We start from the raw sequence: 57,671 nt of genomic DNA on the forward strand, positions 1-57,671 counted from the left end.
ATCTGATCGTGGTCGCGCCGGCGACTGCCGACCTGATGGCCAAGATGTCCAACGGCCATGCCGACGATCTCGCCAGCGCCATCTTGCTCGCGACCAACCGCAAGATACTGATCGCGCCGGCGATGAACCCACTGATGTGGAACAACGCGGCGACCCGCCGCAACCTCGCGCAGCTTCAGCGTGACGGCGTCATGCTGATCGGCCCCAACTCCGGCGAGATGGCGGAAGCGGGCGAGGCCGGCGTCGGCCGCATGTCCGAGGCGATCGAGATCGCCACCGCCGCCGAGCGGCTGCTGCGCCGCCGGTGCCCCGTCCGCTCGCCGGCAAGCGCGTGCTGATTACCGCAGGCCCCACACGAGCCGATTGATCCGGTGCGCTATATCGCCAACCGCTCGTCGGGCAAGCAGGGCTTTGCCATTGCCGCGGCGGCACAGGCCGCGGGCGCCGACGTGATCCTGGTGAGCGGCCCCGTGGACCTCAGCGATCCCCAGGGCGTGACGGTAAAGCACGTGGAATCGGCCCGGCAGATGCTGGAGCAGGTGCAGGCCGCACTTCCGGCCGACATCGCGATCTTCGCCGCGGCCGTCGCCGACTGGCGCGTCGCCAATGAAGGCGAGCAGAAGCTGAAGAAGAGTTCGGCCGGCATGCCGCCGCTTCAGCTGGTCGAGAACCCCGATATCTTGGCCACGATTTCCAAGCTCGCCGACAAGCGTCCGCCGCTGGTGATCGGCTTTGCCGCCGAGACCGAGCATCTCATCGAAAACGCCAAGTCCAAGCTCGCCCGCAAGGGCTGCGACTGGATCGTCGCCAATGACGTCTCGCCCGCGACGGGCGTGATGGGCGGCGACCGCAATACCGTGCACCTCATCAGCAAGAATGCTGGAGAGCAACGGCGAGATTGCAGTTGATTCCTGGCCGGTGATGACCAAGGAACAGGTCGCCATCGAACTGGTCGCACATATCGTGAAAAGCGTGACCGACAAATCCCTGGAGCCGGCATCTTGAGCAGCAAAGTCACGGTCGAACTGCAACGCCTGCCCCACGCGGAAGGCCTGCCGCTGCCGGCCTATCAGACCGCGGAGGCCGCCGGCCTCGACCTGCTGGCTGCGGTGGCGGACAGCGAACCGATCACGCTGGCGCCCGGCCAATATGCGCTGGTGCCGACCGGGCTTGCGATTGCCCTGCCGCCCGGGCACGAGGCCCAGGTGCGGCCCTGCTCGGGGCTTGCGGCCAAGCACGGCGTCACCGTCCTGAACTCGCCCGGCACGATCGACGCCGACTATCGCGGCGAGATCAAGGCCATCCTGATCAACCACGGCAACTCCTTCGTGATCAAGCGCGGCGAGCGCATCGCGCAGATGGTGATCGCGCCAATGGTCCAGGCCGCGTTGGTTCCGGTCGCGACGCTGTCCTCGACCGATCGCGGCGCCGGCGGCTTCGGCTCGACCGGGCGCTAACCGAATTGAGCAATCATCCCGAAGAACGACGTGGACTGGAACCCACGCCCGGCATTTTTTGGGGCCAGCTTTGCGTTCACGGTCTGGACTCTTACCGGTGGAGTCACGGTGAGGGTATTGTCGTTTGATTCGCGTGCGGCGGGGGTCGCCGCGCGCAAATTCGTGCGGTCTTGGGGCAACTATGTCAGGCGTGATCGTGTCGATGCGTCGGACGCTGTTGTCGTGCACTTCGTTGGCGCGCAACGGCTTGTTGGGAGGCGCTCTCGCAGCGTTGCTGCCGGCTGCGCCGGCTGAGGCCGCCGACCTCGTCGACACACTCTCGATATTGCTGGATTTCAACCGGCAGGAGCTCGCGGTGCTGGCCACCGCGCTGGCTTTGCTCGGCTTCTCCGTGGTGGCCGCGATCCTGTTGATGCGCACGCGCGTCGGCAAGGCCAAGACCGAGGCGGCGTTGCGCGCGCGGATCCGGGAACTCCAGCTGCAGTCCGACCGCTTCGGCGCGCTGCTGTTCGCAGAACCGCAGGTTCTGATCTCCTGGCCTGCCGGCGACGATCGCGCGCAGATCTCCGGGGACATCGCGCTGGTGCTGCCGCGCGATTCGTCGCCGCAACGCGTGCTCGCCTTCGGAACCTGGCTACCGCCGGAACCGGCACTGCAAATGGATCACGCCGTCGATGCCCTGCGCGAGCGCGGCGACGGCTTCCAGATCACGCTGACCACCGCCAACGGCCACACGCTGGAAGCAATCGGCCGCGCCATCGGCGGCCAAGCCATTGTCCGGATTCGCGAACTCTCAGGCTTGCGCCGCGATCTGGCCGAGACCCAACTGCGCTATAAGGCGCTGTCCGACGAAACCGAGATGCTGCGCGGCTTCGCCGCTGCGGCGCCATGGCCGATCTGGGCCAAGGGCCAGAACGGCGCGCTGACCTTCGCCAATCCGGCCTATGTGCGCGCCACGGAAGCCGCCAGCATCGCTGATGCGCGGGAGCGCAAGCTTGAGCTGCTCGACAGGGCCGACCGCACTGCGATGGAGCACAGCCTGAAGGACGCCGCGAGCTTCACCTCGCGGCTGCCGATCGTGACCGGCGGCGAGCGGCGCATGTACGACGTGCGCGCCGTCAATGTCGGCAGCGGCAATGTCGGCGTCGCGATCGACGCCAGCGAAGCGGACGCGCTGAGCGCAGCCCTGGTGCGGATGGCGGAAGCCCATCGCCGCACACTCGACCAGCTCTCCTCCGGCGTGGCCGTGTTCGACGGCCAGCGCCGGCTCGCCTTCTATAACGATTCCTACCGCCGGCTGTGGGACCTCGACCGCAGCTTCCTCGACGCCAATCCCGACGATTCCAGCGTGCTCGACCGGCTCCGCGCCGCCCGCAAATTGCCGGAGCAGCCGGACTTCCGCGCCTGGAAGGCCAAGCTGCACGAGGCCTATCGCGCGGTCGAGGCCGCCAAGGACACCTGGTACCTGCCCGACGGCCGCGCGCTGTCCGTCGTCACCACGCCGAATCCCGAAGGCGGCGTCACCTATCTGTTCGACGACGTCACCGAAAGCCTCGAGCTCGCCCGCCGCTTCGACGGCATGATCCGGGTCCAGCGCGAGACCCTGGACAGCCTCGCCGAAGGCGTCGCCGTGTTCGGCAGCAACGGCAGGGCGCAGCTGTTCAATCCGGCGCTCCTGCGGATGTGGAAGCTGTCTAGCGACGCCATGCGCGAGGAACCGCATATCCAGACCGTCGAGAGCTGGTGCCATCAGCTGTACGACGATCCCGTGGTCTGGCGCCAGATCCGCGAGGCCATCACGTCCATCGAGAACCGCGCCGACGTGCCGCTCAAGCTGGAGCGCAAGGACGGCAGCGTGCTGGACGGTATGATCCGCCCGCTGCATGACGGCGCCACCATGCTGACGTTCCAGGACATCACCGACACCGAGAATGTCGAGCGCGCTCTACGCGAGCGCAACGAGGCGCTGGAGACCGCCGACCAGATGAAGGTGGATTTCGTCCACCACGTCTCCTACGAGCTGCGCTCGCCGCTCACCACCATCATCGGCTTCGCGCATTTCCTCAGCGATCCCTCGACGGGGCCGCTGACGCCGAAGCAGGCCGAATACCTGGATTACGTCACCAAATCGACCAATGCGCTGCTGGCGCTGACCAACAACATTCTCGATCTCGCCACCATCGACGCCGGCGCCATGAAGCTGGAACTCGGTCCGGTCGACGTCAGCAAGGCCATCGAGCTCGCCGCCGAAGGCATCCAGGACCGGCTCGCTACCGACCGCATCCGCCTCAAGGTCGAGATCGCGCCCGATGTCGGCAGTTTTGTCGGCGACGAGAAGCGCGTGGTGCAGGTGCTCTACAATTTGCTCGCCAATGCCGTCGGCTTCTCGCCGCAGGATTCCACAGTCGGGATCAGCGCCCGCCGCACCGAGCGCAGCGTTGTCTTCATTGTGACAGATTCCGGCCCTGGAATACCCGCCGACATGAAGGACAAGGTGTTCAACTGGTTCGAAAGCCGCTCGCAGGGCTCGCGTCATCGCGGTGCCGGGCTCGGCCTGTCGCTGGTTCGCTCCTTCGTCGAGCTGCATGGCGGCAAGGTGCAGGTCGATCTGGTTGTCGGCAAAGGCACGGTCGTGATCTGCGACTTCCCGACCGACCAGGCGGCGCATCGCGACGCCGCCGAATGATTGTGCAGGCCACATTCTCCGTTGCGCTTCACAACGAGACAGCCACCGCGCAATTGATGGCCGATCTCGCGCTGCTGATCGGCCCGGGCGATGTCATCACGCTCACCGGCGATCTCGGTGCCGGCAAGACTGCCGCGGCTCGCGCCATGATCCGCTATCTCGCCGATGACGAAGAGCTGGAAGTGCCGAGCCCGACCTTCACGCTGGTGCAGGGTTACGAGCTGGCCGCATTTCCGGTGATGCACGCCGATCTCTATCGCGTCGAAGACGAGAGCGAGCTCGAGGAGATCGGGCTGTCGCCCCTGCCGGATGCCACGCTGGTGCTGATCGAATGGCCGGAGCGTGCGCCGTCGGCGATGCCCGCGGACCGCATCGACATCGCGCTGACGCACCGCCCGGCGCTGGGCTCGAATGCACGGGCCGCCGACGTCACCGGCTACGGCAAGGGGGCGGCGACGGTCGCGCGGCTGAAGGCGCTGCGCGAATTCCTCGATGCGTCCGGCTATATCGACGCAGGCCGCAAGCGCATGGCCGGCGACGCCTCGACGCGCTCCTATGCGCGGCTGATCCGCGTCGACGGCGTCGTCATCCTCATGAACTCGCCACAGCGCCCCGACGGCGCCGCGATCTACCACGGCAAGTCCTACAGCGCCGCGGTGCATCTTGCGGAGAACATCAAGCCGTTCGTCGCCGTCGACGAGGGCCTGCGCGCGGCAGGAATCTCGGCGCCCGCGATCCACCATGTTGATCTCGACCACGGTTTCCTGATCTCGGAGGATTTCGGCAGCGAAGGCGTGATCGAAGGTGATCCACCGCGCCCGATCACCGAGCGCTATGAAGCCGCGACCGACGTGCTGGCCGTGCTACACGGCAAGGCTCTGCCGGAGACGCTGCCGCTGGACGGGAAAACCTATGCCATTCCCGCTTGGGACACCGACGCACTGCTGATTGAAATCGGCTTGATGCCGGAATGGTATCTGCCCGATCGCAACGTGCCGCTGAGCGACGAGAAGCGCACGGAGTTCTTCGCGATGTGGCGCGAACTGCTGAAGAAGCCATTGGCCGCGCCGAAGACCTGGATCATCCGCGATTACCATTCGCCCAATCTGATCTGGCTCGCGGAGCGAACCGGCATGGCGCGAGTCGGCGTGATCGACTTCCAGGACACCGTGCTCGGACCGCACTCCTATGACGTGGTGTCGCTGCTTCAGGACGCCCGCATCGACGTGCCCGAACCCCTCGAACTGACGCTGCTGTCGCGCTACATCAAGGCGCGCCGCATTGACGATGCAAGCTTCGATCCGGCCGGTTTTGCCGAGCTCTATGCCATCATGTCGGCGCAGCGCAACACGCGCCTGCTCGGCACCTTCGCCCGGCTCAATCGCCGCGACGGCAAGCCGCATTATCTGCGCCACCAGCCGCGGATCTGGACCTATCTGCAGCGCTCGCTCGCGCATCCGACCCTTGAGCATTTGCGCGACTGGTATCTCGCCAACGTCCCGCCGCCCCGATCCTGAGCCCAAACCGGTTTACCGGCTGTTAGCCATCGCATCGGTATCATCGCCCGCGGGCAGCCGGGCAAATCGGGGCTGGAGCAAGGGCAGACGGCGGTCATGACGGACCAGCGCGGGAACAGCAGGGTTGTTTTCGAACGTGGGATTTCGGCCCAGATGATGGCGATCGACGGCACCTGGCGGCGCGAATGCACCATGGAGGATGTCTCCGAGAGCGGCGCCACGCTGACCATCGGCGGTTCGGTCGAAGGCCTCCACCTCAAGGAATTTTTTCTGCTGCTGTCGTCGACCGGACTGGCTTACCGGCGCTGCGAACTGGCCTGGGTCAATGGCGACCAGATCGGCGTCAATTTCCTCAAGCAAGGCGACAGGAAGAAAAAGGCGCGCTCCACAGCCGCCGGGGCGTGACGGCAACACACGTCGCACAACCGTCACGGCGGGTGATTAAGGCGGTTGAGATGCGGTGCGGCTGACCGGGGCCCGTGCTAGGCTTGCCACGATCGCAGAGATACCAGAGGTTCGAGAAAGCGAAGGATGTCCGTCAAACCGACCAAAGCCATGGTGCTCGCCGCAGGGTTCGGCCTGCGCATGCGTCCGCTGACGGACAAGATGCCGAAGCCGATGGTGCCGGTGGCCGGCCAGCCGTTGCTCGACCACGTGCTCGACAAGCTCGCCTTGGCCGGCGTGACCGAGGCTGTCGTCAACGTGCACTATCTGCCCGACCAGATCATCGATCACACTGCAACGCGCCAGCATCCCCGCGTGACCATTTCGGACGAGCGCGACCAGGTGCTCGGCACCGGCGGCGGCGTGGTCAAGGCGCTGCCCCTGCTCGGCGATGCGCCGTTCTTCCACGTCAATTCCGACACGCTGTGGATCGACGGCGTGCGCTCCAATCTGACCCGGCTCGCGGAAAACTTCGACCCCGCTCGTATGGACATCCTGCTGCTGATGGCACCGACGGCGACCAGCATCGGCTATGGCGGCCGCGGCGATTACGGCATGCTGCCCGACGGTGCGCTGCGCAAGCGCAAGGAAAAAGAGATCGTCCCGTTCGTCTATGCGGGCGCGGCCGTCCTGTCGCCGACGATCTTCGCGGACGCACCGCAGGGCGAGTTCTCGCTGACGAAAATGTTCGACCGCGCCAATGAGCAGGAGCGCCTGTTCGGCCTCCGCCTCGACGGCGTCTGGATGCATGTCGGCACGCCAGATGCGGTGCACGCCGCGGAAGAGGCGTTTCTGGAGAGCGTGGCGTAGGTCGCCCCAAACACGGTGCCGTAGGTGGGCAAAGCGAAGCGTGCCCACCGCTTAAGCTGAGAATTCGGTGAGAGACGTCGTGGGCGCGGCGCTAACGCCCTTTTCCCCTACGAAACCGTCCCAGCGCCGCGAACAGCGGGGACGATTTCGCCCCGGCCCATATCCATTTGAGTCCGCCCCCTATATTGGCGCCTGATTCCCGAATCAGGCAGCCCATGCGCGTTTTCAGCGTTCCCCTCTCAGTTCCGTTCTTGCGCACGATCGTATCGAGCCTGCTCGACGGCCGGCTGGTCGAAGGGTTCGAGGCGCGCAGGGAACCGGCGCGGCTGGCGGACGCCACGCTCTATCTGCCGACGCGGCGCGCCATGCGCGTCGTCCGCGAGATCTTCCTCGACGAGATGGCGGCGAACGCCGTGGTGCTGCCGCGCATCGTCGCGCTCGGCGACATCGACGAGGACGAACTGGCCTTCGCCGACGAAGGCGAGCAGTTTTCCGGCGCAACGCCGCTCGACATTCCACCGCGGCTCGGCGAGCTGGAACGGCGGCTGACGCTGGCGCAACTCGTTGCTGCCTGGGCCAAGGGTCCGGTGCTGGCGCCGCTGGTGGTCGGCGGTCCCGCTTCGACGCTGGCGCTGGCCGGCGACCTCGCCCGCCTGATCGACGACATGGTGACGCGCGGCGTCGACTGGAGCGCACTCGATGGGCTGGTGCCGGACCAGCTCGATCGCTACTGGCAGCACTCGCTCGAATTCCTGCGCATCGCCCGCATCGCCTGGCCCGGCCATCTCGCCGAGATCAACCGGATCGAGCCGGCGGCGCGGCGCGATCTCCTGATCGCGGCCGAAGCCAAACGGCTGACCGCGCATCCCCATGGGCCCGTGATCGCAGCGGGCTCGACCGGATCGATGCCGGCCACGGCGAAATTCCTGCATGCGGTTGCATCGCTGCCGCATGGCGCGGTGGTGCTGCCGGGCCTCGACACCGATCTCGACGAGGACGCCTGGCGCAGCATCGGCGGCGTGCGAGATTCCCTCGGCAAGTTCGCGGAGCATCCGGCCTCGAACCATCCGCAATATGCCATGCACGCGCTGCTGGATCGTTTCCGCATCAAGCGCAGCGATGTCGAGATCCTTCAGCCGCCGGCCGAAGGCGGCCGCGATCTGCTGGCCTCCGAATCGATGCGCCCCTCGGCCAAGACGGAAGTCTGGCACGACCGGCTGAAGCAACCGGATGTCGCAGCAAAGATCGCCGGCGGCATGAAAGATCTCGCGGTGGTCGAAGCTCCCAATCCGGAAATGGAGGCGCTCGCCATCGCGATCGCCATGCGCGAGGCGCGGCATCTCGACAAATCGGCGGCCCTGGTGACGCCCGATCGCGCGCTGGCGCGGCGCGTGATGGCCGCGCTAACCCGATGGGATCTCGCCTTTGACGATTCCGGCGGCGACGTGCTGATGGAAACCTCCGCTGGCGTGTTTGCGCGCCTTGTGGCTGAGGCGGCAACCAAGGGATTGGAGCCGCCGACGCTGCTCGCGATGCTGAAACATCCGCTGTGCCGGCTCGGCCGGCTGCCTGGCGCATGGAAGACGGCGATCGAGGCGTTGGAGCTCGCGATATTGCGCGGCACGCGCCCGCCCGCAGGCACGGGCGGCCTTCTGCGTGAGTTCAATCGCTTTCGCGACGAGCTGGCAAAGCTGTGGCGCAGCGAGGCCTCCGCGCTGCACAAGGCCGAACCGCGCGCGCGTCTCAAGGCCGAGGATCTCGACCGCATCCAGGCGCTGATCGACGCCTTGCAAAAGCCTTGGCGCCGATCGAGAGCCTGGCGTCATCGAAGCCGTTTGACTTCGCCGAGCTTGGGCATCGGCATCGCGAGATCATGATCGAGCTGTCGCGCGACGAGCAGGGCGTTCCACTCGCTTTCGAGGGGCGTGAAGGCCTCGCGCTCGCCAGCGCCTTCGACGACCTGCTGCGCGGCGGCACGACCAGCGGATTGATGGTGCCACTGTCCGACTATGCCGAGGTCTTCCAGACTGCGTTCGGCGATCGCGCGGTGCGGCGGCGGATAAGCCGGGCGCGGGCTTGCAGATCTACGGTCCGCTGGAATCGCGCCTGATGCAGGCCGACCGCATCATCATCGGCGGGTTGATCGAAGGCGTCTGGCCGCCGGCGCCGCGCATCGATCCCTGGCTCAGCCGGCCGATGCGACACGAGCTCGGTCTCGATCTGCCGGAGCGCCGGATCGGCCTCTCGGCGCACGACTTTGCGCAACTGCTCGGCGGCGGCGAGGTGATCCTCACCCATTCCGCCAAGGCCGGCGGCGCGCCGGCGGTGGCCTCGCGCTTCCTGCACCGGTTAGAGGCGGTCGCAGGCGACGAACTCTGGAGTGCCGCTGTTCGCGCCGGCCAGAAATACGTGCAGTTCGCAGGCGCGCTGGACCAGCCCGCCGAGGTCAAGCCGGTCAAGCAGCCGGGGCCACGGCCGCCGCGCGCGACGCGACCGCTGACGATGTCGGTCACCGAAATCGAAGACTGGCTGCGCGATCCCTACACAATTTACGCCAAACGCATCCTGAAGCTCGCTGCGCTCGATCCCGTTGATATGCCGCTGTCGGCCGCCGACCGCGGCTCGGCGATCCACGATGCGCTCGGTGAATTCACCGAAACGTTCGCCGCGCATCTGCCCGACGATCCCGCCCGTGTGCTGCGCGCGATCGGCGAAAAACATTTTGCGCCGCTGATGGAGCGGCCCGAGGCACGGGCGCTGTGGTGGCCGCGCTTCCAGCGCATCGCGCGCTGGTTCGGCGAATGGGAGACGGCGCGCCGCGATTCGATCGAAGCCATCACCGCGGAGACCCGCGGCGAGATCTCGATCAGGCTCGACAACGAACGCAGCTTCCGCCTCTCCGCGCGCGCCGACCGCATCGAGCGCCGTCGGGGCGGCGGGTACGCGATTCTCGACTACAAGACCGGACAGCCGCCGACAGGCAAACAGGTCCGCATGGGCCTGTCGCCGCAGCTCACATTGGAAGCCGCGATCCTGCGCGAAGGCGGTTTCGCGGATATCGACGCCGGCGCGTCGGTGAGCCAACTCGTCTATGTCCGCCTGAGCGGCAACAATCCGCCGGGCGAGGAGCGCATTCTCGAGCTCAAGTACAAGCCAGGCGACGAGCCGCAGCCACCGGATATCGCGGCGGCGGAAGCGCGGGCCAAGCTGGAGACGCTGATCCGCGCCTTCGACGACGACAAGCAGCCCTACACCTCGCTGAACCTGCCGATGTGGTCCAACCGCTACGGCGCCTATGACGATCTCGCCCGGATCAAGGAATGGTCCGCGGCCGGCGGCCTGGGGATCGAAGAATGGTGAAGGCTCCCCGCCCCATCCCGGATGAAGTGCGCGCGCGACAGGCGCGTGCCTCCGATCCGACCGCCTCCGCCTTCGTGTCGGCCAATGCCGGGTCGGGCAAGACGCATGTGCTGGTGCAGCGCGTGATCCGCCTGCTGCTGTCGGGCGTGCCGCCGGAAAAGATCCTCTGCATCACCTTCACCAAGGCCGCTGCCGCCAACATGGCCGAGCGCGTGTTCACCACGTTGGGTCACTGGGTGACGCTTGACGACACCGGGCTCGATGCGGCGATCCGCGCGGTCGGAATCCCGCATCCCAATGCAAAGCTGCGCCGCGAGGCGCGAAAACTATTCGCCTGCGCACTGGAGACGCCTGGTGGACTGAAAGTGCAGACCATCCACGCGCTGTGCACGCGCCTGCTGCAGCAGTTCCCGTTCGAGGCCAATGTGCCGGCGCGCTTCGCCGTGATCGACGAGCGCGACCAGACCGACATGATGGAGCGCGCCAATCTGAAGGTGCTGCTGGAAGCCGCGCGTGATCCGGAAAGCGTTACCGGCCGAGCCCTTCTGACCGCGATGGCGAGCGCCGCCGATGTCACCTTCAAGGAGGTCGTGCGCGAGGCCTGTCTCAGCCGCGACCATTTCATGGCCTGGACCGATGAAGCCGGCGACGCCACGGCAGCGGCTGAACAGATGGCCGCCGTCCTCGGCGTCAACGCAAGCGACCGTATTGAAGACGTCGAGACGGAGATTCTCGATGGCCCGTTCCTGCCGCGCTCGCGCTGGGACGACATCGCCTTTGCACTGGAAGACGGCAGCAAGTCCGACAACGACCAGGCCAGCCGGCTGCGCGAGGCCAAAGTGTTCTCCGGTGCGGCACAGGTCGATGCCTATCTCGGCGTCTTTCTCACCGATGAAAAGCTGCCGCGCAAGGCGGTGCTGACCAAGAAGTTTTGCGATCACAACCCATCCGTCGCCCGCCTGTTCGAAAACGAAGCGCAGCGAGTCACTGGACTGGTCGAGAAGCGCCGTGCGGTGACGGTGCGTGATCGCACCGCGGCCCTGCTGCATATCGCGACGGCCGCCGCTGCGAACTACCGCCGCGAGAAGCAGGAACGCGGGCTGCTCGATTACGACGATCTCATCGACAAGACGCTGGCGCTGCTGAACCGCATCTCCTCCGGATGGGTCCATTACAAGCTCGACCGGGGCGTCGATCATGTGCTGATCGACGAGGCCCAGGACACCAGCCCGCGGCAGTGGGACATCGTCGCGCACATCATCTCGGAGTTCACTGCCGGCGAAGGCGCGCGCGAGGGGCTGAACCGCACGGTCTTCGCCGTCGGCGACGAGAAGCAGTCGATCTTCTCGTTCCAGGGCGCGGCGCCGCACGAATTCGACGCGCGGCGGCGCGAGCTGGACCGCAAGTTCACCGCCGCCGGGCTGAAATTCGATCCGGTCGCCTTCACCTATTCGTTCCGCTCGGGCGCCGCGATCCTGCATTCGGTCGACCACGTCTTCCGCGATCCGCAGATCTACAAGAGCATTCATTCGGTCGAGATCGGCCATCCCCTGCACAATGCGCTCGCCGACGCCGGCCCGAGCGTGATCGAGCTGTGGGATCTTGCCGAGGCCGATGACCGGCAGGACATCGAGGGCTGGCGCGCGCCGTTCGACGGCGTTGCCGTCACCAGTCCCGAGGTCAAGCTTGCCCGCCGCATTCAGACCGAGATCAAGCGGCTGGTCGAGAGCGGCACGCTGACGGGACATGAGGGCGAGCGGCGGCCGCTGCGTTACGGCGACATGCTGATCCTGGTGCGCCGGCGCGGCAACGCGTTCGACGCGGTGATCCAGGCGCTGAAGCACGCCAACGTTCCCGTCGCCGGTGCCGACCGGCTGAAACTGACCGAGCACATCGCGATCATCGATCTGATGAACCTCGCCGATGCGCTGCTGCTGCCGCAGGACGATCTCGCGCTTGCGGTGGCGCTGAAGAGCCCGCTGTTCGGTCTCGACGACGACGACCTGTTTCAGCTTGCCCATAACCGCAAGGGATCGCTGCGCCGCGCGCTCGGCGAGCATGCCGCTGGAAGCGACAAGTTCGCAACCGTGCTGCGGCGCCTCGAAGCCTGCGAGATCCGGGCGCGCGACGAGACGCCGTTCGCGTTCTATGCCTGGCTGCTCGGCGGCGACGGCAGCCGCGCGCGAATCCTGCGCCGGCTTGGTCATGAGGCCAACGACGCGCTCGACGAATTTCTGGAGCTGGCGCTGAACTGCGAGCGCAAGGCACCGGCCTCGCTGCAGGGTTTCATGGCTTGGCTGCGCTCGGCCGACACCGAGGTGAAGCGCGACATGGAAATCACCCGCGACGAGGTGCGGGTGATGACGGTGCATGGCGCCAAGGGTCTCGAGGCTTCGGTCGTGTTCATGGTCGACACCACCTCGTCGCCCGCGGACTCGCAGCGGATGCGGCTGATCCACGTGCCGCGCGGCAATGGCGGCGAGGTCGTGGTCTGGGCCGGGCGCAAGGCGGACGATCCCAAGCCCGTGGCCGACGCGCGCAAGGCGATGCTGGAAGAGACCGAGGACGAATATCGCCGTCTGCTCTATGTCGCGATGACGCGCGCGGCCGATCGGCTGATCGTCGGCGGCTGCCTGCCCGGCAACATGAGAGCCGTCCGCAAGCTGAGCTGGTACGACCTTATCGACAGCGGGCTCGCCGGCTCCGGCCTGGACAAGCAGACGATCGAAACGCCGCTCGGCAAGGCGACCCGATCTGCGCGCCCCGAGGATGTCCCAGCGCTGGGCACGCCGGCGACAAGCATGGACCAGACCATCATCTTGCCGGACTGGTTGCGGACGCCTGCGCCGCGTGAGAGCGTCGACGAGGATCCGGTGCGTCCCTCCGGGCAGTCGGTCGAGGAAGGTCGCGTGGTTCGGACTGGCGAATCAGTCCAGTCGCGCGCACTGGCGCTGCAGCGCGGCACGCTGGTGCATCGGCTGCTGCAGTCCTTGCCCGACATTGCCACGAAGCGCCGGCGCGAGGCCGCGCTCGGCTTCATGACCCGCAATGCCGGCGACTGGGCCGAGGCCGATCGCGTCACACTGGTCGACAAGGTGCTCGCCTTGATCGCCGAACCGCGCTTTGCGCCGGTGTTTGCCGAGGGCAGCCGGGCGGAGGTCGCCATTGTCGGGAAACTCGACCGGCCGGGCCGCCCGCCGGCGCTGGTGTCGGGGCAGATCGACCGGCTGGTCGTTCGTCCAGACGAGGTTTTGATCGTCGATTTCAAGACCAGCCAGACCGCCCCCAAGAGCGCCGCGGAAGCCCTCGCCGCCTATGTCCGCCAGCTTGCGCTGTATCGGGCGGTGCTGGCGCGGCTTTATCCCCAAAAGCCGATCCGCGCCGTCCTGCTCTGGACCGAGGCCCTTGAATATATGGAGATTTCAGCCCCCGCGCTGGACGCGGCGCTGGCATCCCTTCATGTCGGCGTGAGCGTCCTTGACCCGGCAAGGAGCCGTTCATAGGTTGACGCCATGATCCCGGGCGCGATTCCACGTCGCGCCGATTCTCTTTCAACCGAGTGAGGTACTCCCATGGCCGTTGGCAAGGTTTCCGATACCGACTTCGAAGCCGAAGTGCTCAAGGCGAACGGTCCTGTGGTCGTCGACTTCTGGGCGGAATGGTGCGGCCCCTGCCGCATGATCGCACCCGCGCTTGACGAGATCGCCGGTGCGATGGGCGACAAGGTCAAGATCGTGAAGCTCAACGTTGACGAGAGCCCGAAGACCGCGTCGAAGTACGGCGTGATGTCGATCCCGACCCTGATGATCTTCAAGGGTGGCGAGATGGCCTCCCGTCAGGTCGGCGCGGCGCCGAAGGCGAAGCTCCAGCAGTGGATCACCTCCGCGGTCTGATCCACCTCGCGGCACGATGATTTCGAAAATGGCCGGCGCTTCGCCGGCCGTTATCTTTTGCCGGCCGCAATCATGCCGATCTCGCTTCGACGAGTTTGGCGAGACTGGCGAGAACATCGGGAAAGTCCGACGCGACAGCCGGACCGATCTCGGACGCCTGCGGCCCTCTTGCGTCGACCGCATAGACGACGCGCGTGCGCGCCGATCCAAGGGGCTCGATGCGATGGGCGACCCTGACGACGAGATCGCCGACCCGCGTTTCGTCGATGAAGCATGCGTTCTCGCGCACCTCGATCAGTCGCGAGCGTAGCGCCTGCTCGCCGGGGGGCGTCATCGTGAACCAGGTGCCGGCCGCAAAGGGCCCATCGATGTCGATCTGCTCGATGCCTGCATTCCAGGTTTTCCAGCCCGGAACATCGCGAAAGATGCTCCAGATCGTCTCTGCGGTTGCAGACGTCTCGATCGCGTATTCGCTCCGCCAGGTGTCTTCGTCGCTCATGACGCGCCTAACATTTGCTATGTGACTCATAATACGTGCGCATAATAATAAATTGTCACGGCTTCCGGGAGGAGCAAACGCACGCGCGTGGTGTTGGAAGGGTATGTTCTGGGTCAAAGAGCGTTCGCAGTGGCCTCTCCCCGTCGAAAAAACCATCGAAACGCTGCCATGCTGACCGCCATGGAGGCGCGCTCCGTCGATGCCATACCGCGCGGCAAGGAGTGGCAGTACGAGCCGAAATGGGATGGTTTTCGCTGCCTGCTGTCGCGCGACGGCAGCAGAATTGATCTGCGCTCGAAATCCGGCGAGGACCTCGCCCGGTATTTCCCTGAAATCGTCGCCGCTGCGCAGAAGCTGCGGGCGGATGGGTTCACGCTCGACGGCGAGATCGTCGTACCGCTGGGCAAAGGTTTTTCCTTCGACGCGCTGCTGCAACGGATCCATCCCGCCGCAAGCCGCGTCAACAAACTCTCCGAGACGACGCCCGCGCTCTATCTTGTCTTCGATCTGCTCGCGACAGCAAGGAGAAGCATCTCGCCAATGAGCCGCTTGGCAAGCGACGGCCGGCGCTGGAAGCATTTGCGAAGGCCAATCTGAAGGAAAGCACGTTCCGTCTCTCACCGACGACGATGAGCTACGCCACTGCAAAAAAATGGTTGGCGCAGTCGGGCGGCGGGTCGGACGGCGTCATCGCCAAGCGCCTCGATCTGCCCTATCAGGCAGGAAATCGCGACGGCATGCAGAAGATCAAGAAATTCCGCAGCGCCGATTGCGTGGTCGGCGGCTTTCGCTATGCGACCAACAAGATCTCGGGGCGGAAAGTCGTCGGCTCACTGCTGCTCGGGCTTTATGACGAGAAAGGCCTGCTGCACCATGTCGGCTTCACCTCGGCGATCAAGGCCGCGGAGAAGCCCGCTCTGACCGACAGGCTGGAGCCACTCATCGGCGAGCCCGGCTTCACCGGCAATGCACCGGGCGGACCGAGCCGCTGGTCCACCGATCGCTCGGCGAAATGGTGTCCGCTCAAGCCAGAGCTCGTGATCGAGGTCTGCTACGACCATTTCAGCGGTGAGCGCTTTCGCCACGGCACCTCGATCCTGCGCTGGCGGCCCGACAAGGCGCCGCGGCAATGCAGCTTCGAGCAGTTGAAGCAGAAGGTCGCCGATCCGATGAAGCTGCTGAAGCAGAGCTAGCCTCGCCCGGATCGAGCGCAGCGAATCCCGGGCTACGAAAATGTCTATGCGATCCAACCTGTCGCCAGCGCGTTCGCGAGTTCCGGCTGATCGTTGCTTCGGGCGAGCGCGGCCATCGCTTCATGGTCGTAGGCGACGTTGCGGAACGTCACCTGCCAGGCAGCGTCAACGCGTTCGAGGACCGCATAGCGCGCGTGCGGCGTGCCGGCTTCGACAAGATGCGGAAACGGTTGCACGTCGCGATAGCCGGGGCTGCCGACGCTGCCGGGATTGACGATCAGGCGCCCGTCGCGAAGCCGCACGGCTCGGGCAAGATGGGTGTGGGCGCAGAGGATCAGCGACTGCGTGATGTCCTGCGCGAATTGCTCGATCCGGTCGAGCGGCGATAGCGCGACCGTTCCGTCGGGATGCACGGTGTCGAGCCAGTAGACTTCGTCATCCGCGGGCGTCGCGTGACAGAGGAAGACCTGGTCACGGAGCACGCGCGTCGTCGGTTGCGTGCGCAGCCAGTCGAGCTGGGCGGCATCGAGTGCAGCGTGGGCGGGGCGATCCCACGAGCCCATCTCCTCCGGGAGACGATCGAGCAGATAGCGGTCGTGATTGCCGAGCACGTGCACGGCATCGAGCTTCATCAGGATCTCGATGGTACGCCGCGCATCGAGCGGACCGCTCAGCATGTCGCCGAGATTGACGATCTCGGTGACGCCTTGCGCACCGATGTCGGCAAGCACCGCCTCAAGCGCGAGATAATTTCCGTGGACGTCGGCAATCGCGGCAAAACGCATTGGGATTCTCTCTCTTGCTCCGGACGCAGCGCGGCACGTAGTGATGCGCTGCAGAGCCGGGGCCCATGTGGCGGCATTCTGGGTCCCGGCTCTGCGGAGCAGCGTTGCACGCTGCACCGCGTCCGGGACACGAGAGCTTATGCAGGAGGCGTGCCGTTCAGGGCGAGCACGTGGCCGGCGAGATAGAGCGAGCCAGTGATCAGGATGCGCGGCGGCACCTCGTAAGCGAGCTTCGACAGAGCCCGCAACGCGGCCTCGATGCCGGGGGCGATCTCGACGCGCATGCCGAGGCTGCGAACCGCGTCCGCAAGACGGTCGACCGGCATCGCGTTCTCGGTGTCCGGTATCGGCACCGCGATGATGTGACGGGTGAGGCCGGCGAAATTGGCGAGAAACGCTTTCGCATCCTTGTTCGCCATCATGCCCGCGATAACGACCAGCGGACGCGACACCCGCTCCTCGAGATCACCGAGCGCGGCGGCTGCGACGCGACCGCCTTCGGCATTATGTCCGCCGTCGAGCCAGATCTCGCTGCCGTGCGGTCCCCAGGAGAGCAACTCGCCCGAGGTGAGACGCTGCATCCGCGCCGGCCATTCCGCACCGAGGATGCCGGCCTCGAACGCCGCCTGGTTGACCCCAAAAGTCTGGATCGCCCGCAGCGTCGCGATCGCGAGGCCGGCGTTGTCGAACTGATGGCGGCCGAACAGGCGCGGTGCGGCGAGATCCATCAGACCGTGCTCGTCGGAATAGACCAGACGCCCATGCTCGACATTGACGTGCCAGCTTTCGTTGGCAGCAAACAGCGGCGCGCGCATGTGCCTGGCCTGAGCCTCGATCACCGCCATCGCGTCGGGCGCCTGCTCGGCGCAAATCACGGGCACGCCGCGCTTGATGATCGCGGCCTTTTCGCCGGCGATCGACGCCAGCGAGTCGCCGAGAAACTCCATGTGGTCCATGCTGACAGGCGTGATCACGCAGGCCGCCGGCGTATCGACCACATTGGTCGAGTCGAGCCGGCCACCGAGGCCGACTTCGAGCACCACCGCGTCGGCCGGATTCTGCGCGAACAGGTGGAATGCGGCGGCAGTCTTCAGCTCGAACACGGTCGCAGGCTCGCCGGCATTGACGCGCTCAACCTCTTCCAGCGCCGCGCGCAACTCGTCGTCGGAAACGAGCACGCCACCGCCGACATGGCCGAGACGAAAACATTCGTTGATGCGGACGAGATAGGGCGATGTGTAGGCGTGGACGCGCAGGCCGGCCGCCTCCAGCGTCGCGCGCAGATAGGCCACTGTCGAGCCTTTGCCGTTGGTGCCGGCGACATGGATCACCGGCGGCAGCTTGCGTTCGGGATGGCCGAGCCGATCGAGCAGGCGATGCATCCGCTCGAGCCCGAGATCGATGCGCTTCTGGTGCAGAGCCGACAGGCGCCCGATCAATGCATCGAGCGGCGGCTTTGCGCTGTCAGAGGACGCGTTCACGCGTGGGGCGCAGCCAGCGTCGTCTCGGCGGCCGATACGATCTGTGTCGGGCTGACGACCGGCTGCACCGATTTCGACGCGCTCACCTGCGCCGGCGCCCTGGTCAACAGCCGGCAGAGCCGCGCCAAGGTCGGACGCAGCTCGTGGCGATGCACGACCATGTCGACCATGCCGTGCTCTTTCAGATATTCGGCGCGCTGGAAGCCCTCGGGCAGCTTCTCGCGGATGGTCTGCTCGATGACGCGCGCGCCGGCAAAGCCGATCAGCGCGCCGGGTTCGGCGATCTGTACGTCACCGAGCATCGCATAGGATGCGGTGACGCCGCCGGTGGTCGGGTTGGTCAACACCACGATATAGGGCTGTTTCGCCTCGCGCAGCATCTGCACGCCGACCGTGGTGCGCGGCATCTGCATCAGCGACAAGATGCCTTCCTGCATGCGCGCGCCGCCGGACGCGGCGAACACGATGAACGGCGACTTCTTCTCGACCGCGAGCTCAAGCCCGCGCACGAGGGCTTCACCCGCAGCCATGCCGAGCGAGCCACCCATGAAATCGAAATCCTGCACGGCGATGACGACACCGGCGCCCTCGAGCTTGCCGTAGCCGACCTTGACCGCGTCGTTCAGATTTGTGCGCGCGCGCGCATCCTTGATGCGGTCGACGTATTTCTTCTCGTCGCGAAACTTGAGCGGATCGGGCGTGACATCGGGCAAGGCGACGTCGAACCAGGTCTCGTTGTCGAAGATCGATTTCAGACGCGCCACCGCGCCCATGCGCATGTGATAGTTCGAACTGGGAATGACGAACTGGTTAGCCTCGACGTCCTTGTAGAACACGAGCTGTCCGGAATCCGGGCACTTGATCCACAGATTCTCCGGCGTTTCCCGCCGCAGCATGTTGCGAATCTTCGGCCGGACCACATTGGTAAGCCAGTTCATGGTTTGCTCCGATGTGCGAACCCGCAGGGGATCGCCTGAAGGACTATATGGCGGCCGGGCCCCTGCCCGGCAAGCCGCCGTGTCGCCCGCTTTGGCAGCGGAATTATGGCCTATTCGGCCGCCTGTTTCGCGCCCTTGACGCCCTCGGCCAGCGCCGCGGTCAGCTCAGCCACGGCATTAACGGTTTTGGCGGTTGCGCGCCCCTCGGCGTCGAGGCTGTTCTTGAGCGCATCGATCAGCGCGGTGCCGACCACGGCACCATCGGCATGCGAGGCAATGGCGCGGGCGTTCTCCGGCGTGCGGATGCCGAAGCCGACGCAGACCGGCAGTTGGGTGTGGCGCTTGATGCGGGCAACCGCCCCGCTCACGGCGGTCGCGTCCGCCGCAGCCGCCCCGGTAATGCCGGTGATGGCGACGTAGTAGACAAAGCCCGAGGTGTTGGCGAGGACGGCCGGCAGGCGCTTGTCGTCGGTCGTCGGCGTAGCCAGGCGAATGAAGTTGAGGCCGGCCTTCATCGCGGGCAGGCAGAGTTCGTCGTCCTCTTCCGGCGGCAAATCGACGATGATCAGGCCATCGATGCCGGCGGCCTTCGCATCGACCAGGAACTTGTCGACGCCGTAGATGTAGATCGGATTGTAATAGCCCATCAGCACGATCGGCGTGGCGTTGTCGTGCTTGCGGAAGTCGCGCACGAGATCGAGCGTCTTCTTCAGCGTCATGCCGACCTTGAGCGCGCGCAACCCAGCGGCCTGGATCGACGGGCCGTCGGCCATCGGATCGGTGAAGGGCATGCCGAGCTCGATCACGTCGGCGCCGGACTTCGGCAGCGCCTTGATGATCTCGAGCGACGCCGCCGGATCGGGATCGCCGGCCATCACGAAAGTGACGAAGGCCGAGCGGCCGGCTTTCTTGAGCTCGGCAAAACGAGTGTCGATACGCGTGGTCATGATTTCGCGGCCGCTGTGCTATACCTCTCCCCTCCGGGAGAGGTCGGCTGCGTAGCAGCCGGGTGAGGGGATGGAGAGGTTCAAGTCGAGAGCACGAAGGCTCCGCGAGGCGCAGACGAGTGCCGAAGCAAAGCTTTGGCAGGCGCTGCGCAACAGGCAGCTCGCCCGTTGGAAGTTTCGCCGCCAGCACCCCGTCGACCGGTACGTCGTCGACTTCGTCACGCTGGACGGAAAACTCATCATCGAGGTGGACGGGGTCACGCATTCCAGCCCGTCCGAGATCGAGCACGATGAAGCCAGGACCAAGGTGCTTGAGGCCTGCGGTTTCCTCGTCCTGCGCGTCTCGAACACTGACGTGTACGAAAATCTTGAGGGCGTCCTCGAGCTCATCGCAACATCGCTGAGGTTCCAGTGAGCGGACAGACCCCTCACCCGGCTGCTTCGCAGCCGACCTCTCCCCGACGGGGAGAGGTGAAGAGAGTGCGACACTCGCCTCACTTGGTCTTGCCCTTCAGGATGTCGCCGACCTGGGGGACGTCCTTGTCGCCGCGGCCGGAGAGATTGACGACCATCAGGTGGTCTTTCGGCCGTTTCGGCGCGAGCTCCATCACCTTGGCGATGGCGTGCGCGGGCTCGAGGGCGGGAATGATGCCTTCGAGCTTCGAGAGCAGCTGGAACGCGGCGAGCGCCTCGTCATCGGTCGCGGAGAGATAATTGACGCGGCCAATCTCGTGCAGCCAGGAATGCTCCGGGCCGATACCGGGATAGTCGAGGCCGGCCGAGATCGAATGCGCGTCCTGGATCTGGCCGTCGGCATCCATCAAGAGGTACGTGCGGTTGCCGTGCAGCACGCCGGGACGGCCGCCCGCGATCGACGCCGCATGCAATTGCGTGAGCCCATGGCCGGCGGCTTCGACACCGAAGATTTCGACGGAGGGATCGTTGAGGAACGGATGGAACAGCCCCATCGCGTTCGAGCCGCCGCCGATGCAGGCGACGAGAGAGTCCGGCAGCCGGCCTTCGACCTCCTGCATCTGCGTCTTGGTCTCGTTGCCGATGATCGACTGGAAGTCGCGCACCAGCGTCGGATAGGGATGCGGACCCGCGACTGTTCCGATGCAGTAGAACGTGTTGTGCACGTTGGTGACCCAGTCGCGCAGCGCCTCGTTCATGGCGTCCTTCAGCGTGCGCGTGCCCGACTGCACCGGGATCACCGTTGCGCCCAGCATCTCCATGCGGATGACGTTGGGCTGCTGCCGCTCGACGTCGACGGCGCCCATATAGACCACGCATTCGAGGCCGAAGCGCGCGCACAGCGTCGCGGTGGCGACACCGTGCTGGCCGGCGCCGGTCTCGGCGATGATGCGCTTCTTGCCCATGCGCCGCGCCAGCATGATCTGGCCGAGCACGTTGTTCACCTTGTGCGAACCGGTGTGGTTGAGCTCTTCGCGCTTCAGGTAAATCTTGGCGCCGCCGAGATGCTCGGTGAGACGCTCGGCGAAATAGAGCGGCGAGGGCCGGCCGACATAGTTCTTGAGATAGCCGTTCATCTCGGTCTGGAAGGCCGGATCGGCCTTGGCCGCGGTGTAGGCCTTTTCCAGATCGAGGATCAGCGGCATCAAGGTTTCGGCAACGAAGCGTCCGCCGAAAATGCCGAAATGGCCGCGCTCGTCGGGTCCGCTGCGGTAGGAATTTGGTTTGGCAATGTTCATCGAACGCTCAACTGTTGCGTGGCGCGCGCGGCGCGAATGAAGGCCTTGATCAGCTCGGGGTCCTTGATGCCTGGCGCGCTCTCGACGCCCGAGGACACGTCGGCGCCACCGGCGCCGGTGACGCGGAGGGCTTCCGCGACGTTGCCGGCGTGAAGCCCACCCGAGACCATGTAAGGCAATCTGAGATCGAGATTTTTCAGCAGGTGCCAATCGAACGGTGCACCAAGCCCGCCAGGGCGGGTCGCATCCTTTGGCGCGCGTGCGTCGAACAGGATGCGGTCGGCGACCGCAGCGCAGCCGGGCAACACGGCGAGATCGGCTGACGTTGCGACCGGCAGCGCCTTCATCACCGGGCGGCCGAACCTCTGCTTGATGTCGCGCAGCCGCGCGACGCTCTCCTGGCCGTGGAGCTGCAATATGTCGGGCGACAGCGCATCCATGATGTTGTCGAACGTGGCGTCGTCGGCATCGACCGTGAGCGCCACCTTGAGCGCTCGCCGCTTCACCTGGCGGCCGAGTTCGCGGCCGAGCTCCAGCGACACATGCCGCGGCGACGGCGGAAAGAACACGAACCCCACCATGTCGGCGCCCGCTTCGAGCGCCGTTTCGAGCGTCTCGCGCGTGGACAGGCCGCAGATTTTGACGAGCAGGGACATGATCTCAAAGCAAATGGAGGCCGCAAGCGGCGGCCGGGAAACGGGCTTTTCAGTCGGGGCCGCTTCTACAACGTCGCGCGCTGCTTGTCTCGCCCGATGGCCCCGTAAAGGCCCACTCCGGATGGCGCCGGGAGGTGCCGGGGCTCGGGCTTGGCCGGGGCCGTCTGGGCCCGCAGATCGGCCAGCTCGCCCCGGGCGGCCCGTGCGTCCGCCTCATGCCGGCGCGCGGCGCGTCGCCAGTGCCGCTGGCCGAGCCAGACCGCACAGCCGCCGGCGATGACGCCCAAAGCAGCGACCAGGATCAGCAGCAGGAACAGCGGCAGCGTGACGGACAGGGCCGGATCGGCCGCCATAAAGGGATCGAAAGAGACAGCGACGAAATGCCGATTGGCGACCGCAAAGGTCACCAGGATCAGGGCCAGCGGAATCACGATCAGCGCGGTCAGGAACTTTCGCATCGCGAGCGCTCGTCTTGAATCAAGCTTGCTGCCGCATCATGCGGCCGTTCGGTTAAGTCCGGACGACAGACTTAATCCGGCGCGCCGGGATCCGGATGATCGCGGTTCAGCCGCTCGCGCATTTCCTTGCCGGTCTTGAAGAACGGAACGCTCTTCTGATCAACGGGGACATGGGCGCCGGTACGCGGATTGCGGCCAGCGCGCGCAGGCCGGTGCTTCACCGAGAAAGCGCCGAAGCCGCGCAGCTCGACGCGGTCGCCGCGCGCGAGTGCCGCTACGATCTCCTCGAGAATCGCATTCACAATGTTCTCGACATCCCGCTGGTACAGATGCGGGTTGTGCTCGGCGATACGCTGAACAAGTTCGGATTTGATCATCGAGAGATAGGACCCGGAAGCGTGCGGATGACCATTTCCGTGAAAATGCCTAGATCTGTCAAGACGCTAAATGAAGCCTGAGCGTCGTGAAAATGCGTGACAAATGCCGAAAAAGCGGGCTGCACGACTACCCGCCAGACGCGAAAAGGTTCGGAAGCTCGCGTTGTTCCGCTTATTCCCGGTCAATTCGACGCGGCCGGCTGCCACAGCGCCAGCATTCCATCCAACCCGACGCGATCAACCGCCTGCACGAGGCCGGTTTGCGCGATTTGGTGCGCAATCGAGCCGAATCCAAGCGCTTCCAGCGTGACGGCGGCTGCCGTCCTGAGGAACGTCAGGTCGCCGAAGCGCGGCTCGAGCTTGTAGTCGCGCACGCTGAGACCCTTCCTGACGCCCTTCTGCTCCTCGAGCCAGGCCACGGCGGTTTTCTCGTCGCCGAGCTGATCGATCAGCTTGAGATCGATCGCCTGGCGGCCGGTGAAGACGCGGCCATCGACGACTTTTTCGAGCTGCGTGTCATCCATGCCACGGCGCTGCTTCACCAGACCCTTGAACCAGGCATAGGAATCCTTCACCAGCGCATCCAGCGCGGCCCGGGCCTCGGGGCTGGTCGGCTCAAAACCGTTGGGCGCGGCCTTTAGCGGCGTGGACTTCACTTCCTCGACCTTGACGCCGATGGTCTTCAGGAGCTCCGAGACGTTGGGAAACTGGAACAGCACGCCGATCGAGCCGACCAGCGAGCTCTGCTGGGCGATGATGTGGTCACTCGCGATCGCCGTGATGTAACCACCCGACGCCGCGAGGCCCTCGACCACGACGACCAGCGGCTTCTTCGCCTTCAGCCGAGTTAGCGAGTCATATAGCTGCTCGGAACCGGCGGTGGTGCCGCCCGGCGAGTTGATGTGAACGATCACGGCCGCAGCCTGCGAATTCTCCAACCGCTCCAGCGCCCGGGTGCGCTCGGAATCGCTGCGGATCAGGCCCTCGATCTGCACACGCGCGATTGAGCCTGCGGAGGCGAAGCTGCCGCGCGCGCCGGGTGTTGCAATCAGTGCAAAGCCCGCGATCGCAGCGATCGCGATCAGCGCGGCCATCACGCGCCAGAACGTCAGCTTGCGGCGGATCCTGCGGCGATCGACGATGATGTCCGAATCGAGCGACATCGGAATATCTCCAAATGTAGGGCCGCCGGCGTTGTGCCGTCACAACGTGACCAATGGCTTGTCTGGATACATCAATTGCGGCGCAATTTGAAGAAAACAAGGCTCGTCCTGCCGGGAGCCCTCGTCATCCCGGACGAGCGCAGCGAAGCGGAGCGCCGATCCGGGATGACAGCGGAGTATTGAGCCGCAGCAAAAAAGCCCCGGCTCGCGCCGGGGCTTTGATGCTTGCGAAAGGAAGCGTTTCGCTTACTTGCTGTCGCGGTTCTTGAGCGCGGTGCCGAGAATGTCGCCGAGCGTCGCACCCGAATCCGAGGAGCCGTACTGCGCGATGGCTTCCTTCTCTTCGGCGACTTCGAGCGCCTTGATCGACACCTGGACCTTGCGGGCCTTCTTGTCGAACTGGATCACGCGGGCATCGACCTTCTCGCCGACGGCGAAGCGTTCGGCACGCTGGTCGTTGCGATCACGCGCGAGCTCCGAGCGCTTGACGAAGGTGGTGAAGTCGGTACCGGCGATCTTCACCTCGATGCCGCTTTCCTTCACTTCGAGCACTTCGCAGGTCACGACCGCGCCCTTCTTGACATCACCCGGCTCGGCGAAGGGGTCGCCTTCGAGCTGCTTGATGCCGAGCGAGATACGCTCCTTCTCGACGTCCACATCGAGCACCACGGCTTTCACCACGTCGCCCTTCTTGTAGTTGTCGATCACCTGCTCGCCCGGAAGCTTCCAGTCGAGGTCGGAGAGATGGACCATGCCGTCGACGTCGCCTTCGAGACCCAGGAACAGGCCGAACTCGGTCTTGTTCTTGACCTCGCCCTCGACGGTCGAACCGGTCGGATGACCTTCGACGAAGACCTCCCACGGGTTGCGCATGGTCTGCTTGAGACCCAGCGAGATGCGGCGCTTGACGGAATCGACTTCCAGCACCTGCACGTCGACTTCCTGCGAGGTCGACACGATCTTGCCGGGGTGCATGTTCTTCTTGGTCCACGACATCTCGGAGACGTGGATCAGGCCTTCGATGCCCGGCTCGAGCTCGACGAACGCGCCGTAGTCGGTGATGTTGGTGACACGGCCGGTGAAGCGGGCACCCAACGGATACTTGGCTTCGATGCCCTGCCACGGATCGTCCAGCAGCTGCTTCATGCCCAGCGAGATGCGGTGCGTCTCGTGGTTGATCTTGATGATCTTGACCTTCACGGTCTGGCCGATCGAGAGCACCTCGGTCGGGTGGTTCACGCGGCGCCACGCGATATCGGTGACGTGCAGCAGGCCGTCGATGCCGCCGAGATCAACGAACGCACCGTAATCGGTGATGTTCTTGACGACGCCGTCGATGACCTGACCCTCTTCGAGGTTCTGCACCAGCTCCTGACGCTGCTCGGCGCGGGTCTCTTCCAGAACCGTGCGGCGGGAGACGACGATGTTGCCACGACGGCGGTCCATCTTGAGGATCTGGAACGGCTGCGCGTTGTTCATCAGCGGCGCAACGTCGCGGATCGGACGAATGTCGACCTGCGAGCGCGGCAGGAAGGCAACGGCGCCGTCGAGGTCGACCGTGAAGCCGCCCTTGACCTGGTTGAAGATGACACCGGTGACCTTTTCGTTGTTCTGGAACGCCTTCTCCAGCTTGCCCCAGCTCTCTTCGCGACGCGCCTTGTCGCGCGACAGCACGGCCTCGCCGAGGGCGTTTTCGATGCGATCGAGGAACACTTCCACCTCGTCGCCAACCTTGATCTCGCTGTCACGGCCGGGGCCGGAAAATTCGCGCAGCGCAACGCGGCCCTCGGTCTTCAGGCCGACGTCGATGACGGCCATGTCCTTTTCAATTGCAACCACCTTGCCCTTGACGACGGAGCTCTCCTGCAGGTTGCCACCTGCAAAGGACTCATCGAGCATCGCGGCGAAATCGTCACGCGAGGGGCTATAGGTATCAGCGGAAGTCGAAGCCATTTGTTCTCCAGTTGCGGATGTCTTGCCGGCCGTTGGGTTTTTGGGCGTATCGGGCGTGCAGTGTCGGAAGGTCCACAAAACCTTCGGGCGACCGCTCGCCGCTCCGGCCCGAAGCCGAAACAGCGGAAGCGGGCCGGCGGGGCCCGCACGTGCGATACGTGAAATCTTTTGTCCGGAGCCCGGATCACGTCGGCCCCAAACAGGGACCGAGAGTATCGACCTCAAAGAGCGGGAGCGGGCGCTTCCTCCAATGACGGCTGCGGCTTAACCCCGCGACCGGCCCGCTCGGACGGCCTCGATAATGTCGATGGCGGCCCGGACGCCGCCTTCTATATCCAGTTGGGAGTTATCTAGCAAGTAAGCATCCGCGGCCGGCTTTAAAGGCGCAATTGGCCTGTTCTTGTCCCGTTCGTCGCGCTGGATGATGTCGGCGAGCACCGCCGCCTCATCCGCCTCCTCGCCGCGCGCCCTCGCCTCCATGGTGCGGCGGCGGGCGCGGACTTTTGGGTCAGCGACGACGAAAATCTTCACATCGGCATCGGGGCAGATCACGGTTCCAATGTCCCGGCCATCCAGCACCGCGCCGGGCGGACCGGCGGCGAATTGCCGCTGGAAATTGAGCAGGACCTCGCGAACCCTGGGGATCGCCGAAACGATCGAGGCGCCCTCGCCGGCCGTCTGGGTCTTGAGGGCTGGATTGCCGAACTTTTCGGGATCGAGTTCCAGCGCGGCCTGCACTGCCGCGGCCTCGTCCCGGAGATCATGGCCGGACTGCATCAGGGCGTAGGCCACCGCGCGATAGATCACGCCGGTATCGAGGTGGCGATAGCCGTAATGATGGGCGAGGCGCTTGCCGAGCGTGCCCTTGCCCGAGGCCGCGGGTCCATCGATGGCGATGATCATGAAAACTCGGCCCCCAGCGACCGCATCATCGGAATGAAGTCCGGGAAACTGGTGGCGATGAAGGCGGTGTCGTCGACCGTCACCGGCTGGTCGGACGCGCAGCCCATCACCAGCGCGGACATTGCGATGCGATGGTCCATATGCGTGGCGACAGTGCCGCCGCCGGGGACGTGGCCGCGGCCCTCGACGATCAGATCGTCGCCGGAGACAGTGACCTTCACGCCGTTGACGCGGAGCATGTCCGCGGTGGCCTCGAGCCGATCGGATTCCTTGACGCGCAGCTCCTGCAGGCCGCGCATGATGGTCGTGCCTTCGGCGAACGAAGCCGCGACCGCCAGCACCAGATATTCGTCGATCATCGAGGGCGCGCGCTCGGGCGGCACTTCGACGCCGCGCAGTTTTGACGCGCGCACGCGCAACTGCGCCATCGGCTCGCCGGCGTCATCGCGCATATCGCTTTCCTCGATGGAAGCGCCCATTTCACGGAGCGTCGTGAAAAGGCCGGTGCGCAGCGGATTGGTCATCACGTCGGAAAGAACGACATCGGAGCCTTCGACGATCAGCGCTGCTACGACCGGAAAGGCCGCTGAGGACGGATCCGCGGGCACGATGACGGTCGCGCCATGCAGCTCGGGTTGGCCGACCAGCGTGATGCGACGGCCGTGAGCACCTTCGGCCGCCGAGCTGATGTCGGCGCCAAAATGCTTCAGCATCAGCTCGGTATGGTCGCGGCTGGCCTCGCTCTCGATCACGGTCGTGATGCCCGGCGCAGACAGGCCCGCCAGCAGCACCGCCGATTTGATCTGAGCCGATGCGACCGGGGTCTTGTAGGTGATCGGCAGTGGATCGCGCGCGCCCTGGAGGGTCAGCGGCAGCCGGCCACCTTCGGCGGCGGAAACAACCCTGGCGCCCATCTTTTCCAGCGGATCGAGAATCCGGCGCATCGGGCGGCTCCGCAGCGAGGCATCGCCGTCAAAAATCGCCGAGATCGGGCAGCCGGCGACCGCGCCCATGACCAGCCGGCAGCCGGTGCCGGAGTTGCCGAAATCCAGCGCGGCCTTGGGCTGGGCAAAGCCTCCGACGCCCACGCCCTGCACTTTCCACGCGAAATCGCCAGTGCGTTCGACCTTGGCGCCGAGCGCCTGCATAGATCTGGCGGTGTTGAGGACGTCTACGCCCTCAAGGAGGCCCGTAATCCGGGTCTCGCCGACAGCCAGCGCGCCCAGGATGAGGGCGCGGTGGGAGATCGACTTGTCCCCGGGCACCCGTACTTTTCCGGTCAGGGCACCGCTTGCGCGCGACTTGAGCGGCGTCGGCTTGTCGGAATGGGTCAAGATTGTGTCCTTGAATGCGTCCGAAGAGGCTGCGGGCACCTACCACATGGTCTCTCCGCCGTCACGGGCATGTCTTTCTCTCGTAATGCGCTATTGACAGCGGGCCGCCAACTAGCCAAGTGAAACACCGCTTTTCAGACATTCCAGGATTCCTCTGCCGTGGCCAAGTCCGAACTCGGAACCAAACGTATTTGCCCGACTACGGGCAAGAAGTTCTACGACCTCAACAAGAATCCGGTGATCTCGCCCTATACCGGCGAGGTTGTGCCGATCGCACCCGTGGCGCCGGCACGTGTGCCGCGTGGCGCCGAAGCCCGCCACGCTGCAGCAGCCGCGGACACCACGCCGGAGCCGGCCGAGGTCGAAGAGGTCTCGCTCGAGGAGGCCGATGCCGAGGAGAACACCGGCAAGGTCAAGGCCGTCGTTCCCGAATCCGAGGACGATATCGAGGTCGACGAGACTCTCGACGACGATGATGACGATGATTCGACCTTCATTGCCGACGAAGAAGAGGGCGATGAGGACGTGACCGACATCATTGGTGATGTCGGAGGTGATGAAGAGACTTGAGATCAGCCCTGATCTGTGAAAAAGGGTGCACCGCGCGAGTCACCAGGCTCGCCGGTCGGGAGTGATCCACAGGATCGTCCCAGGACTTAAGGGGCCATAGCTCAGCTGGGAGAGCGCTTGCATGGCATGCAAGAGGTCGGCGGTTCGATCCCGCCTGGCTCCACCACGCTTCGCCCTTCGGGCTACGCGTGGCGCAGCCGCGCGGACCTCGAAGGGCGAAGCGTGGTGTCCGGCGAAGCCCGGAGGGCGAAGACGGACCCGGTGAGACTCCCACCTAACGACTGCCCGGACGCGAGCCATCGATGTGGTACGTCTACATCATCCGCAGCATCGAATTCCCCGACCAGGAATACATTGGCGCCACGGAGGATCTGAAGCGACGGATGCCCGAGCATAATGCGGGCAAATCCGCTCATACAGCCAAATTCAAACCGTGGAAGCTGGTTTGGTACTGCGCCTTCCTGACAAGCTAAAGGCCTTGGCCTTCGAGAAATATCACACTCCGGCCGGGCCTTTTCGAAAAAGCGGCTCTGCTAGCGACCCCCTACTCCCCGATCACCGCATTCAGCCGATCGCGCAGTGCGACGATCTCGTCCTTCATCGCGATCAGCTCCGGCACCGAGCAGTCCGACGCAGCCAGGATCGACTGCGGGACGCTGCGCGCCTTGTCCTTCAGCGCGTGCCCCTGCGGCGTCAGCGCGATCAGGACCTGACGCTCGTCCTCGCTGGAGCGCGTGCGGTTAACGAGGTGCGCGGCTTCGAGCCGCTTGAGGAGCGGCGTCAGCGTGCCTGAATCGAGAAACAATTTTTCGCCGATGTCCTTCACCGGCACGTCGTCGCGCTCCCACAGCACCAGCATCACCAGATATTGCGGATAGGTCAGGCCGAGCCGGTCGAGCAGCGGCTTGTAGACGCGGTTGAAGGCATGCGCGGCTGAATAGACGGCGAAGCAGATCTGGTTGTCGAGGCGTTGCGGATCCAGAGTCGATAATTTCCGGGCCATAGAGAATCTCACGTGATTGACCGGCATTGTGGGACCGGGCGGGCCGACATTCAATTGCGAACAATTAAATGTGAGGCATGCAAATTTCAATTTCGCGCAATCTAATTGTTTGCGACACAGGATGCACCCTAACCCGAAGACCCCGAGGAGACCAAAATGTCCGTGAACGTCCTCTACAAAACCAGCGCAAAAGCCACCGGCGGCCGTGACGGCCATGCCGCGACCCTCGACGGCACGTTCGACGTCAAGCTCACCACGCCGAAGGAGCTCGGCGGCGGCGGCGGCGCCGGCAACAATCCCGAGCAGCTGTTTGCGGCCGGCTATGCCGCCTGCTTCATCGGCGCGATGAAGTTCGTGTCCTCGCAGGGCGGCCCGAAGGTCCCCGCCGACGCCTCCGTGACCTCGACCGTCGGCATCGGCCCGCGCTCGGCCGGCGGCTTCGGGCTCGATATCGATCTGGCCGTCTCGCTGCCGGGGCTGTCCCGCGCCGACGCCGAGGCGCTGGTCGAGAAGGCGCACCAGGTGTGCCCGTACTCCAACGCGACGCGCGGCAATGTCGACGTCCGCCTGACGGTCGTCTGATCTGACGGTGGATTGGCTGGCCCCGGATCCCCCTCGGGCCGGCCGCTTCCGTCCGATTTGCCGCGCCGCGGGATTGGGCGGCGAGCGCATACGCCCACATGCGGCAAGCCATTGCTGGCTTGGACGAACCTCGCTAGGCCTGTGGTCAAACGCCTACACAGGGGAAGCGAAGGCATGACTGAAGCCGTTTTGGGCGCAATGAGCGGACTGCGCGTCGTCGATCTCACGCGCGTGCTCGGCGGTCCCTATTGCACCCAGATCCTCGCCGACCATGGCGCCGACGTGATCAAGGTCGAGCCGCCGGCAGGCGATGAGGTGCGCGACTGGGGCCCTCCCTTCCACGAGGACGACGCGGCCTATTTCGTCGGCATCAACCGCAACAAGCGCTCGATCGGCCTCGACCTCGCCTCCGAGGGCGGCCGCGCCGTGCTGCTCAAGATGCTGGAGACGGCCGACGTCCTGATCGAGAATTTTAAGCCGGGCACGCTGGAGAAATGGGGCATCGGCAACGATGTGCTCAGCCAGAAATATCCGCGTCTGGTGCATTGCCGGATCTGCGGCTTCGGCGCCGATGGCCCGCGCGGCGGCGATCCCGGTTATGACGCCATCATCCAGGCCATGACCGGCATGATCGCGGCGACCGGATCGCCGGAGAGCGGGCCGATGCGGATCGGCGTGCCGCTGGTCGACATCACCACCGGTCTTTATGCAGCGATCGGCATCCTGATGGCGCTGTCGGAGCGGCAGCGCTCGGGCAAGGGCCAGTTTCTGGAGACGACGCTGTACGAGACCGGCCTCGCCATCATGCATCCGCACACCGCGAATTATTTCATGCATGGCAAGCCGCCCGGCCTCACCGGCAATGAGCATCCGAATCTCGTGCCCTACGCGATCTTCCCGACCAGGACCGACAACATCTTCATCGGCGTCGGCAATGACGGCACCTTCCGCAAGCTCGCCAAGGAGATCGGCAAGCCCGAGCTCGGCAGCGATCCGCGCTTTGCCCGCAACAAGGACCGCATCGCCAATCGCGATGCGCTGCGCGCCGAGCTTGCCGCGGTGTTCAGCCAGCACGAGGCCGAGCCGCTGTGCAATCGCCTGCTGGCCGCGGGCTTGCCCGCGGGTCCCGTGCAGAAGATCGATCAGGCCTTGACGAATCCGCACACGATCGCGCGCGGCGATGTCATCGCGAAGGACTGGTACAAGGGCGTGGCCTCGCCGATCCGGCTCGATCGCAGCAAGCCGAGCCTGCGCCGCCTGCCGCCGAAGTTCAGCCAGCATTCCCAGGAGGTGCTGGGCGAGTTCGGCTACTCAAAGGCGGAGATCGAGGCGATGGTCGACAGCGGCGTGGTCTGCGGGCCAGAGCGCAAGCGCTAGGGCCCTCGCTTCTTCCCCCAAGCAAATGCCGCAGTGCGGCACCGGCACGCATGTGCACTGCGAACGGAGGAGGCTGCCCGAGCGCGCGTCTTCGCCTATTTGACGACTTCCCTTTTGGCAGCGCTTGCTGCTTTCGTTTCGGCCGCTTACACAGTCATGTGAACGTCATAAGGCGCTGCTAGCGCAAGCGCATCTTTTTGACGGCCAAGGACGGCCAAGGGAGGTTACTTGATGGCTCTTCGACATTTTGGGGCGGCTGCCGCTGTTGCAATCGCGGTTGGCATGACGGCTTCGCCGGCACTGGCCGTGACTGAAATCCAGTGGTGGCATGCGATGACGGGCGCGAACAACGACGTCATCGTCAAGCTCGCCAACGACTTCAATGCGTCACAGAGCGACTACAAGGTCATCCCGACCTACAAGGGCAGCTATCCCGACACCATGAACGCCGGCATCGCCGCGTTCCGCGCCGGCAACGCCCCGCACATCATGCAGGTGTTCGAAGTCGGCACCGCGACCATGATGGCCGCGACCGGTGCCGTGAAGCCCGTCTACAAGCTGATGGCCGATGCCGGCGAGAAGTTCGATCCGAAGAACTATCTGTCCGCAATCACGGGCTACTATTCGACCTCGAAGGGCGAGATGCTGTCCTTCCCATTCAACTCGTCGTCGACCGTGATGTGGGTCAATCTCGACGAGCTGAAGAAGGTCAACGCCGGGATCCCGAAGACCTGGCCCGAAGTGTTCGAGGTCGCCAAGAAGCTGCACGACAACGGCCACCCGACCTGCGGCTTCTCCAACTCCTGGGTCACTTGGGTCAATCTCGAGCAGCTCTCCGCCTGGCACAACGTGCCGCTCGCCAGCAAGGCCAACGGCCTCGACGGCTTCGACACCAAGCTCGAGTTCAACGCACCGCTGCAGGAAAGGCATCTCGAGAAGCTGGTCGAGCTGCAGAAGGACAAGACCTACGACTACGCCGGCCGCACCAACCAGGGCGAAGGCCGCTTCACCTCGGGTGAATGCGCGATCTATCTCACCTCGTCGGCCTTCTTCGGCAACGTCAAGGCGCAGGCCAAGTTCAACTTCACGGCGGCGCCGATGCCGTATTATCCTGACGTCAAGGGTGCGCCGCAGAACTCGATCATCGGCGGCGCTTCGCTCTGGGTCATGGGCGGCAAGTCGGCCGACGAATACAAGGGCGTCGCCAAGTTCCTGACCTTCCTCTCGGACACCGACCGTCAGGTCTACATCCACAAGGCCTCGGGCTATCTGCCGATCACCAAGGCGGCCTACGCAAAGGCGAAGGAAGAGGGCTTCTACAAGGATCAGCCCTATCTCGAGACCCCGCTGCTCGAGCTGACCAACAAGGAGCCGACCGAGAACTCGCGCGGCCTGCGCCTTGGCAACATGGTTCAGCTGCGTGACGTCTGGGCGGAAGAGATCGAACAGGCGCTGGCCGGCAAGAAGACCGCCAAGCAGGCGCTCGATGCCTCCGTCGAGCGCGGCAACACGATGCTGCGTCAGTTCGAAAAGACCGCCGTAAAATAAAGCGAAGGCGCCGGCGGTCCGCACGACGAGCGGCCCGCCGGCGCCACCCCATCATGCAAAAGCAAGCCATTTTCCGATCAAAGCTATTGCCCTACGCGCTGGTTGCTCCGCAACTCGCGATCGTTCTGATTTTCTTCTACTGGCCGGCCGTGCAGGCCGTCATCCAGTCCTTCCTGCTGCAGGACGCTTTCGGCCTCTCGACGAGCTTCGTCTGGTTCGAGAACTATGCCGAACTGTTGAGCGATCCCGCCTATTTCGAGACGATCGTCCGAACCTTCTTCTTCTCGTTTGCGATCGCGGCGTCCTCGCTCTCAGTGGCGCTGCTGCTCGCGGTCATGGCGGACAAGCCCTTACGCGGCGGCGCGGTCTATCGCACGCTGCTGATCTGGCCCTATGCCGTCGCGCCGCCCGTGGTCGGGGTGCTCTGGGTGTTCATGCTGCACCCCTCGCTCGGCGTGCTCTCGCGCTATCTCCGTTCCGCCGGCATCGAATGGAATCCGCTGCTCGACGGCAATCAGGCCGCGACACTGGTCATCCTCGCAGCCGCCTGGAAGCAGATCTCCTATAACTTCCTGTTCTTCCTCGCAGGGCTCGCCAGCATCCCGAAGAGCGTGCTCGAGGCCGCCGCGATCGATGGCGCGCGCCCGATGCGCCGGTTCTGGACCGTGACCTTCCCGCTGCTGTCCCCGACCATCTTCTTCCTGCTGGTCATCAACATCGTCTACGCCTTCTTCGACACCTTCGGCATCATCGACACCATGACCCGCGGCGGTCCCGGCAAGTCGACGGAGACGCTGGTCTACAAGGTCTATAATGACGGCCTGATCGGCGGAAACCTCGGCAGCTCGGCGGCACAGTCGGTGATCCTGATGGTCATGGTCATCGTACTGACCGGAATCCAATTCCGCTTCGTCGAACGCAAGGTGACCTACTGATGGTCGAGCAAGAGGGCTTTCGACGCTACGTCGCCCACATCATCCTCTGGATCGGAATCGCGATCGTCGCCTTCCCGGTCTACGTCGCCTTCGTCGCCTCGACCCAGGACAACGCGCTGATCGCCAACGGGCAGATGTCGCTGCTGCCGGGCGGGCACTTCTTCGAGGTCTACTACCAGACCATTTTCGTCGGCACGAGCGGCTCGACCCGCGAGCCGGTCGGCAACATGATGCTGAACTCGCTGATCATGGCGCTCGCGATCGCCGTCGGCAAGATCGCGATCTCGATCATCTCCGCCTATGCGATCGTGTATTTCCGCTTCCCGTTCCGGATGCCGATCTTCTGGATCATCTTCATCACGCTGATGCTGCCGGTCGAGGTCCGCATCTATCCGACCTACAAGATCGTCGCCGACCTGCACATGCTCGACAGCTACGCCGGCCTTGCGCTGCCGCTGATCGCATCGGCCACCGCGACGCTGCTGTTCCGCCAGTTCTTCATGACCGTCCCGGACGAATTGCTGGAGGCCTCGCGCATCGACGGCGCGGGACCCTTGCGCTTCTTCTGGGATACGCTGTTGCCGCTGTCGCGCACCAACATGGCCGCGCTGTTCGTGATCCTCTTCATTCTCGGCTGGAATCAATATCTCTGGCCGCTGCTGATCACCACCCGCGACGACATGCAGACCATCCAGATCGGCATTCGCAAGATGATGACCACCAACGATGCGCTGACCGAGTGGCCGATCGTGATGGCGACCGCCGTGCTGGCCATGCTGCCGCCGGTGTTCGTCGTCGTCGCCATGCAGAAACTGTTCGTGCGCGGCCTGGTCGAGACGGAGAAGTAGAGAGTTATGGCCAACGTCACCCTGCGCAACGTCCGCAAGACCTATCCCGGCGGCTTCGAGGCCATCAAGGGTGTCAACGTCGATGTCGGCGACGGCCAGTTCTGCGTGCTGGTCGGACCAAGCGGCTGCGGCAAGTCCACGCTGCTCCGCATGGTCGCGGGGCTCGAGACCGTCACCGGCGGCGAGATCGACATCGGCGGCCGCGTCGTCAACCAGGTCGAGCCCGCCGATCGCGACATCGCGATGGTGTTCCAGAACTACGCGCTCTACCCGCACATGAGCGTCTTCAACAACATGGCTTACGGCCTGCGCAATCGCGGCATGAAGGAAGCCGAGATCAAGACCCGCGTCGAGGAGGCCGCGCGCGTGCTCGAGCTCTCGGCGATGCTGGAGCGCAAGCCGCGTCAGCTCTCCGGCGGCCAGCGCCAGCGCGTCGCCATGGGCCGCGCCATCGTGCGCCAGCCAAAGGTGTTTCTGTTCGACGAGCCGCTGTCCAACCTCGACGCCAAGCTGCGCATCGCGATGCGCGTCGAGATCCGCAAATTGCAGCGGCGCCTCAGCACGACGTCGGTCTACGTCACCCACGACCAGCTCGAGGCGATGACGCTCGCCGACGTTCTCGTCGTGATGAACGGCGGCCAGGTCGAGCAGATCGGCAATCCCCTTGCGATCTACGAGAAGCCGGCCACGACCTTCGTTGCGTCCTTCATCGGCGCGCCGCCGATGAATCTGATGTCGACGCGCATTGAGGAAATCAAGTCGCAGCTCGCCGGCTGAGGCCGGCATCCTCGGCATTCGTCCAGAAGATTTTGTCATCACCGACCAGACCGCCGCCGGCGGCGTCGCATTGCCGCTGACGGTGGAAGCGATCGAACGTGTCGGCGCCGAAACTTTTATCTACGGCTCGCGCGCCCAGGACGAGCAGCGCGTCGCCGCCACGCCGGGCGAGCTGCCGCCGGGCGAGATCATCGTCCGCATTCCCGGAACCGAAGCTCCGGCGATCGGTGAGAGGATTCGGGTCGCGGCGGTGCGCCAAAAGCTGCATCTGTTCAGCGGCGACGGGCGGACCCGGATCGAGGCCTGAGGGGCTCCGAAACGTTCGACCGATCGAAGATCGCGAAAACAACCCCATGCACAGTAGTAGGGGGTCTGTTTTCATTGGGATAAATCGCCCCGCAACTTCGTCATGGCCGGCGACGGCGGAAGCAGTGAATCCACAGCCCCCGCTACGTGCTTGAACCCACACGGGGATATGCCCATATTGCTGACCAAGGGGCGCCGCTTCCGGGCCCTGAAATGCCAAAGTCGCTTCGAGAGGACTTTGTAAACTATGTCTCGTGTTCCCACGTTATCCAGTCCGTTCCTTCTGGGCTTCGACGAGATTGAGCGCGTGCTCGATCGCGTCGTCAAAGGCGCCGACGGTTATCCTCCCTACAATATCGAGAGGTGCGACCGATCCGACGGCCAGCCCGAGCGGTTGCGCATCACGCTGGCGGTCGCAGGATTTACCCGCGACCAACTCGATGTAGCCATTGAGGAAAACCAGCTCGTGATCCGCGGACGACAGCAGGACGACAAGACCCGGCAATACATCCATCGCGGCATCGCCGCGCGCCACTTCCAGCGCACCTTCGTGCTGGCGGAGGGGATGCTGGTGCTGGGTGCGGATCTGAAGAACGGGTTGTTGTCGATCGATCTGGCCCGGCCAGAACCCGAGAGGATCGTTAAGACAATCGCTATCAATGAGCACGAATAATGGAACGAGTAGCGGACTCGACCGCTTAGTTTCTGTGAAGGAGTCGAGACCATGAGTGAAGGTCATGTTGCGTTCGAATACGAAGCCAAGTCCGATACCACGGCCGTCTCGCCCGAGACGTTGGCGAGCCTCGGCGAAGGCCATATCGCCTATGTGAAGCAGATCCGCTCCGAGGATGTGCCCGGCCTGTTTCCCGAGGCCCCGAAGATTGCGCCCGGCCTCAAGCTGTTCGCGCTCCACGCCGCCGACGGCACGCCGATCATGCTGACCGACAGCCGCGAAGCCGCGGTTGCGAATGCCTGGAGCAACGAGCTGCAAGCGGTGAGCGTGCACTGAGCGCGCGCACGTCGCACGAATAGAGTTTCAGCGGGCATGCCTTCACACGAAGGCGTGCCCGTTTTCATTTTGAAGGATGATGTCTCCGCGCGAGCGCCGCGAAGCAATCCAGAATCTTTCCGCGGAGGGACTCTGGATTGCTCACATGGGGATTAGGTGTGTCAAGGCGGTTGTTCAGCTCTTTGTTCGATTGCAGGCCAGCTCTTCGTCCCGACCGCGGGATGTTTCGGATGGCGCGCGGAGATCGCGTCAAGGTCGGCTCGTTAGAGCCGCCGCGCAGCGGCTTGACCTTGACGTGATCGAGCACGCCATCAGGCTTGTGTGGTCGGGAGGCCGCGGGCGAACTCCTCCTTATGGTTCAGCGATCTCAGGGTCGAGCCGGTTTTGACAATCTGGTTTTGCGTGCCAGATCAAACTCACATCCGGTCGTCGCGCGGTAGCGACTGCACCAACATTCCGCTTGCGGCGGGCAGGCTCGAGAGGACGGGACCATTCTTCGTTGCGGCGTTTGAAGCCATGCAATCCATCGGTTCGTCCACCCCGGATCGGCCGAGGCTGATCGTTCCTCGGCTGATTGGTTTTAAGGCTGCGGGAAGCGTTGCATCAGGCGACGGTCTTCATCACGGCTCCCTCGATCACGACGCCGGCGGTCACGTACTTCCACAAGGCCACGAGCAGCTTGCGGGCCAGCGCCACGATCGTGCGCTTGCGGCCGCGCTGGCTGTTGGCCTTGAACCACTGGGTCAGCGCCGATTGAGGCTGGTGGCGTATCCACAACCAGGCGAGCTGGATCATCGTGGTCCTCAGCCGCGGATTGCCGGCCTTCGACACCCCTTGTTCGCGCTCGATGCCGCCGCTCCGCCATGGCGTGGCCGCAAGACCGGCATAGGACGCAACCTGACGGCGGTTGGCGAATTGCCGCCAGAACGCCTCCGTCCAGAGAACGGCCGCGAAGTTCGGGCCCATGCTCTTCAGGGCGAGCAGCATCGTGACGGGATCCGCCTTCTCCCCGGCTGGCTTGCTCACGACCAGCAACGCCTCCTGCTCGCGCTCCACCGCCGCGATCTGGTCGAGCAGCAGTTCGAGACGATCGAGCTCGCGGCTGATCTGGGCCTTCAGATGCGCCGGCAGCATGCGCCCATCTCCGGTCCGCAAGGCTTCGAGCCGTGCCCGTCGATCGCGCCGCAGCGGCACGTAGCCGAATATCCCTTGCGCGAACAGAACGCCCTTGATCCGGTTCACATGCTCGATCCGCTCGGCGATCAATGTCCGCCGCTCGCGGCAAAGCCTGCGGCGGTCCTCCGCTTCCGGAGAGGGCGCCACCACCATCGCGCAGACCCGCGGCTCGCCGCGCTTATAGGCCAGAAGCGCCCGCAACAGCGTCTCGCCATCGAGCCGATCCGTCTTGGCCCGCCTGCGCCGGCGCGGCGTCGCAATCGAGGCCGGATCGACCACGTGGCTCTCGATGCCTTCCTGCTGCAAGGCGCGGTGCAGCCAGAACCCGTCCAGCCCCGCCTCCTGGATCGTGATGATCGGATAGCTCTCACCCGTTCGCGCCTGTGCCTTGCGCTTCAGCTCCGCAAACAGCTTCAAGAGTTCCGCAAGATCGCCGGCCTCCACGCTGCGCTTCGACATCTTCTCGCCCTTGCCGGGCGACAGCGAGGTCACCAGCCATGTCGAGCGGCTCAGTTCCAATGACACGAAAATTGCGCCAAACTGCGTGCGGATAGCGGCCAGTCCGTCGGAAGGATGATCGAGCAACATCATTGTCTCCAGGTTGAGTGTTTCAGCAACCTCAGTCTGGCCTCAGACTTGGCTGCTATCCACTCCCCATGGAATCTTCGCTGCGCTCGCAATGACGGAGTGTGAGGCTACGGCGAATTCAACTCTCGTGCGTCCAGAGCACGAGAGCGAGATGAACCACTCGCACTCTCACAATCCGTGAAGAAATTACGCCGCAGTCGCCGGCGGCAGCGCCAGCACCGAATAGATCGCCTGCGCGTCGCGCGAGGCGCGGAGCTTCTTGGCGATGTCCTGATCGCGCAGCAGGCGGGCGATGCGGGCGAGTGCCTTGAGATGATCGGCGCCGGCGCCTTCGGGGGCGAGCAGCAGGAAGACGAGGTCGACCGGCTGGCCGTCCATCGCCTCGAAATCGATCGGGCGATCGAGCCGGGCGAACAGGCCGAAGATCTTCTCGAGCTTGGGCAGCTTGCCGTGGGGAATCGCGACGCCGTAGCCGACCGCGGTGGTGCCGAGCTTCTCGCGCTGGAGCAGCACCTCGAACACGGAGCGCTCGTTCTGGCCGGTCAGCTCGGCGGCCCTGGCCGCGAGTTCCTGGAGCGCCTGCTTCTTGCTGTTGACCTTCAATGCCGGAAGTATCGCCTCGGGCGCGACCAGATCGGTAATCGGCATGGAAGTGTTCCGAGGTGAATTAAACCGTCAGGTTCCGAATTGGCCGGCTCGATCAGATCGAGCTCGGCCGGCGTCAAGAAGATGAAGCAGGAGGCGCACTTAACCCCAATCCTGATGTTGGGGCGCTTCTACTCCAACGCAATCCCGGTGCCAACTCCTGCGTGCGGCTTTGCCCCGGTCATTGTTAAGGACCGTGGTTGATACGGGGACTCCGGAATCTTATTTCGACGCGTTTTCTTTACGCGAACCGGCATCCACTTCGCTCGAAAACGCTCTAACCGCCCGATTTGGCGCCCGGCGGGTCGATCCAGCCGACATTGCCGTCGGCGCGGCGGTAGATGATGTTCACGCGGCCGGAGGAGCCGTGCTGGAATACCAGGCAGGGGGCCCCGCTGAGGTCGAGTTCCATGACGGCTTCGCTGACCGACATCTGCTTCAGCGACGTCGTGGCCTCGGCGATGATCACCGGGCTGTAGCCGGTGACCTCGTCCTCGTCCTCGCCCTCACCCGGCGCCTCCAGCACGTAGCTGGTCGCGTCCATGGCAGCCAGCGCCGCGGAGGCGACATGGGCCTTGCGGGCCGAACGGTCCTTGAGCCGGCTCTTGTAGCGCTTGAGCCGCTTCTCGATCATGATCAGAGCCTGATCGGCGCTGGCATAGGCGTCCGGCGCGTTCAGATCGGCCTCCAGCGTAATGCCGGAATCGAGATGCAGCGCGCAATCGGTCCGGAAGCCGAAGCCATCCTTGCTCAGCGTGATGTGGCCGGAATAATTGCCGTCGAAATATTTGCGCAGGACCTCTTCGGTCCGGTCGGTCACGCGGCCGCGCAGGGCCTCGCCAACGCTGACGCTCTTGCCCGAAATCCGAAGAGTCATGTGATGCCTCGCTTGGTTTGACGCCGCGCTGCGATGACTGCGTCATCGCAGCTCGGGTTGTTCCCTGCGCATGATCTGGCCGGAAAACCGTCGGACACTTTTCCGGATCATGCGCGTGCTTGGATCGGTCGCGATAGGGAGAATGAGAGTAGCGCGATTTTGCGCCAGCGCAATCAGGCCGGTTCCGTGTTGCGGGAGCGATCGGGCATTGCGGTGGAAAGGACGTTACCAAGAGCGCTCTGCTTGTCACGACGGCGTTGCACCGAGGACGGAATGCGCATGGCTTCGCGGTACTTCGCGACCGTGCGGCGGGCAATATCAATGCCCGAGGCGCGCAACCGTTCCACGATGGTGTCATCCGACAGGATCGCGGCGGGAGCTTCCGAATCGATCAGCTGCTTGATGTGGTGGCGCACGGCTTCTGCGGAATGCGCCTCGCCGCCATCGGCCGAGGCAATCGAGGCCGTGAAGAAATATTTCAACTCGAATGTGCCGCGATTTGTCGCCATGTATTTGTTGGCGGTGACGCGCGACACCGTGGATTCATGCATCTGGATCGCGTCGGCGACGGCCTTCAGATTCAGCGGCCGCAGATGCGCGACACCGTGGGTAAAGAAGCCGTCCTGCTGGCGCACGATCTCGGTCGCGACTTTCAGGATGGTGCGGGCGCGCTGGTCGAGCGCGCGCACCAGCCAGGTCGCGTTCTGCAGCGCGTCGGTGAAATACGACTTGTCGCCGTCCTTGCCCTTCTTCTTCGACAGCTCGGAATAGTAGGTCTGGTTCACGAGCACGCGCGGCAAGGTGTCGCTGTTGAGCTCGACGTGCCAGCCGCCATCCGGACCCGGCCGGACATAGACGTCCGGCACCATGGTCTGCATGCGCACCGAGCCGAACTTCATGCCGGGCTTGGGATTGAGGCGGCGAATCTCGCCGATCATGTCGGCGATGTCCTCGTCGTCGACGCCGCAAATCTTGCGCAGACCTGCGATGTCACGCTTGGCAAGGAGGTCGAGATGCTCCACCAGCGCCTGCATCGCCGGATCGTAGCGGTCGAGCTCACGGAGCTGGATCGCCAGGCATTCGCTCAAATTGCGCGCGCAGACGCCGGGCGGATCGAATTTCTGCAACACGGCAAGAACACCATCGACCTCGGCTTGCGACGCGCCAAGCCGTTCGGCGGCCTGCCCGAGATCCGGCGGCAGATAGCCGGCCTCGTCGACGAGGTCGATCAGATACTGCCCGATCATGCGCTGCGCCGCACCGGTGAAGGCGACCGAGAGCTGCTCGGCGAGGTGGTCGCCGAGCGTGGTTTCCGCCGCGACGAAGGCTTCGAGATTGTAGTCCTCGTCGCCGGAGGCACCGCCGCCCCATTCCGTGTAGGTGGTCGGCGCGGCGTCCTGGGCGTTGCGCGCCGCCGCCTCGGCGGGCTCCTCGGAGAACACGTTGTCCAGGCCGGTGTCCAGGGTCTGCTCGATCTCGGCGCGGGTGCCGAGATCCTTGCTCATCCATTCTTCCTGGCCGGGCTCGAAGGCGTTGCCGTTGCCGCCAAAACCGTCATCGGCACCTTGACTTCCTGAATCATCGCCATCGTTGTCGCTGAACTGGGCGGCCTCGGCCGGGGCCTCGCCGCCGGGGGCCTCGTCATTGGCCCGCTCCAGCAGGGGATTACGCTCGAGTTCCTCTTCCACGAAGGTGGTGAGATCGAGATTGGACAATTGCAGCAGCTTGATCGCCTGCATCAGCTGCGGCGTCATGACTAGCGACTGCGATTGCCGGAACTCTAATCTCTGCGTAAGCGCCATCTAACAAGAACCGTTCCCGAAAATTGGTCCGATTCTTGCTTATCTTAGTCCTGGCCCGATGTACACGCCTTGACGAAATGGAAAAAAGGGCTAGAGGCGGAATTCCTCGCCAAGGTAAAGGCGGCGAACATCCGGATCGGCGACGATCTCGTCCGGGCTCCCCTCCGTCAGGATTTCACCGGCATAGACGATATAGGCGCGGTCGGTGAGGCCGAGCGTCTCGCGCACATTGTGGTCGGTGATCAGCACGCCGATGCCGCGATTGGTGAGATGGCGAACGAGGTCCTGAATGTCGCCGACCGCAATCGGATCGATGCCGGCGAAGGGCTCGTCGAGCAGCATGTAGTTCGGACGCGTTGCCAGCGCGCGCGCGATCTCGACGCGGCGGCGCTCACCGCCGGATAGCGCGATCGACGGCGATTTCCGCAGCCGCGTGATGTTGAATTCGTCGAGCAGGGAATCGAGCTGCTGCTCGCGCTTCTTGCGCGAGGGCTCGACCACTTCGAGCACGGCGCGGATGTTCTGCTCGACGGTGAGGCCGCGGAAGATCGAGGCTTCCTGCGGCAGATAGCCGATGCCGAGCCGCGCGCGCTGATACATCGGCAGCTTGGTGACGTCGTGGCCGTCGAGTTCGATCGCGCCGCGATCGGCCTTGATCAGGCCGGTGATCATGTAGAATACGGTGGTCTTGCCGGCGCCGTTCGGACCGAGCAGGCCGACCGCTTCGCCGCGCCGCACATAGATGCTGACGCCGCGCACGACCTGGCGGCTGCCAAAACTCTTTTCCACGCTATGCACAGCCAGGAAGCCCGGCCGGCGCAGCGGCTGCGGTCCGCCCGTGCCGTTGGACCTGGTCGCGGGCTTCGCGCTGGATCTGGCTTTGGGCGGTTGAGCGGCCGCCGGACGCGGCCGGGGCGGGGCCTCGATGCCATAGGGGTCCGCGGCCTGCATGGGCTGCTCACGGGCAATCGGCGGCGCGTCCCGCACCTGGCTCGCCACCAGGCCGCCGACGCTGTCACCGAGCGCAGTGATGTCCTGACGGGCAAATCCTGGCCGGCCGCGCTTGGCGGGGCGCCGACGGAATATGCTGAAGAGATCGACCATCCCCGCCTTCTCTACGGATCCTGCGCGGTGCTCGCACGGCCTGCCGCGCCGGCCGCTCGCTTCGCCGACGCAGCATGAATGAAGGGATGTCTCATGCCCAGTGAAACACGCCCGAAAAGCGGCGGACCCCGCTTCGAAAGCCCCGCGCGCTAGATACAGTCTCGCCGGCCAAGCTTCAACCTCGGATCGGCCGCACCCGAGCCAAGTTCTTGAATTTACTTTTGTTTACCTGAACCGGGCAATTGCAGCGGCGAGCCGGCGCCCGGGGCGACCGGCGTTCCGCATTTGCCGTTCGCGCCGCCCTGGGACTGGATGAACAGGCCCTGCACCTTGCCGCTGTCGGATTCCACCCGGGAGACGCCGGTGGTCATGTCGACCATCAATTTGTCGCCGCGCAGCACGTTCTGGCACTGCGTCAGCACCACCTGGCCGCCGGAGCCGCCGAGCATGGTGATGAGGTTCGTCTTGGTATCGAACACCGCGGTCTCGCCGGTCACCACCTGGTCCTTCTGGGTGACGACGACATTGCCGCGCGCTTCCAGCCGCTTGATCGAGGAGGCGCCGCCCGGCCCCGGTGTCGCCGATTGCATCGGCGCCGCCTTCTGGGCTTTTGCAGAAGCGGATTGGGCCGGCGCAGACTGCGGGGCGGCGGCCTTGTCGCTGCTCGATTCGTAGAACACCACCAGCGTCTTCGAGGTCATGGTGGTGTCGCCCTGCACCACCTTCACATTGCCGGCGAAGGTCGCTTCCTTCTTCTTGTCGCGCATCTCGAGCGACGCCGCCTCGATCTGGATCGGCTGATCGCGGTTCTGCGAAAAGCCCTGCATCGCATTGGGCACGCCTTGCATCGTGCTTTGCGCGACGGCTGCACCGGCCGCCATCAGCGCAGCGCCGCCAAGCGCGATCGCTGCGACGATGGCGCGACGCTTGCTGTCGTTGCGCGGAAAAAAATCAGCCATGAAAATCACTTTGAGTTCGCAGATTTGTTCTTGGACTTCGCAGGCGCGGGCGCGGGCTGCTCGACCGGCGCGGGCGCCGGGTCATCCGTGCTGATCTTGTCCAGATGCATCACGACATTGCCTTCGAAGCGGATGACGTCGCCGCCCTCCGTGATGCGCAGCCGGTCGGCGGTCACCGTGCCGTTGGTCAGCTTGACGTCGACATGGTCATCGGAGGAGACCGTGCCCTTGTTCATGTCGACGAAAGCGGAGTTCAACCGCGCCTCGTAGCCGGTCGAGGTGCGCAGGAAGATGTCCTTGTGCAGATCGAGCTGCTGCTGCTTGTTGTCGAAGCGGCCGGTGCGGGCATCCAGAAACAGGGTCGACTGGTCTTCCATCAGCACCTTTGCCTTGAGGTCATTGAGATCGACATGGTCGGGGTCGGTGATGTCCTGCGTTGCGGTCTTGGCCCAGAGCTCGTAGGGCCGCTGGTCCGGCGTGAAGCCGGACAAATGCGGCGATTCCATCGTGATCCTGGTGCCCGTCACCACCGTGTTTCCGGAATCGACCTTCACGGGGATCATGCTGAAGGGGTTGAGAAAGGTCGAGACCGCGACGATCGAGGCCATGGCCAGAATCACCGTCGCCGGCACCGCGATGCGCAGAATCCGCACCAGGCGGCTGTGGCGCGCCGCGCGGGCAAACTTCGCCGCAAGCGCGGCGTCGTAGGTTGGAAACTGGGCCGAGTTCACCGCTGCTCCGGGGGCATCGCTTGCCTGGTCAGAAGGCTCCAATCGAGGGCGCCTCATTGTACCCGCGACCTCAGGAATATGCAGCCTTCGAATACGCAGCCTTTTGGAACAGGCAGCCTTGGGCATAGCAGCCTGGGACAGGCCGTTACGAAAGTGTCCGAAACGGGGCGGCAGCCTGAACCTGTGCGCCGCTCACGGGCTCAGGAATGCGCGAAAATGTCCTCTTCCTCCCAGCCCTGGAGGTCGAGCAGGGCGCGGGTCGGCAGGAAGTCGAAACAGGCTTTTGCCAGCTGGGTGCGGCCCTCCGCACCAGCATGGCGTCGAGCCGCTCGCGTAACGCATGCAGGTGCAGCACGTCCGATGCGGCGTAGGCGAGCTGCGGCTCGGTCAGGCTGTCGGAACCCCAGTCGCTGGACTGCTGCTGCTTGGAGAGGTCGACATTGAGCACCTCGCGGACGAGGTCCTTGAGGCCATGGCGGTCGGTATAGGTGCGGGCCAGGCGCGAGGCGATCTTGGTGCAGTAGATCGGCCCGGTCATCACGCCGAAGCTCTGGTACAGCACCGCGACGTCGAACCGGGCGAAATGGAAGATTTTCGTGATGGCGGGATTGGCGAGCAGCGCCTTCAGGTTCGGTGCGTCGGTGTGGCCTTTGGGGATCTGCACCACGTCGGCGCTGCCGTCGCCGGGCGAGAGCTGGACCACGCAGAGCCGGTCGCGGTGCGGGTTCAACCCCATGGTCTCGGTGTCGATCGCCACCGCGCCGGTGTAGCGGGTGAGGTCAGGCAGGTCGCCGCGATGCAGGCGTACGGTCATGGCGTTTCAAACCCTCAATCGAATCGGTCGCGTCGATATCATAAGCTCATCGGATGGCCCGCGATGTATCCACTGCAGGGGAGCTGCGCAAGCGCGGATACGGGCCGCACAGTCAGATCGCCGCCAGCATGATGCAGACCATCGCCGCCACGGTGGTCCGGCTCGCGCCGTCCCGGAAGGCGTAGATGATGGGATCGTCGGGCATCTCGCGGCGATGCGCGATCATCAGGGCGCGGCCGAACCAATAGAGCAGCAGGGGCGCGAGCAGCCACAGCATCCAGGGACGGCTGTAGAGCGGCGTCACCGCGGAGGACGAGACGTAGAGCGCGAACACCGTCACCGCATTCATCGCGCTCGCCGCCGCCATCGCGGCGATGACGTGCAGATCGCTGATGCGGTAGTCGCGGTTGGAGGGATCGGTAAGGCCTTCACCCTGGCGCATGCTGAGCTCGCTGAAGCGCTTGATCAGCGCCAGCGAGGTGAACACGAACAGCGAGAACACCATCAGCCATTCCGACAGCACGACGCCGGCCGCGACCGCGCCCGCACCGATGCGCAAGGAGTAGAGCCCGGCGAGCGTGACGACATCGACCAGCATCTTGCGCTTGAGCACGAGCGAATAGGCGATGGTGGTGGCGAGATAGGCGGCGAGCACGCCGAGGAAGGTTGGGGAGATGCAGAGGCTGGCGGCGACGGCAAACAGCCACAGCACAGGAATCGCCGATAGCGCCGAGGAGATCGGCAAGTCGCCGGCCGCGAGCGCGCGATGGCGCTTGGTCGGATGCTGGCGGTCGGCGGCGAGGTCGAGCAGATCGTTCATCAGATAGGCGCCCGACGCACAGGCCGAGAACGCCAGGAACGCCAGCAGCGTGGTGCCGAGCGTGGCGACATTCATCTGATGCGCCGTGATGACAGGCACGAACACCAGCGTGTTCTTGGCGTATTGATAGACCCGCAGCGCCTTCGTCCAGGTCTTCAGGCTGGCTCTGGTTGCGACGCGCGCGTCGATGCGCTCGACGGAGGTGTGATCGAACGGCAGACGATCGCCCGCAGCAAGCTCGGCCGGCGTCACGACGCCGTCAAAACCGAGATGCCCGGCGATGCCCGCGGCATGATCGGCGAAGCGGCCGGCGACCAGGAAAATCCTGGCGCCGCGCGCCCGCGCCACCAGCGCCTGGTTCAGCACATCGGCATCATAGGGAAGCTGCGCGTAGTCGAGCTCGGCGCGCGCCAGAATATCCGTGAGCGCCGCCATGCCGGCGCGCCCCCCCGCGCCGAAGCGGGCCAGCATGCGCGCGGGGCTCGAGAACAGCGCCTCCAGCAGCAGCTCCGAGCGCAGCAGCGCGCCTTCGAGATCGACGACGAGTGTGCGCGCGGGCGCAGCAATGGCCTGCGGCGCGGCCTCGCTCCGATCGTACTGCCTGACGGGCTGCTCCATTCGAAAACGCTCTGACTGACCGCGACACGGCCGGCCCAAGGGCTGGAGAGGCCGGGGAGCAGGAAAATGGACGGCCGCGAGCCTAGGGAGCATTCGCTAAGGCCGGCTTAATTCGGCCGGACGAACGGCGGCTGAGAGAGTCCGCCGCCGGGCGTGTTGCCGGGATCCCACAATCCGGCGCGCGCTCGATATACCAGCGGAACTCGAGGCTCGCGCCCGTGGAAATCGCCCCCGCCGACCCTATCTGAGGCCAGCTTCCCACACGCATCAGGTGCCATGACAGACCAGACGCTCGCCGCGCCGATCGACGATCAACAGCAACGCCAGCGCGGCTTCTCGCGCTACCAGTCACTTCTGGTGGCGCTGCTCGCGTTCGCTCAGTTCACGATCATCCTCGACTTCATCATCATGTCGCCGCTCGGCGCCATCCTGATGCCCTCGCTCGACATCACCGCCGGGCAATTCGGCGTCGCGGTGTCCGCCTATGCGTTCAGCGCCGGCCTTTCCGGCATCCTGGCCGCCGGCTTTGCCGACCGCTTCGATCGCAAGCGGCTGCTGCTGTTCTTCTATGTCGGCTTCACGCTCGGAACGTTGCTCTGTGCGCTGGCGCAGACCTATCACGTGCTGCTGCTCGGGCGGATCGTGACCGGATTGTTCGGCGGCGTGATCGGCTCGATCGTGCTCGCCATCGTCACCGATCTGTTTTCGCTGCATTTACGCGGCCGCGTGATGGGCTTCGTGCAGACGGCGTTCGCCGCCAGTCAGGTGCTGGGCGTTCCGGCCGGACTGTTTCTCGCCAGTCACTGGAGCTGGCATGTCTGCTTCTTTGCGATCATCGGCCTGTCGATCCTGGCGATCGCCATCATCGCCTTCGCCATGGAGCCGGTCGATGCGCATCTGAAGCTGAAGCAGGACAAGAACCCGTTCCATCATCTCATCGCGACCATCGCCGAGCCGCGTTACACGCTGGCTTTCTCGGTCACGACATTGCTGGCGACGGGCGGCTACATGCTGATGCCGTATTCCAGCGCCTTCACCGTGAACAATATCGGCATCGACATCGTGCATCTGCCGACGATCTATCTGGTCTCCGGCCTGTTCAGCATCGTCACGGGACCGCTGGTCGGCCGCGCCAGCGACGCCTTCGGCAAGTACCCGACCTTCGTGTTCGGCTGCGCGCTGACCGCCGTCATGGTGCTGATCTACACCCATCTCGGCCACGTCTCGCTGGTGACCGCGATCGTCGTCAACGTGCTGATGTTCGTCGGCATCTTCTCGCGCATGATCCCGTCGCAGGCGCTGATATCGGCGATCCCCGATCAGAGCCAGCGCGGCTCGTTCAGCGCGGTCAGCGCCTCGCTCCAGCAGCTCTCCGGCGGGCTCGGCTCGGTGCTTGCCGCCGCGATCATCTCGCAACAACCCGACGGTTCGCTGCTGCATTTCGAACGGATCGGCTACGTCGTCGTCACCACGACGATCATCACGCTGGTCGCGATGTATTTTGTGCAGAAATCGGTAGCGGAGCAGGCGGGGAGAAGCGTGGTCTGAGAGAAGGGCCGGCCCGGTTGGCGCAATTGGAGATTATCGACAATTGCATCGAACTGTTGCTGCAGGACAACATCTGAAAACTATTTCCGGTAGTAATCCCTCGGCTCGCAATTTCGCGCCTGACAATTTCACACCTACTCATAGGATGAAGTGGGGGCTGGCTTTGGAGAGCGCGGATGGATGTGTCGCGGACACAACCGGACTTTATCCCCACTGAGCCCGCTAGAGATCCGGTCACATCTGACCCGCAGCGGTCGGCCGCCGGCCTGTGGCGGTTCCGCTCGCTTCTATTGGGAACAGTTGCAACGGTCGCCTACGGACATACTGCAGTTGCGGCGGACAGGATCCATCTGGGATTCGACGGTTATCGCTCTGCAACCAATGACTACTGCATCAATGCGAGCAGCGTGCAGGGCGACCCGCAGACTGCTTTCATGTGGCGCTTCAGCAAGAGCGGAACGCTCACGGGCGGCCCGACCTTCCTCGACCTGCAAACGGAAACGGCCATCGAGGTATTTCCGCCGTCGTTCGATGATCATGAAAAGTTCAGGGCCTATGGCAGTGTCCTGGGGCCGCTGCTTGGCGAAAAGTCCGTCTCGAACGAGGTCAATGCATTCACCAACCAGCTGTGCTCCATATCACCGCCACCGCCGCCACCACCGCCGGGACCGCCGCCACCAGGGCCGCCACCACCTCCACCGCATGTGATACCTACGCCATTCCCGGTATTCCCGCCGGTACCGCCGTCGCCGCCACCACCTCCACCTCCCCCGCCACCTCCACCGGGACCACCGCCGCCGCCACCACCCGGGCCGCCGCCACCTCCGCCACCGCCACCCGGACCGCCTCCCCCTCCGCCACCCATGCCGGTGCCGCACGCGAATCTCGCCCGCGCATTGGGGACGGATTTTGCGCGCAGCTACTTCATCTCGGACGCGATCCTGGCCGGGTTCAACCAGTACGCGAGTATCGCCACCAGTCCGACCTCGGCATCGATGGGCAACGGCTGGCACGCGTGGGTCACGCCGCGCCAGGTCAACTTCACCGACCGGACCGTCGGGCTCACGTCGCAAGGCACGTTGTCGGAGTTGACGTATGGGCTAGACTATCGTGTCAACCCGGACCTCCTTGTGGGCTTTGCTTTCAATCCGGAGAGCACCAAGGTCACGTATGACGGGCTGAATGCCTCGCTCTACGAGTCGGGAATCGGGGGCGGTCCCTATCTGGGATGGCTCATCAGCCCGACGACGCTGTTTGATGCGTGGGCCGGCTACGTGCGGCTGGATCGCGCCTTCGATGCCTTCGGGCATGGCGCCAACATGCCCGTCAACCGCGTCTTCCTGTCCTCGAGCATCACCCAGATCATCGATACGCCCTGGATGCGTGTCCTGCCCCGGTTCACGGTGTTTCATGCTCACGACGATGTCTCGGCTGTCACAAGCGGTCAGGGATTCCCGATCCCGGGCCAAGCCTATAGCTGGGGTCACGTGGAAGGCTCGGTGGAGCTCAACCGGGATTTTGCGCTTGATTCCCAATTTCTGCTGCAGCCGTTCGTCCAGGCCACGTTGCGGTACGACACCCAACAGCTGGTCAATACCATCACAACCATCGACGGCACGGATGTCGAACTCACGCGGTTGCACGGGCAATTGCGCGGCGGCGTCCGGGCCCGGCTCGGGTCCCAGGCCGAGTTCTGGCTGTCGGGCGGCTATCTGTCGTTCTTCACGCCCGGGATCGATGCGTGGGAGGCGAAGGCGCATTTCCGAATGCGGTTCGACGAGGCGAGTTCCGCGTTTGCTGCCTACATGCCGGTCAAGGCCAAGCCGGTCCTGCCGTATAGCTGGACCGGCTGCAGCATCAGTGTGAACGCCGGCTATGATTCGGCCAAAGCTGAATTCTCTTCGGCGCCGAATGGAGCCATCGTCGAGTTTGCGCAGACCACCGGAACTCTTCCCGAGCTGGCGGCCCAGCAGGCGAGTTCGAACGCTGCGCAACGCAAAGGCGGGGCTACGGCCGGCGGACCTCCTGCAATGTACAGTGCGGCAAGACGGTCGTCGGGCTCGAAACGGATTTCAACTACACCGATCTGCATTCATCGGAGCTGCGCGGACCATTCCCTCTGGCGCCGGGAGTCACCAACACCTGGGAGAACAGCTTCCGATCGAACTATCTCGGCACCGTGCGCGGACGCCTGGGGTTCCTGGCAACGCCCTCGAACATGCTCTACGTGACCGCAGGCTTGGCGTACGCGGAGTACGCCTTTGCCACCGCGACGGATTTCCCCGGCTTCTCCGGTTTTCGATTTGCGGGGGCCGATTCGCGCGTGAAGCCTGGCTGGACTGCGGGCCTCGGCTGGGAAACCGTTGTCAGCGGCCCATGGACGGCAAAGTTCGAATATCTTCACGTCGACCTCGGCGATCGCAGCGTCCCGGCACCACAGAATGTCGGTGCGCTAAGCCCATTCGCATGGACACACTCGGCCAAATTGACCGAGGATGTCGTTCGCGTAGGGTTGAGCTACAAGTTCGCCGGGGCGCCAAATGGAGCTGCCGGCTGGTTCTCGCAGTGAGACAGTGGTTGGACCGATGCCGAAGCTTGTTGCCTATACGCTCGACGGACATGAGATAGACATCCGTCCTGCTCCGCTCGAACGCGACTGGATGGACGCCAGCGACCAGCGGTTCGCCTATCGCTGCTTGCCGCTCAACATTGCAAATGCTCATGGCTGGGAGTTGCTCTGCCCGTCGGGATTCTCGGCACGATGGGACGGGCTCAACCTCAAGGAGACAGTTCGGATCAAGCCGGATCTCGGCACACATGCGCCGGCATCGAGTCACTTCGGACATGGGATCTTGACCTTCCATGTGCCCTGCCTGTTCCGCACCGACCCCGGTTTCGATCTCTTCGTGACGGGCCCCATCAACAGGCCGAAAGATGCGATCGCGCCGCTCAGCGGAGTGATCGAGACGGATTGGTCGCCATATACGTTCACGATGAACTGGCGATTCACGCGATCAAATACCAAGATTCGATTTGAGCGGGGAGAACCGTATTGTCACGTCTTTCCGGTTGAACGCGGAGCGCTCGAGCGGATCACGCCGGAGGTTATGCCGCTGTCAAACGCGCCGGACCTCGAGCGCGAGTTCAAATTGTGGTCCGAAGGCCGCAGCGCCTTCAACGCCGACCTGCAGCAGCCGAGCTCGGAAGCAACCCAGCAACGGTGGCAGAAGACATATTTTCGCGGGCTCAATCCTTCGGGCGAAGAGCCGCGAGCGGATCACCGCAGCCGCCTGCGCGTGAAGGATTTCGTTAAAGGGCTGACCGTGCCATCATCAGATTTCTCCTAACATTCGTCCAATTGCCGTCGCTGCGTAGGGCTTTCCGCTTTCGCTCATGTCGCCGGCTCGGGGCAATTCATCGGCGATAGCTCTGAGCGACCGGCGGCGAGCGCCTTTGGCCTGCCGCGCCTTGGCCTTCCGAAGATCGTGAGTGCGGAGCGACACCTTGATCATGCCGGCAGCACCCACCTTCGCCGTCGCCGTCTCGTCCCCCACGGGAACGCGTTCGGAGGTAGTAAACGGAGGAGCCGTCGCGGCGGATAGGAGAGGTCATTCGCAGAAGCATGTGTACCGTCTCTGTGTACCAGTTGAGACGGTCGATCACCCTTCGATAACAGGGGCTTCAGCGAATTCAACGACATCGCAGAGCGATGGTGCCCAGAAAGGACTCGAACCTTCACGGCCGTTAAGCCACTGGCACCTGAAGCCAGCGCGTCTACCAATTCCACCACCTGGGCATGCCGTTTGGGGCACGGAGGCGGTTACTACGGTTCAGTGACGCGGTTGTCAATTCATGGTTCGGCTTGCCGATTGCGCATTGCAAACCGGGCCGATACAAGCCTGACAATGCTCTAGAATGGACCCCAGGAATAGATCTCATGGCATCAGATCTGGACACTCTTGTCACGGTTTTCGGCGGATCCGGGTTTTTGGGCCGGAATGTCGTCCGCGCGCTGTGCCGGCGGGATTACCGGATCCGGGTCGCGGTACGGCGACCGGAACTGGCCGGATACCTCCAGCCCTCGGGCAAGGTCGGGCAGGTCCACACCATCCAGGCCAATCTGCGCTATCCGCCTCGGTCGAGGCGGCGGTGCGTGATTCGAACGTCGTGATCAATCTGGTCGGCATTCTCACCGAGGGCGGCGGGCAGACCTTTGACGCCGTCCAGGCCAAGGGCGCCGAGACCGTCGCCAAGGCGGCCGCCGCCGTCGGCGCAAGGCTGATCCACGTCTCCGCGATCGGCGCCGATGCCGAATCGCCCTCGCGCTATGCCAGGGCCAAGGCAGCCGGCGAGGCCGCGGTGACGGCGGCCGTGCCGTCAGCCACGATCTTCCGCCCCTCCGTTATGTTGGGCCCCGAGGACCAGTTCACCAACCGCTTTGCGGCGCTGGCGCGGATGTCGCCGGTGCTGCCGCTGATCGGCGGGAGTACCCGGATGCAGCCGGTCTATGTCGGCGACGTCGCCACAGCCATCGCCGATGCCGTCGACGGCAAGGCCAAGGCGGGTGCGACCTACGAGCTCGGCGGCCCGGAGGTCCTGACCATGCGCGAGATCATCGAGGCCATCGTCGCTATTGCCGATCGCAAGCCGATGCTGGTGCCGCTGTCGTTCGGCCTCGCCCGCCTCGAGGCCGCCTTCCTGCAATTTGCCCCGGGCGCGCTGAAGCTGACGCCGGACCAGGTCACGCTGCTCGAGCGCGACAACGTGGTGTCGGACGCGGCCAAGGCGGCCGGCCTGACGCTGGAAGGGCTCGGCATCACCCCCGATTCGCTGGAAGCGATCGCCCCGCAGTACCTCTGGCGCTTTCGCGCCGCCGGCCAGTTCCAGCGCAAGAGCGCGTGAGATTTGCTTACCTCTCCCCCAAGCGCTTGCAGGAGAGGTCGGATCGCTCTTGCGATCCGGGGAGGGCTTTCTCCTCATCGGGAGTCTCTCTGCGGATACACCCTCTCCCCAGCCCTCTCCCGCAAGCGGGCGAGGAGCGCACCATCGGTGCGGCTGCTGACTTCAAAACTTCAATTTCTTGAACACCGCCTCCGGCAGCGTCTTGATGATGAGCATCACGAGACGCCATTTGCCGCTGACATAGACGACGTCGGTCTTCTTCTCGACGGCTGCAAGGATCGCATCGCCCACCACAGGCGCATCGACGGTGAGCGGGCCGATCAGCTTCATGCCTTCCGTCATTTTGGTGCGCACGAAACCGGGTTTCACCGTGACGACTTGCACGCCGCCGCGGCTGGCGCGGGCGCGCAAGCCGGACAGGAAGGCGGAGAAGCCGGCTTTGGCCGAGCCGTAGACATAGTTCGAGGCGCGGCCGCGATCGCCTGCCACCGACGACACCCCGACAATCGTGCCATTGCCGCACGCCAGGAATTTTTCGGCGAACAGGCCGAGGATCAGCGACGGTCCCTCGTAGTTCGAGCGCATGATCGTGGTGGCGTGCGCGAGATCGCTCTCGGCGTTTTGCTGGACGCCGAGGAGACCGACGATCGAGACGACGACGTCCGGCAACACAGGAAGGCCCGCGACAAAGCCATCGAACGAGGCGGTGTCGAGCACGTCGAATCTCCACGCGCTCGCTTCGACGCTGTAGCGCGCGCGCAGATCGGCGGCGTCGGGCTCCAGCGCAGCGTCATCGCGGCCGGCGAGACCGACATCGTAGCCGGCTTTGGCAAAGGCGCGTGCCGCGGCGCGGCCGATATCGGAGGAGGCACCGAGCACCAGAACGGTCTTGCGTGATGTCACGGCTTAAACCTCGTCGAACAGGCGTTGTGAGAGTTTGGAGCGGATGTTTTTGGCGGGATCGAGCGATTTGCGGATCGCGTTGAAGCGCGACAGCGCGGGGTAACCGGCCTCGAACGTCGCGCGCGACTGCCGCGCATCCTTGGCGAGATAAAGCCGCCCGCCGGCCGCGACGACGAGGCGGTCGATCTCGTCGAGGAAGTACAGGATGTCGCCCTTCACCGGGAAATCCAGCGCCAGCGTGTAGCCCGGCAGCGGAAACGACAGCAGGCCATCGCCATGTCCGAGCTTCTTCAGCACCGCGAGGAAGGAGGCATCGCCGCGCTTCGAGACACGATCGAGGATCTCGCCGAGAGTGGCGCGCGCGCCAGCTTCCGGAATGACGCATTGATGCTGGAGGAAGCCGCGCCGTCCGTAGATGCGATTCCAGTCACTGATGCTGTCGAGCGGGAAGAAATACGGATAGAGCGAGACCACATAGTCGCCGCCGGCGCGCCTTGCGCCCATGCGGTAGTAGAGCTCGTTGAAGGCGCGGAGGCTCCAGCGGTTGAGCGTCATCGCCGGCAGATCGACGGGCACCGCGAGTCCGGGTTTCTTGCCGACTGGAAAGCGATCGGCGGCCTCAGCAAGTTCGTCGGCGCGGGCGTGTTCACCGAGATAAATCACCGAGCGGCCGAGATCGCGCCCGCGCGCCACGCAATCGATCCACGCCACCGAATAGGTCGCGGACTCGCTCGCTTCAAGCGCGCGCATCGCGGCCTCGAGATCGGATGCGGAGATCACCCGCTCGCGGATCCAGCCGGTCTCGACGGGGCGCAGCCGCATCGTGGCTTCGAGGATGATGCCGGTGAGGCCCATGCCGCCGACACTCGCGAAGAAGGCATCCGAATTTTGCTCGCGCGAGACCTCGATGGTCTCGCCGGCCCCGGTGCGCAGCAGGATGCTGTCGACATAGCGGCCGAAACCGCCCTCGCCATGATGGTTCTTGCCATGCACGTCTGCCGCGATAGCGCCGCCGACCGAGACGAACCGCGTGCCCGGCACCACGAAGGGCAGGAAGCCGCGCGGGCCGAAGGTGTCGATCAGGTCGGACAGCAACACGCCGGCTTCAAGCCGGATGCGGCCGGTTGCCGGATCGAACCATCTGACCCGGTCGAACCCGGTCATGGCGATGGTCCTGACGGCGCCGATGGCGGCATCGCCATAGGCGCGGCCATTGCCCCGGGCCACGGAGCCGGTCACAGCGACAGCCGCACCCACGGCCTCGAACGACCGCGGCCGCAGCACTTCGCTATCGACGACCGGGAAGCGTCCCCAGCCGCTGACGAGGGTCATCGTTCAGCTCCGCCCACGGGCCACCCCGCTCCGGACACTCCCTACCGCTCAAAAGCTGATATTGCGTTGAGGCTCGTCAGCAGATTGTCAAAGGTTAATGGCCGAGCGCCAGCGCGATCAGGCCGAGCGTGCCGACGATGACGCGCCACCAGGCGAACACCACGAAGCCGTGGCGGGTGACGTATCCCAGGAACGCCTTCACCACGATGACCGCGGTGATGAACGACACAACGAAGCCGATCGCGACGATGCCCATGTGGTCCATCGTCATCTCGGAGCGGTTCTTGTAGAAATCGTAGGCGAACGCGCCGATCATGGTCGGGATGGCGAGGAAGAAGGAGAACTCCGCCGCCGCCCGCTTGTCGGCACCCAGGAACATCGCGGCAACGATGCTTGCACCGGAGCGCGACACGCCCGGGATCATCGCAACGCACTGGGCGATGCCGATATAGAGATACATCAGCAGCGGAAACTTGGTGGCGTCATGTTCGCGCGCCTTGAGATCGAGCCGATCGACCCACAACAGGATGGCGCCGCCGACGATCAGCGAGAAGCACACGACCCAGGGGTTGAACAGCATGCTCTTGATGTATTTGCCGGCGATGAGACCGACGACCACCGCGGGCAGGAACGCCACCAGCACGCCGATCACGAAGCGGCGCGCATAGACATCACCGGTGAACATGCCGATCGCGACGTCCCACAGTTTCTTGAAGTAGAGCACGACGATCGCAAGGATCGCGCCGAGCTGGATCAAAACGGTAAATGAATCCCAGAAGGCGCCCTCGCCAAGGCCGAAGAAGCGCTCCGCAAGCAGCAGGTGGCCGGTCGAGGAAACGGGAAGGAACTCGGTCACCCCCTCGATGATGCCAAGGATCACTGCCCGTATTGTATCTGACATATTTACGGTCCATTTCCGCTGGAAAAGCGGGGTTCTTCTCGCCTATTCGCCCCTCGCTCGCAATCGCAAAATGCGCTAACGCGTGCTTGCCTCGCGGTTTTGAAGGACTAGTGTGGCGCTGCACAAACATTGATGGATTGTTAAGCACCATCAAATAGTCAAAGGCTTCATGTTCACGCTGTTTCATCATCCGTTCTGTCCGCATTCGCGTTTCATTCGCCTGATCGCGGGCGAATACGGGCTCGAACTGAAGCTGGCGGAGGAGCGCAGCTGGGAACGGCGCGAGGCATTTCTGCTGCTCAATGCGGCCGGCACGACGCCGGTGCTGGTGGACGACGAACAGCCGCCGATCCCCGGCGCGGCCATCATCGCGGAGTATCTCGATGAAGCCTATGGCGCCGAGATGGGCCCCAAGCGCCTGATGCCGGAG

The 57,671-nt window shown here is 64.6% G+C and carries 45 protein-coding genes, 2 tRNA genes and 8 pseudogenes (2 of these 55 cut by a window edge); 28 read left to right on the forward strand and 27 right to left on the reverse strand.

Features of this window, described 5'->3' with window-relative positions:
• The 9 genes and pseudogenes from coaBC to trxA form a co-directional block, all read left to right on the forward strand.
• Positions 1-1,005 (forward strand): annotated as a pseudogene (gene coaBC / locus ACTGJ9_RS05100) (bifunctional phosphopantothenoylcysteine decarboxylase/phosphopantothenate--cysteine ligase CoaBC) (it extends 442 nt beyond the left edge of the window).
• Positions 1,002-1,457, forward strand: a complete 456-nt coding sequence (gene dut / locus ACTGJ9_RS05105) for a dUTP diphosphatase (RefSeq protein WP_456676188.1) — start codon at positions 1,002-1,004, stop codon at positions 1,455-1,457. Before coaBC ends, dut begins: the two are co-directional and overlap by 4 nt.
• Before the next feature lie 181 nt (positions 1,458-1,638).
• The gene (locus ACTGJ9_RS05110) at positions 1,639-4,143 is read left to right on the forward strand and encodes a PAS-domain containing protein (protein ID WP_456676189.1); all 2,505 of its coding nucleotides are present in this window, start codon (positions 1,639-1,641) and stop codon (positions 4,141-4,143) included.
• Positions 4,140-5,660, forward strand: coding sequence for a tRNA (adenosine(37)-N6)-threonylcarbamoyltransferase complex ATPase subunit type 1 TsaE (tsaE, locus tag ACTGJ9_RS05115; protein WP_456676190.1), 1,521 nt, complete (start codon positions 4,140-4,142; stop codon positions 5,658-5,660). The genes ACTGJ9_RS05110 and tsaE overlap by 4 nt, the downstream gene beginning before the upstream one ends.
• 96 nt (positions 5,661-5,756) lie before the next feature.
• Positions 5,757-6,065, forward strand: a complete 309-nt coding sequence (locus ACTGJ9_RS05120) for a PilZ domain-containing protein (RefSeq protein WP_456676191.1) — start codon at positions 5,757-5,759, stop codon at positions 6,063-6,065.
• 126 nt (positions 6,066-6,191) lie between these two features.
• Positions 6,192-6,914 (forward strand): nucleotidyltransferase family protein, encoded by a 723-nt coding sequence (locus ACTGJ9_RS05125; protein WP_456676192.1) that lies wholly within the window; start codon positions 6,192-6,194, stop codon positions 6,912-6,914.
• Between the two features lie 215 nt (positions 6,915-7,129).
• Positions 7,130-10,274 (forward strand): annotated as a pseudogene (gene addB, locus ACTGJ9_RS05130) (double-strand break repair protein AddB).
• Positions 10,268-13,777, forward strand: coding sequence for a double-strand break repair helicase AddA (gene addA, locus ACTGJ9_RS05135; protein ID WP_456676193.1), 3,510 nt, complete (start codon positions 10,268-10,270; stop codon positions 13,775-13,777). The pseudogene addB and the gene addA overlap by 7 nt, the downstream one beginning before the upstream one ends.
• A 69-nt stretch (positions 13,778-13,846) precedes the next feature.
• Positions 13,847-14,167 (forward strand): thioredoxin, encoded by a 321-nt coding sequence (gene trxA / locus ACTGJ9_RS05140; protein WP_007598398.1) that lies wholly within the window; start codon positions 13,847-13,849, stop codon positions 14,165-14,167.
• 70 nt (positions 14,168-14,237) lie between these two features.
• On the opposite strand, the gene ACTGJ9_RS05145 is transcribed toward trxA, so the two are convergent.
• A complete protein-coding gene (locus ACTGJ9_RS05145; protein ID WP_456676194.1) occupies positions 14,238-14,666 on the reverse strand; it encodes an SRPBCC family protein in 429 nt (142 codons plus the stop codon).
• A 180-nt stretch (positions 14,667-14,846) separates the two neighbouring features.
• On the opposite strand from ACTGJ9_RS05145, the pseudogene ACTGJ9_RS05150 reads away from it, so the two are divergent.
• Positions 14,847-15,859, forward strand: a pseudogene (locus tag ACTGJ9_RS05150) (ATP-dependent DNA ligase).
• 44 nt (positions 15,860-15,903) lie between these two features.
• Here the strand turns inward: ACTGJ9_RS05150 and ACTGJ9_RS05155 are convergent.
• The 4 genes from ACTGJ9_RS05155 to trpA all read right to left on the reverse strand — a co-directional run bounded on the left by ACTGJ9_RS05155 (position 15,904) and on the right by trpA (position 20,010).
• A complete protein-coding gene (locus ACTGJ9_RS05155) occupies positions 15,904-16,644 on the reverse strand; it encodes a metallophosphoesterase family protein (RefSeq protein ID WP_456676195.1) in 741 nt (246 codons plus the stop codon).
• 137 nt (positions 16,645-16,781) lie between these two features.
• The gene (locus ACTGJ9_RS05160; protein WP_456676196.1) at positions 16,782-18,125 is read right to left on the reverse strand and encodes a bifunctional folylpolyglutamate synthase/dihydrofolate synthase; all 1,344 of its coding nucleotides are present in this window, start codon (positions 18,123-18,125) and stop codon (positions 16,782-16,784) included.
• Positions 18,122-19,063, reverse strand: a complete 942-nt coding sequence (gene accD / locus ACTGJ9_RS05165; RefSeq protein ID WP_456676197.1) for an acetyl-CoA carboxylase, carboxyltransferase subunit beta — start codon at positions 19,061-19,063, stop codon at positions 18,122-18,124. Before accD ends, ACTGJ9_RS05160 begins: the two co-directional genes overlap by 4 nt.
• 110 nt (positions 19,064-19,173) lie before the next feature.
• The gene (gene trpA / locus ACTGJ9_RS05170) at positions 19,174-20,010 is read right to left on the reverse strand and encodes a tryptophan synthase subunit alpha (RefSeq protein WP_456676198.1); all 837 of its coding nucleotides are present in this window, start codon (positions 20,008-20,010) and stop codon (positions 19,174-19,176) included.
• 70 nt (positions 20,011-20,080) lie between these two features.
• Between trpA and ACTGJ9_RS05175 the strand changes: the two genes are divergently transcribed.
• Positions 20,081-20,425, forward strand: coding sequence for an endonuclease domain-containing protein (locus ACTGJ9_RS05175; RefSeq protein ID WP_456676199.1), 345 nt, complete (start codon positions 20,081-20,083; stop codon positions 20,423-20,425).
• A gap of 79 nt (positions 20,426-20,504) precedes the next feature.
• Here ACTGJ9_RS05175 and trpB read toward each other — a convergent pair whose 3' ends face one another.
• The 8 genes from trpB to aroA all read right to left on the reverse strand — a co-directional run bounded on the left by trpB (position 20,505) and on the right by aroA (position 28,566).
• Positions 20,505-21,722, reverse strand: coding sequence for a tryptophan synthase subunit beta (trpB, locus tag ACTGJ9_RS05180; RefSeq protein WP_456676200.1), 1,218 nt, complete (start codon positions 21,720-21,722; stop codon positions 20,505-20,507).
• Positions 21,719-22,378: a phosphoribosylanthranilate isomerase gene (locus ACTGJ9_RS05185; RefSeq protein WP_456676201.1), complete on the reverse strand. Its 660-nt coding sequence runs from the start codon at positions 22,376-22,378 to the stop codon at positions 21,719-21,721. Before ACTGJ9_RS05185 ends, trpB begins: the two co-directional genes overlap by 4 nt.
• 65 nt (positions 22,379-22,443) lie before the next feature.
• Positions 22,444-22,836 carry a lipopolysaccharide assembly protein LapA domain-containing protein gene (locus ACTGJ9_RS05190; RefSeq protein WP_456676202.1) on the reverse strand — a complete coding sequence of 131 codons (393 nt, stop codon included), beginning with the start codon at positions 22,834-22,836 and terminating at the stop codon, positions 22,444-22,446.
• Between the two features lie 71 nt (positions 22,837-22,907).
• Positions 22,908-23,213 (reverse strand): integration host factor subunit beta, encoded by a 306-nt coding sequence (locus ACTGJ9_RS05195; RefSeq protein ID WP_007598410.1) that lies wholly within the window; start codon positions 23,211-23,213, stop codon positions 22,908-22,910.
• A gap of 182 nt (positions 23,214-23,395) precedes the next feature.
• Entirely contained in the window at positions 23,396-24,376 is a 981-nt protein-coding gene (gene sppA / locus ACTGJ9_RS05200) for a signal peptide peptidase SppA (RefSeq protein ID WP_456676203.1), read from the reverse strand.
• Positions 24,377-24,622: 246 nt separating this feature from the next.
• A complete protein-coding gene (rpsA, locus tag ACTGJ9_RS05205) occupies positions 24,623-26,329 on the reverse strand; it encodes a 30S ribosomal protein S1 (protein WP_456676204.1) in 1,707 nt (568 codons plus the stop codon).
• Positions 26,330-26,593: 264 nt separating this feature from the next.
• A complete protein-coding gene (cmk, locus tag ACTGJ9_RS05210; RefSeq protein WP_456676205.1) occupies positions 26,594-27,232 on the reverse strand; it encodes a (d)CMP kinase in 639 nt (212 codons plus the stop codon).
• Positions 27,229-28,566: a 3-phosphoshikimate 1-carboxyvinyltransferase gene (gene aroA / locus ACTGJ9_RS05215; protein WP_456676206.1), complete on the reverse strand. Its 1,338-nt coding sequence runs from the start codon at positions 28,564-28,566 to the stop codon at positions 27,229-27,231. The genes cmk and aroA overlap by 4 nt, the downstream gene beginning before the upstream one ends.
• Before the next feature lie 159 nt (positions 28,567-28,725).
• On the opposite strand from aroA, the gene ACTGJ9_RS05220 reads away from it, so the two are divergent.
• The 3 genes and pseudogenes from ACTGJ9_RS05220 to ACTGJ9_RS05230 all read left to right on the forward strand — a co-directional run bounded on the left by ACTGJ9_RS05220 (position 28,726) and on the right by ACTGJ9_RS05230 (position 29,673).
• Positions 28,726-29,136 (forward strand): TIGR02300 family protein, encoded by a 411-nt coding sequence (locus ACTGJ9_RS05220; protein ID WP_456676207.1) that lies wholly within the window; start codon positions 28,726-28,728, stop codon positions 29,134-29,136.
• Between the two features lie 90 nt (positions 29,137-29,226).
• Positions 29,227-29,302 (forward strand) — tRNA-Ala (locus ACTGJ9_RS05225).
• 136 nt (positions 29,303-29,438) lie between these two features.
• A pseudogene (locus ACTGJ9_RS05230) lies at positions 29,439-29,673 on the forward strand (GIY-YIG nuclease family protein).
• Positions 29,674-29,680: 7 nt separating this feature from the next.
• Here the strand turns inward: ACTGJ9_RS05230 and ACTGJ9_RS05235 are convergent.
• Positions 29,681-30,139, reverse strand: coding sequence for a MarR family winged helix-turn-helix transcriptional regulator (locus tag ACTGJ9_RS05235; protein ID WP_456676208.1), 459 nt, complete (start codon positions 30,137-30,139; stop codon positions 29,681-29,683).
• 156 nt (positions 30,140-30,295) lie between these two features.
• Here ACTGJ9_RS05235 and ACTGJ9_RS05240 point away from each other — a divergent pair, with 156 nt between their 5' ends.
• From ACTGJ9_RS05240 to ACTGJ9_RS05275, 8 genes and pseudogenes are all read left to right on the forward strand, one after another.
• Complete coding sequence (locus tag ACTGJ9_RS05240; protein ID WP_456676209.1) at positions 30,296-30,721, forward strand: organic hydroperoxide resistance protein; 426 nt, start codon at positions 30,296-30,298, stop codon at positions 30,719-30,721.
• 174 nt (positions 30,722-30,895) lie between these two features.
• Positions 30,896-32,098, forward strand: coding sequence for a CaiB/BaiF CoA transferase family protein (locus ACTGJ9_RS05245; RefSeq protein ID WP_456676210.1), 1,203 nt, complete (start codon positions 30,896-30,898; stop codon positions 32,096-32,098).
• A gap of 231 nt (positions 32,099-32,329) precedes the next feature.
• Positions 32,330-33,646 carry a sn-glycerol-3-phosphate ABC transporter substrate-binding protein UgpB gene (gene ugpB, locus ACTGJ9_RS05250; RefSeq protein ID WP_456676211.1) on the forward strand — a complete coding sequence of 439 codons (1,317 nt, stop codon included), beginning with the start codon at positions 32,330-32,332 and terminating at the stop codon, positions 33,644-33,646.
• 53 nt (positions 33,647-33,699) lie between these two features.
• Positions 33,700-34,581, forward strand: a complete 882-nt coding sequence (gene ugpA / locus ACTGJ9_RS05255) for a sn-glycerol-3-phosphate ABC transporter permease UgpA (RefSeq protein WP_456676212.1) — start codon at positions 33,700-33,702, stop codon at positions 34,579-34,581.
• Positions 34,581-35,429, forward strand: coding sequence for a sn-glycerol-3-phosphate ABC transporter permease UgpE (ugpE, locus tag ACTGJ9_RS05260; RefSeq protein WP_456676213.1), 849 nt, complete (start codon positions 34,581-34,583; stop codon positions 35,427-35,429). Before ugpA ends, ugpE begins: the two co-directional genes overlap by 1 nt.
• 6 nt (positions 35,430-35,435) lie before the next feature.
• Positions 35,436-36,513, forward strand: a pseudogene (locus tag ACTGJ9_RS05265) (sn-glycerol-3-phosphate import ATP-binding protein UgpC).
• Positions 36,514-36,759: 246 nt separating this feature from the next.
• Complete coding sequence (locus ACTGJ9_RS05270; protein ID WP_456676214.1) at positions 36,760-37,185, forward strand: Hsp20 family protein; 426 nt, start codon at positions 36,760-36,762, stop codon at positions 37,183-37,185.
• A 51-nt stretch (positions 37,186-37,236) separates the two neighbouring features.
• Complete coding sequence (locus ACTGJ9_RS05275; protein WP_456676215.1) at positions 37,237-37,521, forward strand: BQ00720 family protein; 285 nt, start codon at positions 37,237-37,239, stop codon at positions 37,519-37,521.
• A 603-nt stretch (positions 37,522-38,124) separates the two neighbouring features.
• On the opposite strand, the gene ACTGJ9_RS05280 is transcribed toward ACTGJ9_RS05275, so the two are convergent.
• From ACTGJ9_RS05280 to ACTGJ9_RS05320, 9 genes and pseudogenes are all read right to left on the reverse strand, one after another.
• Complete coding sequence (locus ACTGJ9_RS05280) at positions 38,125-39,288, reverse strand: IS110 family RNA-guided transposase (RefSeq protein ID WP_456673537.1); 1,164 nt, start codon at positions 39,286-39,288, stop codon at positions 38,125-38,127.
• Between the two features lie 183 nt (positions 39,289-39,471).
• Positions 39,472-39,933, reverse strand: a complete 462-nt coding sequence (gene ptsN, locus ACTGJ9_RS05285) for a PTS IIA-like nitrogen regulatory protein PtsN (protein WP_014438750.1) — start codon at positions 39,931-39,933, stop codon at positions 39,472-39,474.
• Positions 39,934-40,207: 274 nt separating this feature from the next.
• Positions 40,208-40,807, reverse strand: coding sequence for a ribosome hibernation-promoting factor, HPF/YfiA family (gene hpf, locus ACTGJ9_RS05290; protein ID WP_456676216.1), 600 nt, complete (start codon positions 40,805-40,807; stop codon positions 40,208-40,210).
• 173 nt (positions 40,808-40,980) lie between these two features.
• Positions 40,981-42,609, reverse strand: coding sequence for an RNA polymerase factor sigma-54 (gene rpoN / locus ACTGJ9_RS05295; RefSeq protein ID WP_456676217.1), 1,629 nt, complete (start codon positions 42,607-42,609; stop codon positions 40,981-40,983).
• A 90-nt stretch (positions 42,610-42,699) separates the two neighbouring features.
• Entirely contained in the window at positions 42,700-43,713 is a 1,014-nt protein-coding gene (gene lptB, locus ACTGJ9_RS05300) for an LPS export ABC transporter ATP-binding protein (protein WP_456676218.1), read from the reverse strand.
• A 215-nt stretch (positions 43,714-43,928) separates the two neighbouring features.
• On the reverse strand, positions 43,929-44,672 hold the full coding sequence (locus ACTGJ9_RS05305) for an LptA/OstA family protein (protein WP_456676219.1): 744 nt from the start codon (positions 44,670-44,672) through the stop codon (positions 43,929-43,931).
• Positions 44,673-44,677: 5 nt separating this feature from the next.
• A complete protein-coding gene (lptC, locus tag ACTGJ9_RS05310) occupies positions 44,678-45,403 on the reverse strand; it encodes an LPS export ABC transporter periplasmic protein LptC (protein WP_456676220.1) in 726 nt (241 codons plus the stop codon).
• A 200-nt stretch (positions 45,404-45,603) separates the two neighbouring features.
• A pseudogene (locus ACTGJ9_RS05315) lies at positions 45,604-46,217 on the reverse strand (ribonuclease D).
• A gap of 112 nt (positions 46,218-46,329) precedes the next feature.
• Positions 46,330-47,655 (reverse strand): UbiA family prenyltransferase, encoded by a 1,326-nt coding sequence (locus tag ACTGJ9_RS05320; RefSeq protein WP_456676221.1) that lies wholly within the window; start codon positions 47,653-47,655, stop codon positions 46,330-46,332.
• Positions 47,656-47,931: 276 nt separating this feature from the next.
• Here ACTGJ9_RS05320 and ACTGJ9_RS05325 point away from each other — a divergent pair, with 276 nt between their 5' ends.
• From ACTGJ9_RS05325 to ACTGJ9_RS05340, 4 genes and pseudogenes are all read left to right on the forward strand, one after another.
• Positions 47,932-49,203, forward strand: a complete 1,272-nt coding sequence (locus tag ACTGJ9_RS05325; RefSeq protein WP_456676222.1) for an MFS transporter — start codon at positions 47,932-47,934, stop codon at positions 49,201-49,203.
• A gap of 995 nt (positions 49,204-50,198) precedes the next feature.
• Positions 50,199-50,849: pseudogene (locus ACTGJ9_RS05330) on the forward strand (autotransporter domain-containing protein); the annotation flags it as partial.
• A gap of 455 nt (positions 50,850-51,304) precedes the next feature.
• Positions 51,305-51,772: an outer membrane protein gene (locus ACTGJ9_RS05335; protein WP_456678443.1), complete on the forward strand. Its 468-nt coding sequence runs from the start codon at positions 51,305-51,307 to the stop codon at positions 51,770-51,772.
• Entirely contained in the window at positions 51,744-52,550 is an 807-nt protein-coding gene (locus ACTGJ9_RS05340) for a DUF6065 family protein (protein ID WP_456676223.1), read from the forward strand. The genes ACTGJ9_RS05335 and ACTGJ9_RS05340 overlap by 29 nt, the downstream gene beginning before the upstream one ends.
• Positions 52,551-52,913: 363 nt before the next feature.
• Here the strand turns inward: ACTGJ9_RS05340 and ACTGJ9_RS05345 are convergent.
• A tRNA-Leu gene (locus tag ACTGJ9_RS05345) sits at positions 52,914-52,999 on the reverse strand.
• Between the two features lie 141 nt (positions 53,000-53,140).
• Here ACTGJ9_RS05345 and ACTGJ9_RS05350 point away from each other — a divergent pair.
• Positions 53,141-54,105, forward strand: a pseudogene (locus tag ACTGJ9_RS05350) (complex I NDUFA9 subunit family protein).
• 162 nt (positions 54,106-54,267) lie between these two features.
• Here ACTGJ9_RS05350 and ACTGJ9_RS05355 read toward each other — a convergent pair.
• The 3 genes from ACTGJ9_RS05355 to ACTGJ9_RS05365 form a co-directional block, all read right to left on the reverse strand.
• The gene (locus ACTGJ9_RS05355; RefSeq protein WP_456676224.1) at positions 54,268-55,008 is read right to left on the reverse strand and encodes an SDR family oxidoreductase; all 741 of its coding nucleotides are present in this window, start codon (positions 55,006-55,008) and stop codon (positions 54,268-54,270) included.
• A gap of 3 nt (positions 55,009-55,011) precedes the next feature.
• The gene (locus ACTGJ9_RS05360; protein WP_456676225.1) at positions 55,012-56,340 is read right to left on the reverse strand and encodes an FAD-binding oxidoreductase; all 1,329 of its coding nucleotides are present in this window, start codon (positions 56,338-56,340) and stop codon (positions 55,012-55,014) included.
• 94 nt (positions 56,341-56,434) lie between these two features.
• A complete protein-coding gene (locus ACTGJ9_RS05365) occupies positions 56,435-57,241 on the reverse strand; it encodes an undecaprenyl-diphosphate phosphatase (RefSeq protein ID WP_456676226.1) in 807 nt (268 codons plus the stop codon).
• 169 nt (positions 57,242-57,410) lie between these two features.
• Here ACTGJ9_RS05365 and ACTGJ9_RS05370 point away from each other — a divergent pair, with 169 nt between their 5' ends.
• Positions 57,411-57,671, forward strand: partial view of a glutathione S-transferase family protein gene (locus tag ACTGJ9_RS05370; RefSeq protein ID WP_456676227.1) — the 5' portion only. 432 nt of this gene lie beyond the right edge of the window; only the first 261 of its 693 coding nucleotides appear in the window; its start codon is at positions 57,411-57,413; the stop codon falls past the right edge of the window.

The sequence above is a fragment of the Bradyrhizobium sp. RDM12 genome, from assembly GCF_051917485.1.
In the GTDB taxonomy this organism is placed as follows: Bacteria; Pseudomonadota; Alphaproteobacteria; order Rhizobiales; family Xanthobacteraceae; genus Bradyrhizobium.

Bases quoted from the DNA above. Each gene is read 5' to 3' on its own strand.
- sppA (WP_456676203.1), bottom strand. From the start codon at position 24,376: ATGTCGCTCGATTCGGACATCATCGTCGATCGCCGCAGGATCCGCCGC.
- ACTGJ9_RS05110 (WP_456676189.1), top strand. From the start codon at position 1,639: ATGTCAGGCGTGATCGTGTCGATGCGTCGGACGCTGTTGTCGTGCACT.
- ACTGJ9_RS05120 (WP_456676191.1), top strand. From the start codon at position 5,757: ATGACGGACCAGCGCGGGAACAGCAGGGTTGTTTTCGAACGTGGGATT.
- ACTGJ9_RS05145 (WP_456676194.1), bottom strand. From the start codon at position 14,666: ATGAGCGACGAAGACACCTGGCGGAGCGAATACGCGATCGAGACGTCT.
- tsaE (WP_456676190.1), top strand. From the start codon at position 4,140: ATGATTGTGCAGGCCACATTCTCCGTTGCGCTTCACAACGAGACAGCC.
- ugpA (WP_456676212.1), top strand. From the start codon at position 33,700: ATGCAAAAGCAAGCCATTTTCCGATCAAAGCTATTGCCCTACGCGCTG.
- addA (WP_456676193.1), top strand. From the start codon at position 10,268: ATGGTGAAGGCTCCCCGCCCCATCCCGGATGAAGTGCGCGCGCGACAG.
- rpsA (WP_456676204.1), bottom strand. From the start codon at position 26,329: ATGGCTTCGACTTCCGCTGATACCTATAGCCCCTCGCGTGACGATTTC.
- ACTGJ9_RS05360 (WP_456676225.1), bottom strand. From the start codon at position 56,340: ATGACCCTCGTCAGCGGCTGGGGACGCTTCCCGGTCGTCGATAGCGAA.
- ACTGJ9_RS05280 (WP_456673537.1), bottom strand. From the start codon at position 39,288: ATGATGTTGCTCGATCATCCTTCCGACGGACTGGCCGCTATCCGCACG.
- ACTGJ9_RS05195 (WP_007598410.1), bottom strand. From the start codon at position 23,213: ATGATCAAATCCGAACTTGTTCAGCGTATCGCCGAGCACAACCCGCAT.
- ACTGJ9_RS05190 (WP_456676202.1), bottom strand. From the start codon at position 22,836: ATGCGAAAGTTCCTGACCGCGCTGATCGTGATTCCGCTGGCCCTGATC.
- ACTGJ9_RS05175 (WP_456676199.1), top strand. From the start codon at position 20,081: ATGGAGAGGTTCAAGTCGAGAGCACGAAGGCTCCGCGAGGCGCAGACG.
- ugpB (WP_456676211.1), top strand. From the start codon at position 32,330: ATGGCTCTTCGACATTTTGGGGCGGCTGCCGCTGTTGCAATCGCGGTT.
- ACTGJ9_RS05185 (WP_456676201.1), bottom strand. From the start codon at position 22,378: ATGTCCCTGCTCGTCAAAATCTGCGGCCTGTCCACGCGCGAGACGCTC.
- ACTGJ9_RS05155 (WP_456676195.1), bottom strand. From the start codon at position 16,644: ATGCGTTTTGCCGCGATTGCCGACGTCCACGGAAATTATCTCGCGCTT.
- trpB (WP_456676200.1), bottom strand. From the start codon at position 21,722: ATGAACATTGCCAAACCAAATTCCTACCGCAGCGGACCCGACGAGCGC.
- ACTGJ9_RS05325 (WP_456676222.1), top strand. From the start codon at position 47,932: ATGACAGACCAGACGCTCGCCGCGCCGATCGACGATCAACAGCAACGC.
- ACTGJ9_RS05275 (WP_456676215.1), top strand. From the start codon at position 37,237: ATGAGTGAAGGTCATGTTGCGTTCGAATACGAAGCCAAGTCCGATACC.
- cmk (WP_456676205.1), bottom strand. From the start codon at position 27,232: ATGATCATCGCCATCGATGGACCCGCGGCCTCGGGCAAGGGCACGCTC.
- lptB (WP_456676218.1), bottom strand. From the start codon at position 43,713: ATGGTCGATCTCTTCAGCATATTCCGTCGGCGCCCCGCCAAGCGCGGC.
- accD (WP_456676197.1), bottom strand. From the start codon at position 19,063: ATGAACTGGCTTACCAATGTGGTCCGGCCGAAGATTCGCAACATGCTG.
- ACTGJ9_RS05125 (WP_456676192.1), top strand. From the start codon at position 6,192: ATGTCCGTCAAACCGACCAAAGCCATGGTGCTCGCCGCAGGGTTCGGC.
- rpoN (WP_456676217.1), bottom strand. From the start codon at position 42,609: ATGGCGCTTACGCAGAGATTAGAGTTCCGGCAATCGCAGTCGCTAGTC.
- ACTGJ9_RS05365 (WP_456676226.1), bottom strand. From the start codon at position 57,241: ATGTCAGATACAATACGGGCAGTGATCCTTGGCATCATCGAGGGGGTG.
- hpf (WP_456676216.1), bottom strand. From the start codon at position 40,807: ATGACTCTTCGGATTTCGGGCAAGAGCGTCAGCGTTGGCGAGGCCCTG.
- ACTGJ9_RS05245 (WP_456676210.1), top strand. From the start codon at position 30,896: ATGACTGAAGCCGTTTTGGGCGCAATGAGCGGACTGCGCGTCGTCGAT.
- ACTGJ9_RS05235 (WP_456676208.1), bottom strand. From the start codon at position 30,139: ATGGCCCGGAAATTATCGACTCTGGATCCGCAACGCCTCGACAACCAG.
- ACTGJ9_RS05240 (WP_456676209.1), top strand. From the start codon at position 30,296: ATGTCCGTGAACGTCCTCTACAAAACCAGCGCAAAAGCCACCGGCGGC.
- trpA (WP_456676198.1), bottom strand. From the start codon at position 20,010: ATGACCACGCGTATCGACACTCGTTTTGCCGAGCTCAAGAAAGCCGGC.
- ACTGJ9_RS05320 (WP_456676221.1), bottom strand. From the start codon at position 47,655: ATGGAGCAGCCCGTCAGGCAGTACGATCGGAGCGAGGCCGCGCCGCAG.
- ACTGJ9_RS05340 (WP_456676223.1), top strand. From the start codon at position 51,744: ATGGAGCTGCCGGCTGGTTCTCGCAGTGAGACAGTGGTTGGACCGATG.
- ACTGJ9_RS05270 (WP_456676214.1), top strand. From the start codon at position 36,760: ATGTCTCGTGTTCCCACGTTATCCAGTCCGTTCCTTCTGGGCTTCGAC.
- ACTGJ9_RS05305 (WP_456676219.1), bottom strand. From the start codon at position 44,672: ATGGCTGATTTTTTTCCGCGCAACGACAGCAAGCGTCGCGCCATCGTC.
- ugpE (WP_456676213.1), top strand. From the start codon at position 34,581: ATGGTCGAGCAAGAGGGCTTTCGACGCTACGTCGCCCACATCATCCTC.
- ptsN (WP_014438750.1), bottom strand. From the start codon at position 39,933: ATGCCGATTACCGATCTGGTCGCGCCCGAGGCGATACTTCCGGCATTG.
- trxA (WP_007598398.1), top strand. From the start codon at position 13,847: ATGGCCGTTGGCAAGGTTTCCGATACCGACTTCGAAGCCGAAGTGCTC.